Annotated in this window: 53 protein-coding genes and 3 tRNA genes (1 of these 56 running past the window's edge); 26 read left to right on the forward strand and 30 right to left on the reverse strand. The window is 65.4% G+C overall.

What is annotated here, in order from left to right; all coding sequences use genetic code 11:
• Positions 1-9: 9 nt before the first annotated feature.
• Positions 10-735: a proteasome-type protease gene (locus tag CLN94_RS04505; RefSeq protein ID WP_096431611.1), complete on the forward strand. Its 726-nt coding sequence runs from the start codon at positions 10-12 to the stop codon at positions 733-735.
• A 63-nt stretch (positions 736-798) separates the two neighbouring features.
• Here CLN94_RS04505 and CLN94_RS04510 read toward each other — a convergent pair whose 3' ends face one another.
• The gene (locus CLN94_RS04510; RefSeq protein ID WP_096431613.1) at positions 799-1,086 is read right to left on the reverse strand and encodes an SCP2 sterol-binding domain-containing protein; all 288 of its coding nucleotides are present in this window, start codon (positions 1,084-1,086) and stop codon (positions 799-801) included.
• 63 nt (positions 1,087-1,149) lie between these two features.
• Here CLN94_RS04510 and CLN94_RS04515 point away from each other — a divergent pair, with 63 nt between their 5' ends.
• The 5 genes from CLN94_RS04515 to CLN94_RS04535 all read left to right on the forward strand — a co-directional run bounded on the left by CLN94_RS04515 (position 1,150) and on the right by CLN94_RS04535 (position 6,114).
• The gene (locus CLN94_RS04515) at positions 1,150-1,722 is read left to right on the forward strand and encodes a tetratricopeptide repeat protein (RefSeq protein ID WP_245845096.1); all 573 of its coding nucleotides are present in this window, start codon (positions 1,150-1,152) and stop codon (positions 1,720-1,722) included.
• 21 nt (positions 1,723-1,743) lie between these two features.
• Positions 1,744-4,512, forward strand: coding sequence for a helicase-related protein (locus CLN94_RS04520; protein ID WP_096431615.1), 2,769 nt, complete (start codon positions 1,744-1,746; stop codon positions 4,510-4,512).
• A gap of 9 nt (positions 4,513-4,521) precedes the next feature.
• Positions 4,522-4,857, forward strand: coding sequence for an RNA-binding S4 domain-containing protein (locus tag CLN94_RS04525; protein ID WP_096431617.1), 336 nt, complete (start codon positions 4,522-4,524; stop codon positions 4,855-4,857).
• Between the two features lie 57 nt (positions 4,858-4,914).
• Positions 4,915-5,256 carry a ferredoxin FdxA gene (fdxA, locus tag CLN94_RS04530; protein WP_096431619.1) on the forward strand — a complete coding sequence of 114 codons (342 nt, stop codon included), beginning with the start codon at positions 4,915-4,917 and terminating at the stop codon, positions 5,254-5,256.
• 348 nt (positions 5,257-5,604) lie between these two features.
• Positions 5,605-6,114 (forward strand): CarD family transcriptional regulator, encoded by a 510-nt coding sequence (locus CLN94_RS04535; RefSeq protein ID WP_096431621.1) that lies wholly within the window; start codon positions 5,605-5,607, stop codon positions 6,112-6,114.
• Positions 6,115-6,169: 55 nt separating this feature from the next.
• Here CLN94_RS04535 and CLN94_RS04540 read toward each other — a convergent pair whose 3' ends face one another.
• Together CLN94_RS04540 and CLN94_RS04545 are read right to left on the reverse strand one after the other, a co-directional pair.
• Positions 6,170-8,065, reverse strand: a complete 1,896-nt coding sequence (locus tag CLN94_RS04540; protein ID WP_096431623.1) for a cation:proton antiporter domain-containing protein — start codon at positions 8,063-8,065, stop codon at positions 6,170-6,172.
• Positions 8,066-8,243: 178 nt separating this feature from the next.
• Positions 8,244-11,348: a hypothetical protein gene (locus tag CLN94_RS04545; RefSeq protein WP_096431625.1), complete on the reverse strand. Its 3,105-nt coding sequence runs from the start codon at positions 11,346-11,348 to the stop codon at positions 8,244-8,246.
• 193 nt (positions 11,349-11,541) lie between these two features.
• Here CLN94_RS04545 and CLN94_RS04550 point away from each other — a divergent pair, with 193 nt between their 5' ends.
• Both CLN94_RS04550 and CLN94_RS04555 read left to right on the forward strand, forming a co-directional pair.
• Positions 11,542-12,717, forward strand: a complete 1,176-nt coding sequence (locus CLN94_RS04550) for a hypothetical protein (RefSeq protein ID WP_096431627.1) — start codon at positions 11,542-11,544, stop codon at positions 12,715-12,717.
• A complete protein-coding gene (locus CLN94_RS04555; protein WP_096431629.1) occupies positions 12,717-13,568 on the forward strand; it encodes a hypothetical protein in 852 nt (283 codons plus the stop codon). The genes CLN94_RS04550 and CLN94_RS04555 overlap by 1 nt, the downstream gene beginning before the upstream one ends.
• Before the next feature lie 64 nt (positions 13,569-13,632).
• Here the strand turns inward: CLN94_RS04555 and CLN94_RS04560 are convergent, their stop codons facing one another.
• Complete coding sequence (locus tag CLN94_RS04560; RefSeq protein ID WP_096431631.1) at positions 13,633-14,916, reverse strand: O-acetylhomoserine aminocarboxypropyltransferase/cysteine synthase family protein; 1,284 nt, start codon at positions 14,914-14,916, stop codon at positions 13,633-13,635.
• A 228-nt stretch (positions 14,917-15,144) separates the two neighbouring features.
• On the opposite strand from CLN94_RS04560, the gene CLN94_RS04565 reads away from it, so the two are divergent.
• Positions 15,145-15,786, forward strand: coding sequence for an outer membrane protein (locus CLN94_RS04565; protein ID WP_179300229.1), 642 nt, complete (start codon positions 15,145-15,147; stop codon positions 15,784-15,786).
• A gap of 42 nt (positions 15,787-15,828) precedes the next feature.
• Here CLN94_RS04565 and CLN94_RS04570 read toward each other — a convergent pair whose 3' ends face one another.
• Positions 15,829-16,827: a hypothetical protein gene (locus CLN94_RS04570; protein ID WP_096431635.1), complete on the reverse strand. Its 999-nt coding sequence runs from the start codon at positions 16,825-16,827 to the stop codon at positions 15,829-15,831.
• Positions 16,828-16,919: 92 nt separating this feature from the next.
• Between CLN94_RS04570 and CLN94_RS04575 the strand changes: the two genes are divergently transcribed.
• Entirely contained in the window at positions 16,920-17,330 is a 411-nt protein-coding gene (locus CLN94_RS04575) for a hypothetical protein (protein WP_096431637.1), read from the forward strand.
• A 54-nt stretch (positions 17,331-17,384) separates the two neighbouring features.
• Here CLN94_RS04575 and CLN94_RS04580 read toward each other — a convergent pair.
• A tRNA-Tyr gene (locus tag CLN94_RS04580) sits at positions 17,385-17,468 on the reverse strand.
• Between the two features lie 147 nt (positions 17,469-17,615).
• On the opposite strand from CLN94_RS04580, the gene rlmB reads away from it, so the two are divergent.
• Both rlmB and CLN94_RS04590 read left to right on the forward strand, forming a co-directional pair.
• Positions 17,616-18,398 (forward strand): 23S rRNA (guanosine(2251)-2'-O)-methyltransferase RlmB, encoded by a 783-nt coding sequence (gene rlmB, locus CLN94_RS04585; protein ID WP_096431639.1) that lies wholly within the window; start codon positions 17,616-17,618, stop codon positions 18,396-18,398.
• A 214-nt stretch (positions 18,399-18,612) separates the two neighbouring features.
• Positions 18,613-19,029 (forward strand): CoA-binding protein, encoded by a 417-nt coding sequence (locus tag CLN94_RS04590; RefSeq protein ID WP_096431641.1) that lies wholly within the window; start codon positions 18,613-18,615, stop codon positions 19,027-19,029.
• Positions 19,030-19,033: 4 nt separating this feature from the next.
• On the opposite strand, the gene CLN94_RS04595 is transcribed toward CLN94_RS04590, so the two are convergent.
• The 16 genes from CLN94_RS04595 to hisA all read right to left on the reverse strand — a co-directional run bounded on the left by CLN94_RS04595 (position 19,034) and on the right by hisA (position 31,304).
• Positions 19,034-19,660: a LysE family translocator gene (locus CLN94_RS04595; RefSeq protein ID WP_096431644.1), complete on the reverse strand. Its 627-nt coding sequence runs from the start codon at positions 19,658-19,660 to the stop codon at positions 19,034-19,036.
• A 3-nt stretch (positions 19,661-19,663) separates the two neighbouring features.
• Entirely contained in the window at positions 19,664-20,965 is a 1,302-nt protein-coding gene (locus CLN94_RS04600) for an NAD(P)/FAD-dependent oxidoreductase (protein ID WP_096431646.1), read from the reverse strand.
• Positions 20,962-21,105: a hypothetical protein gene (locus CLN94_RS13925; protein ID WP_179300230.1), complete on the reverse strand. Its 144-nt coding sequence runs from the start codon at positions 21,103-21,105 to the stop codon at positions 20,962-20,964. Before CLN94_RS13925 ends, CLN94_RS04600 begins: the two co-directional genes overlap by 4 nt.
• The gene (locus tag CLN94_RS04605) at positions 21,102-22,457 is read right to left on the reverse strand and encodes a glutamine synthetase family protein (RefSeq protein ID WP_096431648.1); all 1,356 of its coding nucleotides are present in this window, start codon (positions 22,455-22,457) and stop codon (positions 21,102-21,104) included. Before CLN94_RS04605 ends, CLN94_RS13925 begins: the two co-directional genes overlap by 4 nt.
• 4 nt (positions 22,458-22,461) lie before the next feature.
• Positions 22,462-23,163, reverse strand: coding sequence for a type 1 glutamine amidotransferase (locus CLN94_RS04610; RefSeq protein ID WP_096431650.1), 702 nt, complete (start codon positions 23,161-23,163; stop codon positions 22,462-22,464).
• A 183-nt stretch (positions 23,164-23,346) separates the two neighbouring features.
• Positions 23,347-24,678, reverse strand: coding sequence for a glutamine synthetase family protein (locus CLN94_RS04615; RefSeq protein WP_096431652.1), 1,332 nt, complete (start codon positions 24,676-24,678; stop codon positions 23,347-23,349).
• A 3-nt stretch (positions 24,679-24,681) separates the two neighbouring features.
• Entirely contained in the window at positions 24,682-25,512 is an 831-nt protein-coding gene (locus CLN94_RS04620) for an ABC transporter permease (RefSeq protein ID WP_096431654.1), read from the reverse strand.
• Entirely contained in the window at positions 25,509-26,393 is an 885-nt protein-coding gene (locus CLN94_RS04625; protein ID WP_096431656.1) for an ABC transporter permease, read from the reverse strand. Before CLN94_RS04625 ends, CLN94_RS04620 begins: the two co-directional genes overlap by 4 nt.
• 50 nt (positions 26,394-26,443) lie before the next feature.
• The gene (locus tag CLN94_RS04630; protein WP_096431658.1) at positions 26,444-27,160 is read right to left on the reverse strand and encodes a transporter substrate-binding domain-containing protein; all 717 of its coding nucleotides are present in this window, start codon (positions 27,158-27,160) and stop codon (positions 26,444-26,446) included.
• Between the two features lie 36 nt (positions 27,161-27,196).
• Positions 27,197-27,973: an ABC transporter ATP-binding protein gene (locus CLN94_RS04635; protein WP_245845098.1), complete on the reverse strand. Its 777-nt coding sequence runs from the start codon at positions 27,971-27,973 to the stop codon at positions 27,197-27,199.
• A 137-nt stretch (positions 27,974-28,110) separates the two neighbouring features.
• A complete protein-coding gene (locus CLN94_RS04640) occupies positions 28,111-28,554 on the reverse strand; it encodes a tellurite resistance TerB family protein (protein WP_096431662.1) in 444 nt (147 codons plus the stop codon).
• 105 nt (positions 28,555-28,659) lie between these two features.
• Positions 28,660-28,968, reverse strand: coding sequence for a DUF1330 domain-containing protein (locus CLN94_RS04645; protein ID WP_096431664.1), 309 nt, complete (start codon positions 28,966-28,968; stop codon positions 28,660-28,662).
• Positions 28,965-29,267 carry a DUF1330 domain-containing protein gene (locus tag CLN94_RS04650; protein WP_096431666.1) on the reverse strand — a complete coding sequence of 101 codons (303 nt, stop codon included), beginning with the start codon at positions 29,265-29,267 and terminating at the stop codon, positions 28,965-28,967. The genes CLN94_RS04645 and CLN94_RS04650 overlap by 4 nt, the downstream gene beginning before the upstream one ends.
• Positions 29,268-29,381: 114 nt before the next feature.
• Entirely contained in the window at positions 29,382-29,696 is a 315-nt protein-coding gene (locus CLN94_RS04655; RefSeq protein WP_096431668.1) for a phosphoribosyl-ATP diphosphatase, read from the reverse strand.
• Positions 29,696-30,454 carry an imidazole glycerol phosphate synthase subunit HisF gene (gene hisF, locus CLN94_RS04660; protein WP_096431670.1) on the reverse strand — a complete coding sequence of 253 codons (759 nt, stop codon included), beginning with the start codon at positions 30,452-30,454 and terminating at the stop codon, positions 29,696-29,698. Before hisF ends, CLN94_RS04655 begins: the two co-directional genes overlap by 1 nt.
• Before the next feature lie 130 nt (positions 30,455-30,584).
• Complete coding sequence (hisA, locus tag CLN94_RS04665) at positions 30,585-31,304, reverse strand: 1-(5-phosphoribosyl)-5-[(5-phosphoribosylamino)methylideneamino]imidazole-4-carboxamide isomerase (RefSeq protein WP_096431672.1); 720 nt, start codon at positions 31,302-31,304, stop codon at positions 30,585-30,587.
• 145 nt (positions 31,305-31,449) lie between these two features.
• Here hisA and CLN94_RS04670 point away from each other — a divergent pair, with 145 nt between their 5' ends.
• Entirely contained in the window at positions 31,450-31,845 is a 396-nt protein-coding gene (locus CLN94_RS04670; protein WP_096431674.1) for a DUF2147 domain-containing protein, read from the forward strand.
• A 53-nt stretch (positions 31,846-31,898) separates the two neighbouring features.
• Here CLN94_RS04670 and hisH read toward each other — a convergent pair whose 3' ends face one another.
• From hisH to CLN94_RS04695, 5 genes are all read right to left on the reverse strand, one after another.
• Positions 31,899-32,540, reverse strand: a complete 642-nt coding sequence (gene hisH / locus CLN94_RS04675) for an imidazole glycerol phosphate synthase subunit HisH (protein ID WP_096431676.1) — start codon at positions 32,538-32,540, stop codon at positions 31,899-31,901.
• Positions 32,541-32,561: 21 nt separating this feature from the next.
• Positions 32,562-33,149, reverse strand: coding sequence for an imidazoleglycerol-phosphate dehydratase HisB (gene hisB / locus CLN94_RS04680; RefSeq protein WP_096431678.1), 588 nt, complete (start codon positions 33,147-33,149; stop codon positions 32,562-32,564).
• Positions 33,150-33,270: 121 nt separating this feature from the next.
• Positions 33,271-33,345, reverse strand: a tRNA-Gly gene (locus CLN94_RS04685).
• 33 nt (positions 33,346-33,378) lie between these two features.
• Positions 33,379-33,453 (reverse strand) — tRNA-Gly (locus CLN94_RS04690).
• 227 nt (positions 33,454-33,680) lie between these two features.
• Positions 33,681-37,115: a pyruvate carboxylase gene (locus CLN94_RS04695; protein WP_096431680.1), complete on the reverse strand. Its 3,435-nt coding sequence runs from the start codon at positions 37,113-37,115 to the stop codon at positions 33,681-33,683.
• Between the two features lie 201 nt (positions 37,116-37,316).
• On the opposite strand from CLN94_RS04695, the gene CLN94_RS04700 reads away from it, so the two are divergent.
• The gene (locus tag CLN94_RS04700) at positions 37,317-38,765 is read left to right on the forward strand and encodes a TrkH family potassium uptake protein (protein WP_096431682.1); all 1,449 of its coding nucleotides are present in this window, start codon (positions 37,317-37,319) and stop codon (positions 38,763-38,765) included.
• Between the two features lie 156 nt (positions 38,766-38,921).
• Here the strand turns inward: CLN94_RS04700 and CLN94_RS04705 are convergent, their stop codons facing one another.
• The gene (locus tag CLN94_RS04705) at positions 38,922-40,703 is read right to left on the reverse strand and encodes a trypsin-like peptidase domain-containing protein (protein ID WP_179300231.1); all 1,782 of its coding nucleotides are present in this window, start codon (positions 40,701-40,703) and stop codon (positions 38,922-38,924) included.
• Positions 40,704-40,865: 162 nt separating this feature from the next.
• Between CLN94_RS04705 and CLN94_RS04710 the strand changes: the two genes are divergently transcribed.
• The 8 genes from CLN94_RS04710 (at position 40,866) to glmM (ending at position 51,287) form a co-directional block, all read left to right on the forward strand.
• Complete coding sequence (locus CLN94_RS04710; protein WP_096431686.1) at positions 40,866-41,786, forward strand: glycine--tRNA ligase subunit alpha; 921 nt, start codon at positions 40,866-40,868, stop codon at positions 41,784-41,786.
• The gene (locus tag CLN94_RS04715; protein ID WP_096431688.1) at positions 41,783-42,259 is read left to right on the forward strand and encodes a DUF6446 family protein; all 477 of its coding nucleotides are present in this window, start codon (positions 41,783-41,785) and stop codon (positions 42,257-42,259) included. The genes CLN94_RS04710 and CLN94_RS04715 overlap by 4 nt, the downstream gene beginning before the upstream one ends.
• 1 nt (position 42,260) lies before the next feature.
• Entirely contained in the window at positions 42,261-44,321 is a 2,061-nt protein-coding gene (glyS, locus tag CLN94_RS04720; RefSeq protein WP_096431690.1) for a glycine--tRNA ligase subunit beta, read from the forward strand.
• A gap of 148 nt (positions 44,322-44,469) precedes the next feature.
• Complete coding sequence (locus tag CLN94_RS04725; protein ID WP_096431692.1) at positions 44,470-47,013, forward strand: putative PEP-binding protein; 2,544 nt, start codon at positions 44,470-44,472, stop codon at positions 47,011-47,013.
• A gap of 219 nt (positions 47,014-47,232) precedes the next feature.
• A complete protein-coding gene (locus CLN94_RS04730; protein ID WP_096431694.1) occupies positions 47,233-47,865 on the forward strand; it encodes a cell wall hydrolase in 633 nt (210 codons plus the stop codon).
• 88 nt (positions 47,866-47,953) lie between these two features.
• Positions 47,954-48,874 (forward strand): dihydroneopterin aldolase, encoded by a 921-nt coding sequence (locus tag CLN94_RS04735; RefSeq protein WP_096432201.1) that lies wholly within the window; start codon positions 47,954-47,956, stop codon positions 48,872-48,874.
• Between the two features lie 38 nt (positions 48,875-48,912).
• Positions 48,913-49,944: a dihydropteroate synthase gene (gene folP, locus CLN94_RS04740; RefSeq protein WP_096431696.1), complete on the forward strand. Its 1,032-nt coding sequence runs from the start codon at positions 48,913-48,915 to the stop codon at positions 49,942-49,944.
• A complete protein-coding gene (glmM, locus tag CLN94_RS04745; protein ID WP_096431698.1) occupies positions 49,941-51,287 on the forward strand; it encodes a phosphoglucosamine mutase in 1,347 nt (448 codons plus the stop codon). Before folP ends, glmM begins: the two co-directional genes overlap by 4 nt.
• Positions 51,288-51,290: 3 nt before the next feature.
• Here the strand turns inward: glmM and CLN94_RS04750 are convergent, their stop codons facing one another.
• Together CLN94_RS04750 and ilvC are read right to left on the reverse strand one after the other, a co-directional pair.
• Positions 51,291-51,686, reverse strand: coding sequence for a hypothetical protein (locus tag CLN94_RS04750; RefSeq protein WP_096431700.1), 396 nt, complete (start codon positions 51,684-51,686; stop codon positions 51,291-51,293).
• An 80-nt stretch (positions 51,687-51,766) separates the two neighbouring features.
• Positions 51,767-52,789, reverse strand: a complete 1,023-nt coding sequence (gene ilvC / locus CLN94_RS04755; protein ID WP_096431702.1) for a ketol-acid reductoisomerase — start codon at positions 52,787-52,789, stop codon at positions 51,767-51,769.
• A 124-nt stretch (positions 52,790-52,913) separates the two neighbouring features.
• Between ilvC and CLN94_RS04760 the strand changes: the two genes are divergently transcribed.
• From CLN94_RS04760 to CLN94_RS04775, 4 genes are all read left to right on the forward strand, one after another.
• Complete coding sequence (locus CLN94_RS04760) at positions 52,914-53,372, forward strand: Lrp/AsnC family transcriptional regulator (RefSeq protein ID WP_096431704.1); 459 nt, start codon at positions 52,914-52,916, stop codon at positions 53,370-53,372.
• Complete coding sequence (locus CLN94_RS04765) at positions 53,369-53,827, forward strand: Lrp/AsnC family transcriptional regulator (protein ID WP_096431706.1); 459 nt, start codon at positions 53,369-53,371, stop codon at positions 53,825-53,827. The genes CLN94_RS04760 and CLN94_RS04765 overlap by 4 nt, the downstream gene beginning before the upstream one ends.
• 140 nt (positions 53,828-53,967) lie before the next feature.
• The gene (locus tag CLN94_RS04770; RefSeq protein ID WP_096431708.1) at positions 53,968-54,804 is read left to right on the forward strand and encodes an urease accessory protein UreD; all 837 of its coding nucleotides are present in this window, start codon (positions 53,968-53,970) and stop codon (positions 54,802-54,804) included.
• 9 nt (positions 54,805-54,813) lie between these two features.
• Positions 54,814-55,077, forward strand: partial view of an urease subunit gamma gene (locus CLN94_RS04775; RefSeq protein WP_096431710.1) — the 5' portion only. It continues 39 nt past the right edge of the window; the window shows 264 of its 303 coding nt (coding positions 1-264); its start codon is at positions 54,814-54,816; the stop codon falls past the right edge of the window.

Below are 55,077 nucleotides of genomic sequence, written 5' to 3' on the forward strand. Positions count from 1 at the left end.
GAGGAAATCATGACCTATTGCGTCGGTCTGCTGCTGAAAAAAGGCATCGTCTTGCTGTCGGATACCCGGACCAATGCCGGGCTCGACAATATCGCGACCTACAAGAAGATGTTCACCTTCGAGGTGCCGGGCGAGCGGGTGATTACCATTCTCACCGCCGGGTCGCTCTCGGTGACGCAGACGACGCTCGCGCGGCTGCGCGAAGAGATCGAGGACGAGGACGCGACGCCCGCCACCTCGATCCTGCTGGCGCCGACGATGCTGAAGGTGGCCGAGATCATCGGCAACACGCTGGCCTCGGTGCGCAAGGACATCAATTCCAAGATGAATGCCGAAGCGGTGCCGACCTCGGCCTCGATGATCGTGGCGGGGCAGCGCGCGGGCGGCGACATGCGGATGTTCCTGATCTACCCGGAAGGCAATTTCATCGAGGCCACCGAGGACACGCCCTATCTGCAGATCGGCGAGCATAAATACGGCAAGCCGATCCTCGACCGGGTGGTGACGCCGCATACCTCGCTGGAGGATGCGACCAAGGCGGTCCTGCTGTCGATGGATTCGACGCTGCGCTCGAACCTGTCGGTGGGGATGCCGCTGGATCTGGCGATCATCGAGACCGACGATTGCAAGATCAGCTCGAAGCGCCGGATCGAGGCCAAGGACGCGGAATTCGCCCGTATGTCCGAGGCCTGGTCGCGCGCGCTGCGCGACGGGTTCCGCCAGATCGAGATCTGACCGTTTCACATGAAAAAGGGCCGCAGCCCGAAGGCGGCGGCCCGGATGTTTTCGCTTGTTCGATCAGGACAGCGCGGCGCCCAGCTGCATCGCCAGCCCCATCGCGCCATCGACCTTGAGCTTGCCCATCATGAAGGCGGCGGTCGGGTTGACCGAGCCATCGAGCAGCCCCTGGAAGGTTTCCGCCGAAGCAGTAAGCGTGACATCGGCCTCGTCGTCGCCCGCGCGCACACCGTCCGAATCGACGATGATGCTGCCTTCGTCCTTGATCACGAATTTCGCGGTGGACGAGAAGCCGTTGGGCATCTTTTCCGCAAGCGCCGCGACGGCTTTCTCGATGACTACACTCATGGGTTCCTCCGAATGTGATTGCCGGATACTCGCATTCTCCGGCGTATGAGTTACAGTCTAGTTATGGTTGAGCCGCTTGTGACAAACAAATATGCCGTGACGGCATTTTTAACGCTGCTGGCGGGTGCCGTAGCGTTCGGCACGCCCGTTCGCGCCGAGACCGCCGGGCTTGAGCAATATTTCACCGAATTGGCCGATCCCGCGAACCCCGCCTGGGCGCGTGCCGAGTCCGATATTCGCCGCGCCTGGTCGCGCTCGGGTTCGCCGGCGATGGACCTTTTGCTCAAGCGTGGGCAGGCCGCGATCGACGAGGGCGATTACGAGGCGGCGATCGCGCATCTGACGGCGCTGACCGATCATGCGCCAGATTTCGCCGAAGGCTGGAACGCGCGCGCCACCGCCTATTTCATGGCCGGACAGTTCGGGCCGTCGATCGAGGATGTGGCGAAAACGCTGAGCCTTGAGCCGCGCCATTGGGGCGCGCTGGCGGGGCTGGGGGCGATGTTTGAGGACATGGGGCAACGCACGCGCGCACTGGCCGCCTTCAAGGCCTCTTTCGCCTTGAACCCGCATCAGCAGGATGTGAAAGACGCCATCGACAGGCTGCAACAGGAGATGGCCGGCGTGGCGCTCTAGGCGCTTGCGGGCAAGGGGCACATGGCGGGGCGGATCACGGCCATTCTGGGGCCGACAAACACCGGCAAGACGCATTACGCGATCGAGCGGATGCTGGCGCATCGCACCGGCGTCATCGGCCTGCCGTTGCGGCTCTTGGCGCGCGAGGTCTATGACCGGATCGTCGCCAAGCGCGGCCCCTCGGTGGTGGCGCTGGTTACCGGCGAAGAACGGATCGTGCCCGAGCGCACGCAATATTGGGTCTGCACCACCGAGGCGATGCCCGATGCGATCGGCGCCGATTTCGTCGCCATCGACGAGATCCAGCTCTGCGCCGACCCAGAGCGCGGTCATGTTTTCACCGACCGTCTTCTGCATGCGCGCGGGCTGCATGAAACCCTGTTTCTGGGCTCGGACGCGATGCGGGGCGCGATTGCGGCGCTGGTGCCCGGGGTGCAGTTCTCGCGCCGCGACCGATTTTCGGAATTGACCTACGCAGGTTCGAAAAAGACAAGTCGGATGCCGCCTCGCAGTGCGATTGTCGGGTTTTCGGTTGAAAATGTCTATGCCATCGCCGAGCTCCTGCGCCGCCAGAAAGGCGGTTGCGCCGTGGTGATGGGGGCGCTGAGCCCGCGCACGCGCAATGCGCAGGTCGAGATGTATCAAAATGGCGATGTCGATTACCTCGTCGCCACCGATGCGATCGGGATGGGGCTCAATCTCGATATCGACCACGTCGCGTTCTCGGCATTGTCGAAGTTCGACGGGCGGCGGATGCGGATGCTGTTTCCGCATGAGATGGGGCAGATTGCCGGGCGCGCGGGGCGGCACACGCAAGACGGCACCTTCGGCGTGACCGGCGAGGCGCGCCCGCTGGAGCCCGCGCTGGCCGAGGCGCTGGAAAACCACCGCTTCGCCCCGATCGAGCGGCTGAGCTGGCGCAATCCGCGGCTGGAATTCGGCACGGTCGACCGGCTGATCCGCGCGCTCGAAGAGGCGCCGACGCATGAGAGGCTCACGCGCGGGCGCGAGGCCGACGACCTGCGCGCGCTGCGCACGCTGGCCGAGATCCCCGAAATCCGCGACCGCATCACGCATCCGGCAGACGTGCGGCTGCTGTGGGATGTCTGCCGGATCCCGGATTTCCGCTCGATCTCCGAGATGGAACATGCGACCCTTCTGCAGCGGATTTTCGGGTTCCTGCAGGCCGGCAAGGGGGTGCCCTCGGACTGGCTCGCGGGGCAGATCGCGCGGATCGACAAGACCCATGGCGGCATCGACGCGCTGTCGAAACGGCTCGCGTTTATCCGCACGTGGACCTATGTCGCGCAGCGCAAGGGGTGGGTCGATGACGAATCCCATTGGCGTGAGGAAACCCGCGCGGTAGAAGACCGCCTGTCGGATGCGTTGCACAACGCGCTGACCCAACGATTTGTGGACCGGCGGACAAGCGTCTTGTTGCGGCGGCTCAAGCAGAAGGAGACCCTCGTGGCCGAGGTGAATGACAAGGGTGAAGTGACGGTCGAAGGCGAATTCGCCGGTCGTCTGGAAGGGTTCCGGTTCCTGCAGGACGGCACCTCGTCGCCGGATGAGGCAAAGATGCTGGCGCGGGCAGCCTACGAGGCCTTGCGCCCCGAATTTCACCTGCGCGCGGACCGCTTCTACAATGCGCCCGACACCGAGATGGATTTCACCGAGCAAGGCGGGCTGATGTGGGGCACCACGGCGGTCGGCAAGCTGGTGAAGGGCGCGGAGCCGCTGAAACCTGTTGTCGAGGCCTTTGTCGATGAAGAGGCGGGCGAGGACGTGGCCGAGAAGGTCAAGCGTCGCCTGCAGCATTTCATCGACCGCAAGGTCGCCACGCTGTTCGAGCCGCTTCTGGCGATGAGCCGCGACGAGGCGCTGGCCGGTCTGGCGCGGGGCTTTGCTTTCCGCCTGCTGGAAAATCAGGGCGTGATCGCGCGCGAAGCGGTCGCCGCCGAGGTCAAGGAGCTTGACCAGGAGACGCGCGGCGCGCTGCGCAAGCATGGCGTGCGCTTTGGCCAATACACGATCTTCATGCCGGCGCTGCTCAAGCCCGCGCCGACGCGTCTGCGGCTGGTGCTGGCCTCGCTTTGGGACGGGTCCGAGGATTTCCCCGAAAGCCCGCCGCCCGGCTTGGTCACGATCCCCTATCTCGACACGATCCCGGCGCAGACCTACCTGCTCTCGGGCTATCGCCCCGCCGGCGCGCGTGCGATCCGCATCGACATGCTCGAACGGCTGGCCGATCTGTTGCGCGGACAGGACAGCCGCGCGGGCTTCGAGGCCAACCCCGACATGCTCTCGATCACCGGCATGACGCTGGAGCAATTCGCCGATCTGATGGGCGGGCTGGGCTACAAGGCTGAAGCAGGGACGCGCGAAAAGGCGCGCCCCGCGCCCGAGCCGAAGCTGGACGAAAGCGGCAATCCGATTCCCGAAGAAGCCTCGCCCGTGGCCGAAGCCGAGGCGGAAGCCGCTTCGGTCGAGCCCGAGATGGAAGCCTTCTACACCTTCACCTGGGCGCCGCGTCCGCGTGGCGGTCAGCGTGGCCCGCGCCGCGAAGGTGGCCGCGAGCAGGGCGATCGCCCCGAGCGTGGTGAGCGTGGCGAACGCAAGGGCGGCGGCAAGCCAAAGGGCAAGAAGGGCGGCCCCAAGGGCAAGTTCGGCGACAAGCCGGGCGACAAGGGCGAGCGTCGTTTCGAAGCCCGTCCGCCCAAGAAGGAAAAGCCGATCGACCCGGACAACCCCTTTGCCGCCGCGCTGATGGGCTTCAAGAGCAAGTCCTAAGGCCCGCCCGTGACCGAGGCCCCCGACCGGCTCCGCATCGACAAATGGCTCTGGCACGCGCGCTTTTGCAAGACGCGCGGGCTGGCCGCGACGGTGGTCGAGCGGGGCTCGGTGCGGGTCAACGGCCAGCGCGTTGTCAAACCGGGCCGCGCGATCGGGCCGGGCGATGTGCTGACGCTGGCAATCGCGGGGCAGGTGCGCGTGGTGCGGGTACTGGGCTGTGGCACACGGCGTGGGCCCGCCTCGGAGGCGCAGGAGCTTTACCTCTCGCTGGACGCGGGCGGGGGCGCCGAGGAGACAGGCCAGATCGCCGCAGGCTCGGAAATCCCGCCGGGTAGTGCTTGATTACCCGCGCGCGCGCGGGTAGGTATCGCAAAATTCAGGAAACCGAGCGAGGTCCCCATGACCTATGTCGTCATCGATAACTGCATCGCCTGCAAATACACCGACTGCGTCGAAGTCTGTCCGGTGGACTGCTTCTACGAAGGGGAGAACACGCTGGTGATCCACCCCGACGAGTGCATCGACTGCGGCGTCTGCGAGCCGGAATGCCCGGCGGACGCGATCCGTCCGGATACCGAGCCGAACATGGAAACCTGGGTCGAGTTCAATCGCAAATACGCGGAACTCTGGCCGGTCATCACCCAGAAGAAAGACCCGATGCCGGGTTACGAAGAGCGCGACGGCGAGACCGGCAAGCTCGAGAAGTACTTCTCGGAAAACCCCGGCACGGGCGACCAGTAAGGCGAATGATTCGCCAATTCGGGCCTGCCGTGCTGGCTGGCCCGAGTTTTGCTGGATGATTGCACCAAGCCCCGGATGGGCAAGATGGTGCAAATGCAGCAATAAACAGCCCATTTCCTCGCGCTGACGCAAGGTGAGGCGGCGTGCACGCTGTCGTGCTTTGTTTTTGGGCCGTTTTGTGATAGGATTCTGTTACATAAGGGTCTCGAATCCCCCTCTTTCCGCTCTGCTCGGCTGAAAGGGATTTCCAGATGGTGACAGACGCAAACGCGGCGCTCAGGCAGCCGGCGGCGTCTTTTGCGCTGTGAAATAGGGGGTTGGTAGGGCCATAAGCGAGGAAACGACTAAATGACCAAGACCAAGAAGACCGATTTCCGCCCGAATGATTTCGTGGTCTATCCGGCGCATGGCGTCGGCAAGATCGTCTCGATCGAGGAGCAGGAAATTGCGGGGCTTTCGCTTGAGCTGTTCGTGATCTCTTTCGAAAAAGACAAGATGACGCTGCGGGTGCCGACCAACAAGGCGACCGAGATCGGCATGCGTGGCCTGAGCTCGCCCGACATCGTCAACAAGGCGCTGGAAACGCTCCGCGGCAAGGCCCGCGTGAAGCGCGCGATGTGGTCGCGCCGGGCGCAGGAATACGAACAGAAGATCAACTCGGGCGACCTGCTGTCGATCGCCGAGGTGGTCCGTGACCTGCACCGCGCCGATGACCAGCGCGAGCAATCCTATTCCGAGCGTCAGCTCTACGAAGCCGCGCTGGAGCGTCTGACCCGTGAAGTCGCCGCCGTGTCGGGCACCGACGAGGCGGGTGCGGCCAAGAAGGTCGATGACGTGCTGGTGAGCCGCGCGGCCTGATCCGCTGCCGGAAAGCTATTGAAAAACGGGGCCATCGGGCCCCGTTTTTTTATGCTCAAGCGTCGGCTTCGGGCTGGGCCGGGTCCGGTTTGGCCGCAGGTGGCGCAGCCGGCGTGTCGGTGCGCTTGGCGAAGCGCTGCATCATCGTGGTTTCCAGCTCGGTATTCAGCTCGCGGGTGCGGGCGATGTAATCGGGGTTCTGCTCGATCGGGACGCCCGGCTTCCAGACCTGCGCGAGGTCGCGCACCGCGGCACGGTCGAGCTTGAAGAACAGCTTCTCCAATTCCGCCGCCTCGAACTCCGACAGGCCGACATTTTCCAGCACATAGCGCCCGGCGCGCAGGCTCGCGTCGAACATTTCGCGCACGATGTCATTCGCTCCGGCGCGATAGAGATCGAAGACATGGATGCGGTCGCGGGCGCGCGCGATGATATGCAGGTCGGGCCGTTCGCGACGGGCATAGGCCACGAGCCGCGTCGTCGCGTTCTTGTCGTCCAGCGCCACCATCAGGACGCGCGCCTTGGCCAGACCCGCCGCGGCCAGAAGGTCCGGGCGTGTCGGGTCGCCGTAATACCCTTTGAAGCCGAACTTGCGCATCAGCTGGATCGTCTTGAGGTCGGCGTCGAGAACGGTGGTCTTGAAGCCAGACATGGTGACCAGCCGGTTCACCACCTGCCCGAACCGGCCCACGCCCGCGATGATGATCGGGCCTTGTGCGTCGATCGTGTCGGCCGTGGGCGCCTCGGATTTGCGGTAGCGCGACAGCAGGTCGTTCAGGATGAACAGGAACGGCGTGATCAGCATCGAGAGCGCGACCACCAGCAGCGCCTTTTCGGCGACAAGCTGCGGCAGGATCCGCTGCGACACGGCGAAGGCGATGAGGACGAAGCCGAATTCCCCCGCCTGTGCGAGCCCAAGCGTGAACAGCGAGCGGTCATGGCCGCGCAGCCCGAAGACCTGCGCCAGTGCCGCGAGGATCGCCGCCTTGAGCGCCACCAACCCCAGCACGAGGCCGATCATCTGCAAGGGCTCCTGCACGATCAGGTCGAAGCTGATCCCGGCGCCCACCGTGATGAAGAACAGACCCATCAGCAGCCCCTTGAAGGGCGCGATGTCGGATTCAAGCTCGTGCTTGAACTCGCTGTCGGCCAGCACTACGCCCGCGAGGAAGGTGCCAAGCGCGGGTGAAAGCCCGACGAGGTTCATCAGCGCGGCGATGCCGACCACGATGAACAGGGCCACCGCCGTGTTCACCTCGCGCAGCTTGGCGCCATGGACAAAGCGAAACAACGGCCGCACCAGGAAGTGCCCGGCGATGATCGTCACCGCCACCGCGCCGAGCGTCACCAGCGTGATCTGCCAGCCGGGGAGCGAGTCGATCAGATGCGCGACGGGGCTTTCGGCGGTGCGCTCGGCCTCGGCCAGCGCGCGGGCGCCGGGCCGCGCCAGAAGCGGCATCAGCGCCAGCATCGGGATCACCGCGATATCCTGCATCAGCAGCACCGAGAAGGCCGAGCGTCCGCCCGCCGTGCGCATCAGCTTCTTTTCATCCAGCGTCTGCAGCACGATCGCGGTCGACGAGAGCGCAAAGATCATCCCCAAGGCCAGAGAGATCTGCATCGGCTGACCGAGCGCGAGCATCAGCCCCGCCACTGCGCCCAGCGTCAGCAGCACCTGCAACCCGCCCAGCCCCAGCAGCTTGTGGCGCATCTCCCACAACCCGCGCGGGTTCAGCTCCAGCCCGATCAGGAACAGCATCATCACCACGCCGAACTCGGCGAAATGCTGGAGGTCGGTCATTTCCGAACCCGCAAGCCCGAAAATCGGCCCGATCAGAAGCCCTGCCAGCAGGTAGCCCAGCACCGATCCCAGCCCCATCCGCGATGCCAGAGGCACCGCGACGACCATCGCAAACAGGTAGAGCGAGGCGTAGATCAGGAAGGATTCCATTGCGCGCGCGGCTCCTTTGTGCGGCGAAATCGGTGCCTCCCGGGCGCGAGGGCGGGGAGGGGACCGAGGCGTGATCCGGGGGATGAGGCCAGCCTAGCGCACGGGGGGGCGGACGCAAGGGCAAAGCCCTGATGTTTCGGGCTTGTCATCTGATTTGAACGGTTCCGCGAGGGGGCGGTCACTCGCCCTGCAGAAGCTTCAGCGTATAGCTGCGCGAGCCCTTGGTATAGCTTAGCTGATCGGTCCCGATCGCGGTGACCTTGCCGCCATCGAGCCGGTCTCCGACGCCGACCTTGACGAACTTCCCGGTCTCCATCCGCACCAGCGCGCGGCGATTTCCGGCCGAGCCGAACAGGCCGATCAGGTTCATCTCGCCCAGGCGGATCGCGTTCTTCTCGGTGGCTTGTTTCGCGACCGACGCCGAGGTGGGGAGTTTCGGCGCGACCGAGGTGGGCTCGGGCTCGTCCAGTTCGTCGGGGCGCACGGGCGCCGAGAAGCTGGTGGGCTCGGGCGTGCGCGACCGGGGCTCGGGTTCGGGGCGCGCGGCGGCTGCGGGGGCAGGTGCTGCGCGCAGCGCGGCGGCCCGGGCGGCCAGATCCGAGGGCTTCGGCATCGGACGGCGCGAGATCGCCACCGCCAGATCGGTGCCGCTGGCGAAGGGATCGGGGCGATTGGCGAGCGCGGCGGCCGCGGCTTCGGCGGCGGCCATGGCTTCGGCCTCGGCGCGCGCGGCCTCGCTGGCGCGGGCGGCAATTCCGGCAGGGCGCGATTTCGGGCGCAGGGTGACAACCTGCTCGCCGACCTCAGGCGCGGGCGCGGCGGTTTCTGCGGGGGCCGTGGCGAGGGCCGCCGCTGCGGCTGCGACGGTTGCCGGACGCGGTTTCGGACGCTGCCCTGCGAGCGCAGGATCGGCATAGAGCGGCTCAAGCGCGGTTTCCTCGACCGTGGCCGCCGGTGCCTCGGCAGGCGCGGGGGCGGCTTCGGGCGCGGCCTCCGGGGCGGGCGCGGGTTGCTCGGGCAGGGCGGGCGGCAGGGCGGCGCGATACGCCTCTTCGATTGCCGCCGGACGGGCGCGCGGCGCGGGGGAGCGCAGCGCCGGGTCGGCATAGGGCTGGTTCGCGGCCTCGGCCAGCGCGGCGGCCAAAGCGGCGATGGCGGCGGGGCGCGCGGCAGGCAGGACATCAGGCTGACCCGCGATCAGAGTGTAGCCTTCGGGCATCAGCACGCCTTCGGCCGTCGGCTCGACCTCGGTAGCGGGAGCCTCGGCCTGCGGCGCGGCGGCCAGAGCCGGCATGTCGGCGCTCGACAGCGAAAGGAGCGGCAACGCGGCGCTCGGCAAGGGCGGCAAGCTGCTGGGTGTGGGATCGGGCGCGGGCTCGGCTTCGGCGGTGAGGACTGGTTCCGGGGCCGCCTCCGGTGCGGGCTCCGGTTCCGCAGCGACAATCGTTGGTGCGGGTTCGGCAGGTGGCGCGGGTGTCGGGGCGGCGACCGGTTCGGGCAGCGTCGCCACCTCGGTCGTCTGCACGGGCTCAGGGTCCACGCTGTCGAGATAGGAGGACCACAGCGCGACGATCCCGAAAAACAGGAGCAGCGCCCCGACGAGTGTCGCACCAAGATACTTCGGCTTGCCGCCGACTTGCTTGCGTTTGCGCGCGCCAAAGACCGTCACGTCCTCGGAGGTGGCGGCGGTCTCTTCGGTCTCAGGGACATCCACTGCCATTGCCGCCTCGGTCGCCTCCGGGACGGGTGCTGCGATTGGCTTGGGGGGCAGGGTCGTGGGCGCCGCGTCTGCGGTGGGCCGCGCGACAGGGGGCGCAGCCTTGGGCGCGTCCGGCGTTTCGGGCGTTGTGGCCTCGCGTTTCGCGCGGGCCTGCGCAAGCGCCTGGCTCAGGGCCGAGGCCATGCCGATCGCCGAGCCGATCCCGTCCTTGGCGATCTCGGCGGCCTTGCGGGGGCTTGCCGCGCCTGGTTCGGTCGCGGGCTCGGCCTTCGATTTCAGGAAGGGCACGGATTTCGGAACCGGCAGTTTCAGAACCGCGGGCGTGGGCGCCGCGTCATCGCCGGCCGGGCGCGTGGCCCCGCCGAGGCGGGGGGGCGTCACCGGGTCGACCTCGGAGGCCGGAGAGGCGACGGGGGCCTTGGGCGGAGTTTTGGGCGGGGTTTGTGGCTGTGCTTTGGATTGCGGTTTCGGAGCGGTAAAGGCCGCGGCTGGCGCGTCAAAGGTTTTCGAAGGCGTTACCGGAGAGGCCGTCTTGGGCAGCGTCGGGGGCTCGTGACCGAACTCGCGGGCCAGCAGCTCTTCGGGTTCGAGGTCGTCGGACTGCGGCGCGTCTTCCTCCGCCAGAACCGGAGCCTCGGGCGCGGGATCGCGCAGTGGCGCCGGGTCGGGATCGAAGACGGGTTCGATCTCGGGCAGAGGCTGTGGGGGAAGTTCAACCGGGGCCGGTTCGGGCTGCTCGGGGGCTTGCTGCGGCAGCTCCGGCTCGGGTTCGACCTGCGGTTCGGGATCTTGCTCCGGCTCGATCTCGGGTGCCGGTTCGGGTTCGATCTCGGGTTCCGGCTCGATTTCGGGTTCGGGCGCGGGCGGAATCTCCGGCTCCGGCTCTGGTTCCAGCTCGGGAAGCGGCGTTTCCTCCGGCTCGGGGGTAGGCTCCGGCTCGGGCTTGATCTCGGGCAGGGGTTCGGGTTCGACCTCGGGCGGCACGTCGGGCGTGCCCGGCTCGGGCCCGCCCTGTGCGGCGGCCAGCACCGCAATCGGCTCGGCATCGCGTTCGAGCCGCGATCCCTCGGGCAGATAGGCGGCGGCGCGCGCGGTCAGACCGAACCAGGGCTCACCGGAAAAACGGCCGGTTTCGGGGATCGCGACAAAGCAGACCGGGCAGAAGCCGTGGCTTTCGGCAAACCCCTGCGCCTCGTCGAGCGTCTCCCGTGCGACCACGGCCACCTGCAATTCATCGCCGCTGCCCGACCAGTCGAACACGAGATCCTGCACCGGGTAGGGCGTCAGGCCTTCGAGCGCCTCGGCAATCTGGCGGCGCCGGGCGGGCGCATCCGGGCCGGGGGCGTTGACCGTTGTGTAAAGGATCTGCGAGGCGGGCAGCACCAGCTTCGTGGTCAGCCCGTGCGGCGCCTTGGCCTGGGCCTGCTTGCGCAGCGCGGCCAGCTCGGCTCCGAGGTCATCCGCCTCAAGCGACACCTCGCCCAAAGAGATCCAGCCTGCGGTGCCCCGGTGCAGCAGCCCGATACCGTCATGCGTAAGATTGAGGGCGAAATCAGGCTTCATCGCGGGGATTTTCGTTGGGAAAAGGGCGGCGGATCATAGGGCTCGTCAAACTTCGTAGACGGTTTTGGGCGCGCTGAAAAGGCGGTCGCGTGAAGGTGATTGTCCAGTTTGTGCCAACAATTCCCGGTTTTTGACAGATTCTTGCCGAAACTTGCCGATAAACCGAAACTCTGCGTCTTTGGTGGATGGTGCTATGCGGTCGCAATTCTTTGTTTATGGCTTTCTGGGGCTGATCGGTATCGGTTTTGCCGTGCCGGGGGCCGGGCAGCGGATGCTCGCGCTGATCGAAAATCCGGGGCTCGCATTGGCGGCTTTCCGCTCGGGCGGGGATGCGATCGTGGCGCGCGATGCCGCCGAACAGATCGGAAGCCCGGTCGATCACCTCAGTTTCCGCAATTTTGCCTGGCATGCCGATGACGCGGTTGCCGCGACCGACGTGGGCATGCCGGTGTTCCTCGACGAGGTGTTCGCGGGCTGGCAGCCCTCGGTGCGCGCCGATGCGCCGCAGGTCGCGGGGCGGTTGTCGCTCAAGGAGGATTGCGATCTGGCACGTCCGGTCGCAGGTGCGCGCGTCGCGATGATCGACGTGTCGCAAAGCTCGATGGAGATCGGCCTGCAAAGCTGGAACCAGGAAGCGTTCCGCCAAGCGGTGGCCGACCTGATCAAGGCGCAACGCAGCACCGGCTCGCTGCGGAGCACGGCCAAGCGCTATGTCGATGCGGGGGGGCGCTTTGAGGCCGTCGACGTGGCGATCACCGCGCAAGAGGTGCCTGTTCATCTGCTCCTGATGGGGGGCAAGCGCGGCAAGCTCTGGAACCTGCATCTGGCCGAGGGCGCGCGGCTGTCTGGCGTGACGCTTCTGGGCGGGGTCGGGGACGCGCTGGCGAACCTGCCCGCCGATGTTCCGGTCGAGGTGCTTAGCCGCGTCGCGATGGCGCAATGCGGCGGGCGCGAGGCCTATCCCTATGACCCCGAAGGGTTCTTTTATTCGAATTATCGCGCGGGCGCCGTGCAGCAGGATGAGTTCGAGCGGATGAATGCCGAACGCGATGCGATGGCGGCCGACTGGGCGGCCTGGATGGTGGCGCAGTATGGGATTGAACCCGAGGGCGCGCGGATCGGTTACGCCTCGGGCGTGGCCGTGCTGGTCGGGCCGTTGCCCGCGCCCGAGGCGCGCGTCGCCTGGCAACCGCTGGCCGGGGCGTCGGTGCAGGTTGCGGACGGGGCCGGCGAGGTGCTCGCGCTGATCGGCGACGGGCTGACCGGGTTCGAGGCCGCGATCGAGGCCAAGGCGCTGGAACTGGCGGGCGGCTCGTTCGAGACGCTGCGCGCCTATCCGCGCCCCGCTCTGATGCTGGGAGGGCTGTGATGTTCCGGACCATGATGCTCGTGTTCGGCCTGGTGCTGCTGATCCCGGGGGGCGGCTATATCGCCTGGCAGAAGTTCAAGGAAATGCCCGAGGTCGCGGCGGCGCTCGACGATCTGGGGGCGACGGTGCAGGGTGTGGGGCGGCTGGCCAAGGCGGTCAGCGCGGGTTCGCAGCAGGTCACGACGACCGCTGGCGTGCCGATCACTCGCATGTCCGACGAGATCGCGCCGGAATGGGCGCCGGTGCGCAAGGCGATGGTCAGCCCGAATGATTTCGACGCCTTCATGTTGCATGACAGCTTCGACCGCCACCGGATGGTGCGCTTTACCCTTCAGGTCAGCCCCGAAGAAGTGCTGGCCGAGGGCGAGGCGTTGCCCGAGGCGGAATGGCTCGACATCCTGATGGAGGCGCGGGCGGTGAAGGTGGGGTTGCAGGCCTGTGCGCTCTTGCCCGAGAGTTTCGCGAAGGGTTGCGATCTGCGCGATATCTCGGTTGGCAAGCGCGATGCGGCGACCGGGCGCTATCCGCTGAACGTGTCGCTGAAATTCATCGAGACCGCGCCGCTGGGGCTGTTGCCCGACCCGGGCTCGCAGCCCGAGATCGTGCGCACCCGCGTGACCCTCGATCCGATCGAGGTCGGCCCCGGCAAGATGGCCGAGGCGCTGGGCCAGCTGACCACCGCGGCGGAGCAGGCCTGTGTTTTGCGGCGTGCGAAGTTCGGCAATTGCGCGCTGTCGCTGGTGACGCTGGATGCGCGCGGCGAGGGCAAGATCGAGATGAGCCTGCTTCTGCCCAAGGCCGAGATTGTCCTGCATGAGATGGCAGTGGCCGAGGGTGCGGCGGGGAACTGACCAACCCGCATAAGGAAAAAGGCCGCGCAGATTGCGCGGCCTTTCGGTGTTCTGGTGGCCCGGATCAGGCGGTCGCGGCGGTCAGCGCCTGATCGAGATCGGCGATCAGGTCGGCAGCATTCTCGATCCCGATCGAGAGACGCACGACATTCGGCGCGGCGCCAGCGGCGACCTGTTGCTCTTCCGAAAGCTGACGGTGCGTCGTCGAGGCCGAATGGATGATGAGCGAACGCGCATCGCCAAGGTTCGCCACATGGCTGAACAGTTTCAGGTTGTTCACCAGCTTGACGCAGGCTTCATAGCCGCCCTTCACCGCCACGGTGAACAGCGCGCCTGCGCCTTTCGGGCAGACCCGCGCGACGCGCTCGTGATAGGGCGAGCTTTCCAGCCCGGCATAGGTCACGAAGTCGATGCGCGGGTCGTTTTCCAGCCATTCGGCCACGGCCTTCGCGTTGGCGACGTGCTTGTCCATGCGCAGGCTCAGCGTCTCGATGCCCATCAGCGTGTAATGCGCGCCCTGCGGGTTCATCGTCATGCCAAGGTCGCGCAGCCCCACCGCGATCGAGTGGAAGGTGAAGGCCATCGGCCCCAGCGCCTCGTAGAAGTTCAGGCCATGATAGGCGGGCTCGGGCGCGGCGAGCGAGGGGAACTTGCCCGATTTGCCCCAGTCGAACTTGCCCGAGTCGACGATCACGCCGCCGGTCACCGTACCGTTGCCGGTCAGGTATTTGGTGGCCGAATGCACCACCAGCGTCGCGCCCAGCTCGATTGGGCGGCACAGGTAGGGCGAGGCCAGCGTGTTGTCGACGATCAGCGGCAGGCCGACCTTGTCGGCGACGCCCGCCACCGCCGGGATGTCGGTGATATAGCCGCCCGGGTTCGAGATCGACTCGCAGAAGATCGCGCGGGTGTTGTCGTCGACCGCCGCTTCCAGCGCCGCCAGATCGTCGAAATCGACGAATTTCACGCCCCAGCCGAAGCGCTTGATGGTCTGGCTGAGCTGGGTGATCGTGCCGCCGTAAAGCCGGGTCGAGGCGATCACGTTGCAGCCCGGCATCATCAGCGGGAAGAGCGCCATGATCTGCGCCGCATGGCCCGACGAGCAGCACACCGCACCGACGCCGCCTTCCAGCGCGCAGACCCGCTCGGCCAGTTTCGAGACCGTCGGGTTGGTCAGGCGCGAATAGATCCAGCCCACCTCTTGCAGGTTGAACAGCCGCGCCGCGTGATCGGCGTCTTTGAAGACATAGGCCGTGGTCTGGTAGATCGGCACCTGGCGCGCGCCGGTGGCCGGATCGGGCTCAGCGCCCGCGTGAATTTGCAGCGTGTCGAAGGAATAGTCGGACATCAGCCTCTCCCTGATTGATCGGAGGCGACACTAGCGAGGGGGCATGAGCCCTTCAATCACATTCGTTTTTGCGCATGCGCGGGAAATTCGGGCGGAAACACCCGTTGAATGTGATCGGCAAAGCACGCCCGGGCGTGAACTGGCGGATTTCGGGCGCGCCTGTTGCTGTTGGGTTAACGAAAGGTTAACGACTGGGATAAAGGCGCATGAATTTTGATGGGGAATAAGATGAAACTGACTGCTCTTGTCGTCGCTGGCTCTGCTCTGTTCGGAGCGCTGACCGTTAGCCCGGCTCTGGCTCAGGATGCCGCGAACTGGACCGGTTTCTATGCTGGCGCTTTCGCTGGCTATGGCGGCTCCGCCTGGGATCGCGAAACGCCGGCCTATACCGATAACGTGACCAGCGAGTGGCGTATCGACGGTGCCAACCTTGGCCTGTTCGGTGGCTATAACTGGCAGCGCGGCAACCTGGTGCTGGGCCTCGAGGCGGAAGTCGCCACCTCGGGCGTGAAGGGCGACGACCGTGACCTTGGCGGCATCCTCGACGGGATCGACGTGAACCGCTCGGCTGGGCTGGGGGCGCGGATCGGCTATGCCGCAGATCGCAACATGTTCTACCTGACCGCAGGCAAGGCCTGGTACAAGGTCGATCAGATGATCGACACCGCCACGCTCGAGCACGATCTGGACGGGCATTATGTCGGCCTCGGCATCGAGCATGCCTATTCCGACAAGATCCTGCTGCGCGGCGAGCTGCGTCAGACCACCCTCGACGATTTCGCCTTCGATGCGATCGCGAACTCGAGTGGCGGTTCGTACCAGATGCACGACCACACCGAGGTCCGCATCGGCGCCAGCTACAAGTTCTGATCCGGCGGGATCAATCCAGGATTTCTGGCTGCGCGGGATCGCCTAGCGCAGCCAGAGCCCCGCGCGCTTAATCTGGTTGCGGATCATCTGCTCGCGGCGCGGCAGGTTGGCGCGGTCGAAGAGCGGGCGGATCTTTTTCCGGCCATGGCCCTGATAGACCAGCTTGCGGAAAGGCTCGTAGGTCTTCATCACCTTCTTCACCGGATTGGGCGCGAGCAGGGTCTCGACCGTGTCGAGCACCCCATCGCTTTCGCGCGCATACATCAGCGGCAGCGCCCGGTAATGGCAGCTGACATCGCCATCGAGCCCGGCAAGGCCCGGCCCGGGACGTCCGCCACCGAAGGAATGGATCACCAGCGGCAGCGCGATCTGGTCAAGCCAGGGATCGAGCGACTGGCTCGCCAGTTCATCGGGCGTGTCGTTGCGGATCGAGAGCGCATAGTCGAGGAAACGCTGCCCGAAGGCCTGCGCATCGGCGCCAAAGAACCAGCCGGCGTTGAAATACAGGTACCGCTCCCAATGCTCGTCGGGCTGCGACAGGTCGAGCGAGCTTTCGAACTCCAGCCCGAAGCGGTCATAGAGCGATTTCCAGATCTCGGTATAGCCGACCTTATAGAGCGGCGGGTCGGGCCAGGTGCCTTCGCGGCGCATCGAGGCGGCGGGGTGGTCAAAATCCAGCTCCAGATCGCTCAGCGGGCCGGTAAAGACGGTGTCCGTGTCGAAGAAGATGAAGGGCTCGGGCGGCAGCGCCAGCAGCGCCTCGATCTTGTTGCCATAGGGGTAGGACTGGCCGAAATGACGGTTCTCGAAGGGCAGGATCTCGGCGCCCGCGCCTTCGAGCAGTTTGCGCACCGGTTCCGAGATCTGCGTCGGCTGATGCCAGCGCGCGCCCGAGGGTTCGGCCACGATCAGGCGGCCCTTGAATTCGGGGTTGGCGGCGCGAAAGCTCAGCGCGAACAGCACCGCTTCATACTCGAGCCGCCCCGCCTGTGCGATGCAGATCACGTTGAAAGCTTGCCTGTGGGCCGTGCCTGCCGCCATAATTCGCTTGCCCCCCGGGTCGTTCGCGCCGTGCTTTTCAGCTTGCTCTGGTTCGATTAACGGCGGGCAAACGCGGGAACAAGGGGGAATAAATGCGTAAATCACTCAGCTTAGCCGCCGTTCTGGGGCTTGTTGCGCTGCCAGCGCTGGCGCAGCCGATGACCACCGCGCCCGAGATACGTCCGATCCTTGAGGCGACGCAAAGCTCGTGGGTGGCGTTGCGCGAATACGAGGGGCAGGACCTGTTGTATTTCACGCATCTTCTGGCCTGGCGTTGCGGGCTCTCGGAAATCCGCTACGGGCTGAATGATGCGCCGCCCGAAACGGTTTTCGCGATGGAGCCCTGCCACCTCGACACTGCGCAGCCCAACGCGATCACCGGCGCCGATATCTACCTGATCGAATCCTTGGGATCGGTGCAGTCGGTTTCGGTCGAGATCATCTATGACGATGGGGCGGTGGCGCGGATGGACTATGTGCGCAAGGCGATCCTGATGCCCTGAGACAGCAAAAAGGCCGCCCGAAGGCGGCCTTTTGAGCGACTTCCCGAAGGGAAGTGGTGGGTGACCCTGGAATCGAACCAGGCGTGGGTCGCCCCGGCGGAGTTACAGTCCGCTGCCGCACCTTGCAGCACGTCACCCGTGGTGGGCCGGGAAATATCGAAGCGGTTCGGGGGCGTCAAGGGCCGTTTGCGCAGTTCCGGCGGAAAAATCCCGCCCCCCGCACAGGGCCTTCGGGCTTGCAACTCGCGCGCGCCCGGCGCAGGAAGGGCGAAACAGGAGCCTGCCATGAAAAAACCCGCCTGGGTCATCGAGAAAGAGCGTCAGAAACGTGCGGCGGCCGCCGAAACCGTCTGGCTGTTCGGTCTGCATGCGGTGCGCGATGCGCTGATGAACCCTGCGCGCGAGCGGCTGCGTCTCGTGCTGACCAAGAATGCCGCCGACAAGCTGGCCGAGGCGATTGGGGCGGGCGGGCTCGAACCCGAGATCGTCGATCCGCGCAAATTCGACAAGCACGTGCCGATCGCGACCGATTCCGTGCATCAGGGCGCGGCGCTTGAGGTCAAACCGCTGAACTGGGGCAGTGTCGAAGAGGTCTGTCTGATGGGGCAGGGCGCGCCTTTGGTGGTGTGCCTCGACCGGGTGACCGACCCGCATAACGTGGGCGCGATCCTGCGCTCGGCCGAGGTGTTCGGCGCGCGCGCGGTGATCGCGCCGGCGCGCCATTCGGCGCCGGAAACGGGCGCGCTGGCGAAAACCGCCTCGGGGGCGTTGGAACGCCAGCCCTATCTGCGGGTGCGCAACCTTGCCGACGCGATCGAAGAGCTGCGCGCGATGGGCTTTCAGGTCATCGGGCTCGATGGCGAGGCCAAGATGAGCCTGCGCGACGGGCTGAGTGCGGCGGGCGCCGCGCCGATTGCTCTGGTGCTGGGCGCCGAGGGGCCGGGGATGCGGGAAAAGACCAAGGAGCTGTCGGATTTCCTCGTGAAAATCCCCTTCGCGGGTGAATTCGGCTCGCTCAACGTGTCGAACGCGGCGGCGGTGGCGCTCTACGCGGCCTCTACACGCTAAGGCGAGCAATTGTCACGAAAGCGCGACTTTTCGCGTTCGCCCCTTTAACACGGCGTTTACATCCCTATTTCAGTGTTATCAGGCACGGCTTCGGAACCGCCGTGTCACATGTTCACTGTCCCTCGTTCCGCCACTTTAGCGCCCGGCCCTTGGCTCGGGCGCTTTTTTCTGCAAGCTGGCGCCAGATGCGGTGTGGCAAGACTTGGAGGCCCCGATGGCGGCAGATCTGCGCGAGATTCTAGAGACCACCAAGGTGATCGCACTGGTCGGCTATTCGGCGAACCCGGGCAGGCCCTCGAACATGGTCGCGCGGTTCCTGCAGGCCAAGGGCTACCGGGTTATTCCGGTCAATCCGGGCCTTGCCGGGCAGGAGGCGCTGGGCGAGGTGGTGCGGGCCTCGCTGGCCGATATTCCGCCCGAGATCCCAGTCGACATGGTCGATATCTTTCGCGCCTCCGAGCATGTGCCCGAGGTGGTCGACGCGGCACTGGCGCATCTGCCGGCGCTGCGCGTGATCTGGATGCAGCTTGGCGTGATCCACGAGGCGGCGGCAGAGAAGGCGCGCGCGGCGGGCAAGACCGTGGTGATGGATCGCTGTCCCAAGATCGAATACGCGCGCCTGATTGGCTGAGGCGTCAGCCTGCGGGCAGGGCGTTCAGCCCTCTCACGATCAGCAGCGCCCCGACCGCCAGAAGCCCAAGCGCGCTGACATGCTCGATCCGGAGCCGCGGAGGGGCGGCGCGGTGAAAGGCATGCATCGCGATCAGCGCATAGCCAAGGATGAACCCCGCATCGAGTGCGATGAAGATCGCGCCATAGATCAGAGACTGGCCCCAGACGCTATGCGCGGGCGAGATGAACCCCGGAAACAGCGCCATGAAGAAAACGATCGCCTTGGGGTTGGTGACGCAGGCCAGAAACCCCGCCAGAAAGGTCGTGCGGCGCGGGGCTGAGAGGGTCGCCTCGGTGGCGGGGGTGCGGGCCTCGCGCAGCGCCTGAAAGGCGAGCCAGAGGATGAAGCCGCCCCCTGCCATCTGCAGCCAGGGCAGGATCAGCCCCGACAGCGAAATCAGCGTCTGCAGGCTGAACACCGCGATCAGGATGTGCACGACCGAGCCAAGCGCATCGCCCGCCACCGTCGAGATCGCCGCGCCCTTGCCAAAGCGCACCGCCTGCGCCGAGGCCAGCGCGACCGAGGGGCCGGGCGTCACCACGATCAGCAAGGTCGCCGCGAGAAATCCCAGAAACAGCGTCGCATCCATCGGCTAGAGCCCCAGCCGGTCGCGCATCGAGAACCAGGTCATCGCCGCCACCAGCAGCGGCCAGCGCAGCATCGAACCGCCCGGAAACACCGGTACGTTCAGGCCGGCCATCAGGTCGAAACGCTCGGCCTGCTGGCTGGCGGCCTCGGCGAGGATCTTGCCCGCAAGCGTTCCCATCGCCACCCCGTGCCCGGAAAACCCCGAGGCCGAGAGGATATTGGATTTCGCCCGGATGAAGGCCGGCATCCGGTTCATCGTGATCGCCAGCGTGCCGCCCCAAGCATAGTCGATCGGCACATCGGCGAGGCCCGGATAGACCTGCAGCATCGGCTTCGTCACGGTCTTCACCACGTCGGGGAAACGGTAGCCATAGCTCTCGCCACCCCCGAACAGGAGCCGGTTGTCCTCGGAGAGACGCCAGTAATTCACCACGAATTTCGTATCTGCCACGGCCACGTTTTCGCGCAGAACTTCGGCCACGCGATCGCCCAGCGGCGCGGTCGCAACGATAAAATTGTTGATCGGCATCACGCGATGGGCCACGCGGGGTTCGAGGTTGCCGAGGTAACCATTGGCCGCCAGGATCACATGATCGGCCTCGACATGGCCCTCGGCGGCCTGGATTTTCGCGGGCTGGCCGGGGCGGATATGATGGACGATCGCGCCTTCATAAAGCTCGGCCCCTGCCGCCTCGGCCGCCAGTGCAAGACCCTGCGCGAAGTTCAAGGGGTGCAGATGCCCCGCGCCGCGGTCGATATCGCCGCCCTTGTAGACCGGCGAGGGCAGGATTTCGGCCAGCGCCGCGCGATCGAGCGGTGTCACCTGGTCATAGCCGTAATCGCGCGCGAGCTTCTCGGCATAGGCGTGGGAATGAGCGACCTCGGCCTCGTGCCAGCAGGCATGCGCGACGCCCGGATGGAAGGTAACGGGCATCTGGTGGCGGTCGATCAACCCGCGCACCAGCGCCTTTGCCTCTTCGCCGAAATTCCAAAGATGCCGGGCCATCTCGAGCCCGTACATCTTTTCCAGCTCGTCCTGTTCCAGCCGCTGCCCCGAGCCGACCTGCCCGCCGTTGCGCCCCGAGGCGCCAAAGCCCAGCCGGTGCGCTTCCAGCAAGATCACCCGCAGGCCGCGCTCGGCCGCGTGCAGCGCCGCCGACAGCCCGGTAAAGCCGCCGCCCACGATACAGACATCCGCGCGATGCGCGCCGCGCAGCTGCGGCCAGCGCCGGTCGGTCGCGGCGGTCGCGGCGTAGTAGGAGGGCGCATGCTCGCCCCGGCGGTCATTGGCGAAAAGCAGGTTCATCTGTCCTCCGGAGCGATGACGGCGGGCGCCGCGTCCTGCGCCATCTGCCCGCGCGCGAGCACGAAGATGCCCGCGCCAAGCGCCGCCAGCAGCACTGTCGCCACCGCGAGAACCGTCAGGACGCGCAGTTCCGGGCTCATACGTTCAGCAGCAGATGTTCACGTTCCCACGGGCTGATGACCTGCAGGAACTCCTTGTATTCGTTGCGCTTGACCGCCTCGTAGACATTGCAGAACTCGGGGCCGAGCACATCGCGCACGGGCGCGGAATCGGCCAAGAGGTCAAGCGCGTCGCCGAGATTATAGGGCAACTCGTCCTCGCTCATGTAGGCGTCGCCCGTGCATTCGGGGCGCGGCATCTTCTGCTCCTTGAGGCCCAGATAGACGCAGGCCAGCGAGGCGGCGAGCCCGAGGTAGGGGTTGCAATCCATCCCCGCCAGACGGTTTTCCACGCGCCGCGCCGAGGGTCCCGAGATCGGCACGCGCAGCCCCGTCGTGCGGTTGTCGCGGCCCCATTCGAGGTTGATCGGCGCCGCGAAATCCGGGACGTAGCGGCGATAGCTGTTCACATAGGGCGCCAAGAGCGCGATCACCGCTGGAAGGTGGTTCTGCAGCCCCGCGATCGCATGCAGGAAGGCCGGCGTCTCGCCGCCGTCGGCATCCGAAAAGATGTTTTCGCCGGTCTTGGTCGAGACCACCGACTGGTGGATATGCATCGCCGAGCCCGGCTCGCCTTCGATCGGTTTCGCCATGAAGGTGGCAAAGCAATCGTGGCGCAGCGCCGCCTCGCGGATCAGCCGCTTGAAGTAGAAGATCTGGTCGGCCAGCGCCACCGGATCGCCATGTGCGAGGTTGATCTCGACCTGACCGGCGCCGCCTTCTTGCAAGATGCCGTCGATCTCGAAGCCCTGCAGCTCGGCGAAGTCATAGATATCGTCGATCACCTTGCCGTATTCGTCGACCGCCGACATCGAATAGGCCTGTTTGCCGGCCGCGCGCCGACCCGAGCGTCCCATCGGCGGGATGATCGGCTGGTTCGGGTCAAGGTTGCGCGCGACGAGGAAGAACTCCATCTCGGGGGCGACGATCGGGCGCCAGCCCTCGGCCTCGTAGAGCGAGAGCACATGCTTGAGCACGTTGCGCGGCGCGATCGGCACCGGGTTGCCCTGCTGGTCCATCACGTCATGGATCACCTGCAGCGTCCAGTCGTTGGTCCAGGGTGCGGCGGTGGCGGTCGAGAAATCCGGGGTCAGGATCATGTCCGGCTCGGTGAAGGCGCCCATCGGATTGTCCGTCCACTCGCCGGTGATCGTCTGCAGAAAGATCGAGTTGGGCAGGAAGAAACGGTCCTGAAAGGCGAATTTCGAGGCGGGCATCGCCTTGCCGCGGGCGACGCCCGCGATATCGGCGACGATGCATTCCACTTCGTCAAGGCGGCGGCCGGCGATGTACTCGCGGGCGGCTTCGGGGAGCAGGTCTTTCCAGTCGGACATGGGATCACCTTTGGGCCGGGGCAGCGCCCCCGCGGGATTGAAGAAAGAAGTTCGCAATGCGCTGCGCCAGCGCCTGCGAGGAATTGGGCTGACCCAGACGCGTGCGCGCCTCGGCCATCAGCGGATCGGGCACAACGCCCGCGCCGCGCCTGTCCATCAGCCCCTCGACCACCGCATCCGAGAACTCGGGATGGGCCTGGACAGTAAAGGCGCGCTCACCATAGATCAGCGCCGCGTTCTCACAAAAATCGCTGGACCCCACCACGCAGGCACCCTCGGGGCGTGCGACAACCTGATCCTGGTGCCAGGCATTCAGGCGGATCGTCTCGTCGCCAAAGGCGTAGTCCTGCGGGCCGACCGACCAGCCGCCCGGGAATTTCTCGACCTTGCCGCCCAGAGCCTGAGCGATGATCTGGTGGCCGAAACAGATGCCGACCATCGGCACGGCCTCGGCATAGGCGCGGCGGATGAATTCTTCGAGCGGCGCGATGAACGGATGGTCTTCGTAGGCGCCATGGCGCGAGCCGGTAATCAGCCAGCCGTCGCAGTCATGCACATCGGCGGGAAACTCCATCGCTTCGACATGGTAGTCGCGGAACTCGAAACCGCGCTCGGCGAGCAGGGCACGGAACATGTCGGGGTAATCGCCCAGGCTGTCGCGAAGGCTTTCGGCCATCTGGCCTGTCTGAAGAATGCCGATCAGCATGAATGTCTCTTGGATGAGGTCGGAAAAGCCTAGCGCCGGGAGGCGGGGCGGGCAAGGGGGGCGCTGCCCCCGGCCTGCGGCCTCCCCCGGGATATTTTCAGCAAAATGAAAGCCTTTTCATCGAGCCGGAAATACTCTGGGGGTGAATGGCCGGCAGGCCAGAGGGGGCAGCGCCCCCTTGCCTTAGACGGTGTCGAGATAGAGTTCGCTTTGCTCCTGTTCCGACATGTCGGCCATGTAGTGCAGCTCCTGCCGCTTGGTCATCTGGAAATTGCGCACGATCTCGGCCGGGAAGATTCGCGCGATCGCCTCGGAGCCGGCAAAAGCGTCGATCGCGGCGCCCCAGGTGCCGGGCAGCTGCGGCAGTTTCTGTTGGTAGGCATTGCCCTTGAAGGGCTCGGGCGGCTCGATCTTGTCTTCGAGGCCGATCAGGGCGGCGCCGAGGATCGCGGCGATCATCAGATAGGGGTTCACGTCGCCCCCGGCCACGCGATGCTCGATCCGGCGTGCGGCGGGGCCCGAGGCGGGGATGCGGATCGCGGCGGTGCGGTTTTCATAGGCCCAGCCGATGCCGGTCGGGGCGTGGGCATCGGGCACGAGCCGATCATAGCTGTTCGCGTGCGGCGCGAAGATTAGCGTCGATCCGGGAAGCGCCTTGAGCAGGCCACCGACCGCGTGGCGCAACTGGTCTGTGCCGCGCGGGCCGCCGTCGTTGAAGATGTTCGACCCCTTCTTGTCGAGGATCGAGAAATGCGTGTGCATGCCATTGCCGGGCCAGGCGGCATAGGGCTTGGCCATGAAGGAGGCGGCAAAGCCATGGCTGCGCGCCAGCCCCTTCACCAGCATCTTGAACAGCCAGGCGTCGTCGGCGGCCTTCAACGGATCGGCCTGGTGCATCAGGTTGATCTCGAACTGGCCCGGCCCGGCTTCGGAAATCGCGGTGTCGGCGGGAATATCCATCGCCTCGCAGGCTTCGTAGAGCTGGGTGAAGAAGACATCGAAGGCGTCCAGCGCGCGCAGGCTCAACACTTCGCCGCCGGTGCGCCTCTTGCCCGAGCGGGGGCTGGGGGGCACGCGCGGCATCTTGCCGGAATCGTCGATCAGGAAGAATTCAAGCTCGGTCGCCACCACCGGCGACAGGCCGAGCACCTTGTAGCGTTCGACCACCTGCGCCAGCGCCTGACGCGGATCGCCCATATAGGGGCGGCCATCGAGGTGGAACATCCAGATCGGCAACAGCGCGGTCGGCGCGTTCAGCCAGGGCATCGGCAGGAAGCCGCGGTCGGTCGGCAGCAGGAGCCCGTCCGGGTCGCCGATTTCAAAGACCAGCGGGCTGTCTTCGACATCTTCGCCCCAGATGTCGAGGTTCATCACCGAAAAGGGAAAGCGCGTGCCCTCGTCCTGCAGTTTCTGCGTGAAACGCGCCGGGATGCGTTTGCCGCGTGCGACCCCGTTGAGATCAGCGGCGGCAACGCGGATCGTTTTAACCTCGGGGTGCTCTCTGAGCCAGTCCATGTGTCACCTGACGATTTGCGGCCTGACCTTCAGTCTGGGCCGGGTTTCCCCGGGCAGGTGGCGGTTCAGGCGGCGGTTGATAAGCCCGAAGAGGCCGATCACCACGAGGGTGAGCAGAACGAAATATGCGGCCGTGATCGGGTAGGGAATGAAGGGGTTGAAGGTCTTGTCGGCGAAATAGGAGGCGTAATAGAGCGCATCCCCCTCTTGCCGGAAGGCCGGAAAGCCCGAGAAAAATACCAACGTCGTGGCATGGAACAGAAAGATTGCCTCGTTCGTATACCCCGGCCAGGCGAGGCGCAGCATGGTCGGCCAGACGATCCGGCGAAACTTGGTCCAGCCGGTCAGGCCATAGGCGTCGGCGGCCTCAAGATCGCCCTTGGGCACCGATTTCAGCGCGCCATGGAAGATCTCGGCGGAATAGGCGGAGGTGTTCAGGAACAGCACGAACAGCGCCCCGGCCCAGGCGCGCGTGGTCCAGGCGGTCTCGATGGTGAGGCCGAAAATCTCGATACCCGCGCGCGGCAGCATCACCAGCGCCTCGTAGGCGAGGAAGAACTGGATGAAGAGCGGCGAGCCGCGGAAGACGAAGATGAACCATTCCGCCGGCTTGCGCAGCCAGGGGTTGGCCGAGGCCTTGGCCATAGCGGTCGCGGTCGCCAGGAAGAACCCGGCAAACAGCGCCAGCGCGCCGAAATAGATGTTCCAGATCATCCCCGAGCCGATCAGGGTCACCTGATGGCAGAGCGTAATATCGGTGCGCGGCAGCGATCGCGCGCCGATTCCGATCGCGCGCAGCCCATAATCGGCGATGATCTCGGTGCAGGAGCTCATGCGCCGGCCGCCTTTCTTTGCGCTTCGCCGGCCATCGTGGCCTGCCCGCGCGAGAGCCGGGCCGAGATCCGCCCGAGCACGGATTCCGAGATCCGGGTCATGCCGAGGTAGAACACCAGCAGCACGAGGAAATAGTAAAGCCGCCAATCCGGGTGCGGATAGGAATAGACCGCCGATTTGGTCGAGCCCAGTTCGCGCGCCCAATAGACGATATCCTCGACGCCGAGCAGGAACAGCAGGGGTGTAGCCTTGATCAGGATCATCCAGAGGTTCGACAGGCCGGGCAGGGCATAGACCCACATCTGTGGGATCAGGATGCGGCGGTTCACCTGGCGCCGCGTCATGCCGTAGGCCTCGGCGGTTTCCAACTGCGCGCGCGGCACCGCCTGCATCGCGCCGTAAAGCACATTGGCGGCAAAGGCGCCGAAGACCACAGCAAAGGCCGCCGTGGCGAGGCTGAAGCCGTAGATTTCGTGCCAGATCTGGGGGCTCGACGACAGCGGCAGCTTGGCTGCGGAGCAGACGATGAAGTCATTGCCCTGACGGATCGGCTGATCCCAGTCGGGGCATTTCAACTTGTGACGCAAGTATTCCAGCCCTTGGTCCAAGGCGATCGGCACAAAGAGGAAAAACACGATGTCGGGCACGCCGCGCACCATCGCGGTATAGGTCTTGCCGATGACGCGCAGGGGGAACAGATGCGAGCGCGCCGCCATCGCCCCGCCAAAGCCAAGCGCCAGCGCCAGAGGCGCCGTCACGGCAATCAGCAGGAGCACCACGAAGAACGAGCCATAGAACAGCATGTGCTTGCCCGAGGTCAGGTAGCACAGCATCCAGGCGAAGCCTTCGAGTTGCGAGGGATCGGCGCAGCTTGCGAACATTCGGATCGGGTGGCGGGCGCATCACGCCCGCCCCTTTCTTGGTCGTCGGCTCAGAAGGTTTTCGCTTCTTCGCCGAAATGCTTCACGATCAGCGCGTTCAGCGAGCCATCGTCCTTCATGGTCTGGATCGCGGCGTCGAGCTTCGCTTTCAGCTCGGTATCCGACTTGCGCAGACCGATGCCGATGCCGCCGCCGAGCGGCACGTCTTCGCCTGCCCAGACCAGCCCGGTTTCCGGGGTCACGAAGGGCACGAGCGCATCCTTGTCGGCAAAGACCGCGTTCACCTCGCCGTTCTTCACTGCCGCGACGGTGTCGTCGAGGTTGTCGAACTCAACCAGCGTCGCCCCCGAGTCGGCCACGTAATCGGCCTGGATCGTGTTGACCTGCGCGGCCACCGGGCCGGTCAGGTCCGCGCCCGCTTCGAGCGCGATATAGGCCGAAGCCGCCGGGGGGAAATAGTTCTGTGAGAAGTCGATCGTCTGCAGGCGTTCGTCGGTGATCGACATGCCGGCGATGATCGTGTCGTAGTTGCCCGAGAGCAGGTTCGGGATGATCGAGTCCCACTCGTTGGTGACCCATTCGCAGGTCAGCTCGGCGCGCTTGCACAGCTCGTCGCCGACTTCGCGTTCAAAGCCCGCGACCTCACCCTTGTCGTCGATGAAGTTGTAGGGAGGGTAGGCGCCCTCGGTGCCCATGCGCACGGTGTCGGCCATGGCGAAGCCAGCCGAAAGGGCCAGCGCGGCGGTGCTCAGGATCAGCGTTTTCATCTTGGTCTTCCCCTGTTTGTTTTGGGTTTCTTGGCTTCACGCCGGCACGGTGGCCGACAGGAATTGTTGCAGGCGCTCGGATTTCGGAGCGCCGAAAAGGGCCTCTGGCGGGCCTTCTTCTTCGATCTTGCCCTGATGCAGGAACACGACATGGTCCGAGACATCGGCGGCAAGGCGCATGTCATGGGTGACGATGATCATCGTGCGGTGCTCGGCGGCGAGATCCTTGATGACCTTGACCACCTCTTGCTGCAATTCGGGGTCGAGCGCCGAGGTGGGCTCATCGAACAAAAGCGCCTTGGGCTCCATGCAGAGCGCGCGCGCGATCGCCGCGCGCTGTTGCTGCCCGCCCGAAAGTTGCGCGGGCCAGGCGTCGCATTTGTCGCCGATGCCGACCTTCTCGAGATAGGCGCGTGCGCGGGTCTCGACCTCGGCGCGCGGATGGCCCAGCACCGTCACCGGCGCCTCCATCACGTTTTGCAGGATCGTCAGATGCGACCAGAGATTGAACTGCTGGAACACCATCGAAAGATTGGTGCGCAGCCGGGTGATCTGATCGCGATCCGAGGGGCGGCGGGCGTGCCCGGTGCCCTTCCAGGTCACGGCTTCGCCCTCGAACAGGATCTCGCCCTGCTGGCTGTCTTCCAGCAGGTTGCAGCAGCGCAGCAGCGTGGATTTCCCCGAGCCAGACGAACCGATGAGCGAAATGACCTGCCCGCGCTCGGCGCGGACCGAGACGCCCTTGAGCACCTCCAGATCGCCGTAACTCTTGTGCAGGTCGCGGATCTCGATGACTGGGGCGGCTTGACTCACGTGGGCTCCGGAAGTGGCACCGGAATTTGTCCGGCCGGTCAATCTGGCGCGAACTTCATGCGGAATGCAACGCCCAGATGACGCTTGACCTTGGGGCATGGCTAAAAAGTCAGGCAAAAGCTGTCGATTTGAGCAGCTTATCCGCGCCCTGCCAGAACCCTTTGCCGGGCCAGTGCCGAATCGCGATCATTCACGCCCAGAAGATTGGCAGCGAGGCGGATCAGTGCATCTTCCTCGGCATCGCGCGCGTCATCGGCAAGCGCCACTTCCCAGAGCGCCTCGATCACGCCGATCCGGTCTTCATGGGCGATCTTGTCCTTGAGCGCGCGGGTAAAGCGCACGGTGTCGGGCGCCTCGGCCTCGACCACCTCGGCTTCGCGCCGCAGCTCGGTGGCCTGCGCATGCGTAAGCCCGCCCCGGCGCGTCAGAACCTGCTCGATGCGGATTTTTTCGGCCTCGTCGTAATGTTCGTCGGCACGGGCCAGCCGCACCAGCAGGGCCGCGAGGGCAAGTTCCGCGTCGGGGGCGGTGAGAGGCCGGGGGGCGGGATCGGCGAGGAGGGACAAAAGCGATTTCAGCATAGCGGGATAATAGGGCTGTGCGGCGCCAGAGCAAGTCACACAGCCGCGACGGGCGCGAAAGGGGGCGCTGCCCCTAAGGCCTGCGGCCTTTCCCCCGGAGTATTTTCAGCTCGATGAAAGGGGAGGGAGGCCCTCGACGATGGTCAGGTCCACCTCGGCTGCGGCATCGCGCGCGGGAATGGTCGCCTGATAGGCTGCGCCGAAATAGCAGGCGCGGGCGGCGGCAAGCGAGGGAAAGGCTACGACGACCGTGCTCGGGCGTGCCTGGCCCGCCACGACCTTTTGCGCTCCGCCCAACACCATGAGCTTGCCACCGCCTTCCGCGATCGCAGGTGCCGCCGCCGCGCGATAGGCGGCATAACCTTCGGCGTCGGTGATCGTCACATGGGCGATCCAGAAGCCGGGCGCGCTCATCCCAGATAGCCTTCGACGATACACAGATCGGCCATCGAGACTGGCGTGCGCAGCGCCATCGCAGCCTGATATTCCGGGCTGAGGTAGCAGGCGCGCGCGGCCGCGAGCGAAGGAAACTCGATCACCACCGTGCGCGGGCGCATCTCGCCTTCGACGACCTCTTGCGCGCCGCCCCGCACCAGGAACCGCGCGCCATATTTCGCGAAGGCCACGGCATTGGCGGCGCGATAGGCTTCATAGCCCAGCGGATCTTCGACGCTGACATGCCCGATCCAATAGCCCTTCGGGGTTTCGCTCATTCCATCCTCCCTGTTTCGCGCAAGGTTGGAATGCGGGGCCTGCTTTGGCAAGCCACCCTTCATTTTGCCGCAAATATCCCGGGGTGAATGCCGCAGGCAGAGGGGCCGCGCCCCTCAGGCGCCGCGGCTGGCCTTCTCGGCGATCCCCGAGATGCCCTGACGCCGCGCGAGCTCAGCCAGAACATCGTCCAGCGCCACATCGCGCGCGGCCAGCATCACCAGCAGGTGATAGAGCACATCCGCCGCCTCGTAGGTCAGGTTCTCGCGGTCGTTCTTCACCGCCGCGATGATCGCCTCGATCGCTTCCTCGCCGAATTTCTCGGCGCACTTCTCGGGGCCCTTGGCCAGCAGTTTCGCTGTCCATGAGCTCTCGGGATCAGCCCCCTTGCGGGCGGCGATCGTGGCTTCGAGTTGCGCAAGAATATCCATCACAGCCTCACCGGAATGCCTGCCGCGGCCATGTGCTCCTTGGCCTCGCGGATCGTGAACTCGCCGAAGTGGAAGATTGACGCGGCCAGCACCGCGCTCGCCCCGCCCTTGGTCACGCCCTCGACGAGGTGGTCGAGCGTGCCGACCCCGCCCGAGGCGATCACCGGCACCTCGACGGCCTCCGAGATCGCCCTGGTCAGCTCGAGGTTGAAGCCCGCGCGCGTGCCGTCGCGGTCCATCGAGGTCAGCAGGATCTCGCCTGCACCCTTGGTCACCACGGTGCGGGCGAACTCGACTGCGTCGATGCCCGTGGGCTTGCGCCCGCCATGGGTGAAAATCTCCCACCGTCCGGGCTCGACCGTCTTCGCGTCGATGGCACAGACGATGCACTGGCTGCCGAAGCGGTCGGCGGCCTCGGCGATGACATCGGGGTTGGCCACGGCAGCCGAGTTGAAGCTGACCTTGTCGGCGCCCGCCAGCAACAGCGCGCGCACATCTTCATGCGTGCGCACGCCCCCGCCCACTGTCAGCGGCATGAAACACTGCTCGGCGGTGCGGGTCACCAGATCGAACATCGTGCCGCGGTTCTCATGGGTCGCGTGGATGTCGAGGAAACACAACTCGTCCGCGCCCGCCGCATCATAGGCCTTGGCCGCCTCGACCGGGTCGCCCGCGTCGATCAGGTTGACGAAATTCACGCCTTTCACCACGCGGCCATCGGCCACGTCGAGGCAGGGAATGATCCGGGTTTTCAGCATCGGCGGGCTCCTTTGAGGCCTACATAATCGCCTGCGCGCGCAATGGCAAAGGGGAAGGCGCCCGCGCGCCCTCCCCCTTCATTTTGCCGCAAATATCCCGGGGGAGGCCGAAGGCCTGGGGCAGAGCCCCTCAGCCCTTCAGCGCCGCCAGCGCGGCAGTCAGGTCGAGCGCACCGTCATAGATCGCCCGGCCCGAAATCGCGCCCGCGATCACGCCGGTGTCGCGCAGCGCGATCAGGTCGGGCAGCGACGACACGCCGCCCGAGGCGATCACCGGGATCGAGACCGCGCGTGCCAGCGCCTCGGTCGCCTCGATATTCGGGCCGGTCATCGCGCCGTCGCGCATGATGTCGGTGTAGATGATCGCCGAGACGCCCGCATCCTCGAAGCTTTTCGCGAGATCCGTGACCATGACGTCGGTCTCTTCGGCCCAGCCCTTGGTCGCCACGCGTCCGCCGCGCGCGTCGATGCCGACGGCGACCTTGCCCGGAAACTCGCGTGCCGCCTCGCGCACCAGATCGGGGTTTTCCACCGCCACGGTGCCAAGGATCACGCGGCTCAGGCCCTTCTCGATCCAGGTCGCGATGGTCTGCATGTTGCGGATGCCACCGCCCAGCTGCGCAGGCACCTTGATCCGCGCGAGGATCGCCTCGACGGCGGCCGCGTTCACCGGCTCGCCTGCGAAGGCGCCGTTCAGGTCCACCAGATGCACCCATTCGCAGCCCGCGGCCTCGAAAATCGCTGCCTGCGCGGCCGGGTCGTCGCCGAACACCGTGGCCTTGTCCATTTCGCCGTGCAGCAGGCGCACGCATTGGCCGTCCTTGAGGTCGATCGCGGGGTAGAGGATCATCGGGGCTCTCCGAATGCTGGCAGTTTGGCGCCTTATGCCGCGTGCTTTCCCGCGCGGCAAGCGCCGAGGCTGTGACGCGAGGTCAGACTTAACCGGAATCGGGTTCCATGCCCTTATCGGCCCGGGATCAGGAGGAGGAGAACCCATGAAGACTGGTAAGTTCGTGCTGACGCTGGCGATGGCTGCGGGGTTGGCGGGGATGGCGAAGGCCGCCGATCCGATCGAGGGGCTGTGGCAGACCGAGCCCGATGATGGCGCCTATGCCCATGTTCAGATCAAGCCTTGCGGCGCGGCTTTTTGCGGCACGATCGTCAAGAGCTTCAAGGACGGCGCGGCTTTCGCTTCGCCCAATGTCGGCAAGCAGATCGTGATCGACATGGCACCGAAAGGCGCGGGCGACTACGAGGGCAAGGTGTTCCGCCCCTCGAACGGCAAGACCTACATGGGCAAGATCGCCGTGGCAGGGGCCGCGATGACGATGAAGGGCTGTGTGGCGGGCGGTCTGATCTGCTCGAAACAGGCCTGGACCAAGCTCAAGTAAGCGCGACGCTTCGCCGAAATTGCAAAGGCCGCCCTTCGGGGCGGCCTTTTTCGTCAGGGCTTCCAGCCAAGGAAGTTCGAGATGATCCGCAGCCCGGTCGCCTGCGATTTCTCGGGGTGGAACTGCGTGCCGACCATATTGTCGCGCCCGATGACCGCCGTCACCGGTCCGGCGTAATCCGCATGGGCCAGAAGGTGCGCGGGGTTGGCGACCTTGAAATGGTAGGAGTGCACGAAATAGGCGTGATCGCCGGTCTGGATGCCGTCCAGCACCGCATGCGGCTGGTCGATCACCAGATCGTTCCAGCCCATATGCGGCACTTTCAGGCTGGCATCGGCCGGGGTGATGCGCACCACTTCGCCCGGCACCCAGCCGAAGCCCGGCGTCTCCTCGAACTCGAGCCCGCGCGTGGCCATCATATGCATGCCGATGCAGATCCCCATGAAGGGAACGGCGCGCGTGGTCACGGCCTCTTCGATCGCCTCGAACAGCCCCGAAAACCGGTGCAGCGCCGCATAGCACGACGGATAGGCGCCATCGCCCGGCAGCACGATGCGATCGGCGCGGGCCACCACATCGGGCTCGCTGGTGACGACGATCGTACCGTGGCCAGCCTCGTGGGCCATCCGCTCAAAGGCTTTCTGTGCCGAGTGCAGGTTACCCGAATCGTAATCGACGAGTGCAGTCAGAGACATTCCTGTATTCCTTCGCCCGGATCAGAGCATGCCCTTGGTCGACGGCAGCGTGTCGGCCATGCGTGGGTCGGTTTCCACCGCCATGCGCAGCGCGCGCGCCACCGCCTTGAACCCGGCTTCGGCGATGTGATGCGAGTTGAACCCGTGCACCCGGTCAAGGTGCAGCGTGATCCCGCCATGGGTCGAGAGCGCCTGGAAGAACTCGCGCACCAGCTCGGTGTCGAACGTGCCGATCTTCTGGGTCGGGAACTCGACGTTCCAGACCAGGAAGGGCCGCCCCGACAGGTCGAGCGCGCAGGCCATCTGCGCATCGTCCATCGCCAGCACGAAATGGCCGTAGCGGCGGATGCCGCGCTTGTCGCCCAGCGCCTTGGTCAGCGCCTGGCCGAGCGCGATGCCCACGTCCTCGACGGTGTGGTGGTCGTCGATATGCAGGTCACCCGTCGCGCGCACCGAAATGTCGATCAGCGAGTGCCGCGCCAGCTGGTCGAGCATGTGGTCGAAGAAGCCCACGCCCGTGCGGTTGTCATAGGCGCCGGTGCCATCGAGATTGATCTCGACGGTGATATCGGTTTCGGCGGTCTTGCGGGCGATCTGGGCCTTGCGCATCGGGCGCTCCTTCGTTGTGGCTCGGCGTCTTATAGGCCGCGCGCGCGGGCTTGTTAAGCGCCAGCGCGCATCCTGCGGGGGCCGGAAAACAAAAACCCTCCCGGATGGGAGGGCTTTTGATTGGAGCGGGCGATGAGATTCGAACTCACGACCCTTACCTTGGCAAGGTAATGCTCTACCCCTGAGCTACGCCCGCACCGGGCTTTGGCCTTGCGGCCTGGGTCCGAACTGGAGCGGGCGATGAGATTCGAACTCACGACCCTTACCTTGGCAAGGTAATGCTCTACCCCTGAGCTACGCCCGCGCTGCCGGTTCGGTGGAGGGGGATTTATGAAATCGCGCCGGAGGCTGCAAGAGGAAAATGCGCGCTTGGGCGAAATTCTGTCGGGCGGGGCGGGGGGCGCTGCCCCCCAAGGCCTTGCGGCCTTTCCCCCCGGAGTATTTCTGGCTCGATGAAATGGGCTTTCACTGAGCCGAAAATACTCCGGGGGTGAATTTTCCGCAGGAAAAGAGGGGGCGGCGCCCCCTCTCTTATTCGAGTTCGACCAGCAGGTCTTTCGCGTCGATCTGCTGACCGGCGTGGACGTGCACGGCTTTCACAACTGTGTCTCTGTCGGCATGCAGGCCGGTTTCCATCTTCATCGCCTCGATGGTCAGCAGCAGGTCGCCGGTTTTGACCTTCTGTCCCACCTGCACCGCGACACTGGCCACGGCGCCCGGCATCGGCGCGCCGATATGGCCGGGGTTGGCGGGGTCGGCCTTGGGCTGGGCCTTCTGCGTCGATTTCACGGCGCGGTTCGGCACACGCACGGCGCGGGGCTGGCCGTTCAGTTCGAAGAAGACCTTGACCTCGCCCGCTTCGTCGGTTTCGCCCTGCGCGACAAAGCGGATCTCGAGCGTTTTCCCCGGGTCGATCTCGGCCGAGATTTCGGCGCCCGGTTCCATGCCGTAGAAGAAGACCGGCGTCGGCAGGGTGCGCACCGGGCCATAGACGCGGTGGCGGCCCATGTAATCGAGGAAGACCTTGGGATACATCAGGTAGCCCGCCAGATCTTCGTCATCGATCTTGAAGCCATTGAGCTCTGCCGAAAGCTTTTCGCGGGTCTCTTCCAGATCGACGGGGGGCAGGTGCTTGCCGGGGCGTTCGGTGTTGGGGGCCTCGTCCTTCAGCACCTTTTTCACGATCGCTTCGGGGAAGCCGCCGGGCGGCTGGCCGAGATTGCCGCGCATCATGTCGATCACGCTGTCGGGGAAGGCCACTTCGGAGCCCGGGTCCTCGACCTGCGCGCGGGTGATGCCTTGCGCCACCATCATCAGCGCCATGTCGCCCACGACTTTCGAGCTGGGCGTGACTTTGACGATATCGCCAAAGATCTGGTTCGCGTCGGCATAGGCCTGTGCGACCTCGTGCCAGCGATCTTCGAGCCCCATCGAGCGCGCCTGCGCCTTGAGGTTGGTGAATTGCCCGCCGGGCATCTCGTGCAGATAGACCTCGGAGGCAGGCGCCGCGAGGCCGGATTCGAAGGCGAGATACTGGCCGCGCACGGCCTCCCAGTAGTTCGACATCTGCCGGATCGCGGCGATGTCGAGCCCGGTGTCGCGCGGCGTATGCGCCAGCGCCTCGACGATCGAGCCGAGGCAGGGCTGCGAGGTGCCGCCCGAGAAGGCATCCATCGCCGCATCGACCGCATCGACGCCCGCTTCGGCGGCGGCCAGGATCGTCGCGCCCGCGATGCCCGAGGTATCATGGGTGTGGAAATGAATCGGCAGGTCCACGGCATCCTTCAGCGCGCGGATCAGCTGGCCTGCGGCGGTGGGCTTCAACAGCCCGGCCATGTCCTTGAGGCCCAGCACATGCGCGCCCGCGGCTTCGAGTTCCTTCGCCATGCCGACATAGTATTTCAGGTCGTATTTGGCACGGTCCGGGTCGAGGATATCGCCGGTGTAGCAGATCGTGCCCTCGCAGATCTTGCCGGCCTCGGCCACGGCATCCATCGCGACGCGCATGTTCTCGACCCAGTTCAGCGAATCGAACACGCGGAACACGTCGACGCCGGTTTCGGCGGCCTGTTTCACGAAGAACTGCACGACGTTATCGGGGTAGTTGGTGTAACCCACCCCGTTCGAGGCGCGCAGCAGCATCTGCGTCAGCACGTTCGGCATGGCCGCGCGGATGTCGCGCAGGCGCTGCCAGGGGCATTCCTGCAAGAAGCGATAGGCCACATCGAAGGTCGCCCCGCCCCAGCATTCGACCGAGAACAGATCGCCCAGGTTGGTGGCATAGGCCGGGGCCGCGCGCACCATGTCGATCGAGCGCATCCGCGTCGCCAGGAGCGACTGATGCCCGTCGCGCATCGTGGTGTCGGTCAGCAAGAGCTTCTGCTGCGCCTTCATCCAGTCGGCCACGGCCTTCGGGCCCTTGGCGTCAAGCAGGTCGCGGGTGCCGGGTTTCACGGTGCCTTTCGGCACGGGCGCCTTGGGCACGCGCGCCTCCGCCGGGGGCTTGGCGCGGCCCGCGGTCTCGGGATGCCCGTTCACCGTGATGTCGGCGATATAGGTCAGGATCTTGGTGCCGCGGTCGCGCCGCTTCTTGAAGGCGAAGAGGTCGGGCGTGGTGTCGATGAACTTCGTCGAATAGCTCATGTCCAGGAAAGTCGGATGCTTGAGCAGGTTGATGACGAAGTCGATATTCGTGGAAACGCCGCGAATGCGGAATTCGCGCAGTGCGCGGTCCATGCGGTGGATCGCGGCCTCGGGGGTGGGCGCCCAGGCGGTGACCTTGACCAGGAGCGAATCATAGTAGCGCGTGATCACGCCGCCCGCATAGGCCGTGCCGCCATCAAGGCGAATGCCCATGCCCGTGGCCGAGCGATAGGCGGTGATCCGGCCGTAGTCGGGGATGAAATTGTTCTGCGGGTCCTCGGTGGTGACGCGGCATTGCAGCGCGTGGCCCGAAAGCGTGATGTCTTCCTGCCGTGCGGTGCCGGTGGCCTCGGCCAGGGTCGCGCCCTCGGCGATGCGGATCTGCGACTGCACGATGTCGATGCCGGTGACCTCTTCGGTCACGGTATGCTCGACCTGCACGCGCGGGTTGACCTCGATAAAGTAGAAGGCACCGGTGTCCATATCCATCAGGAATTCGACAGTGCCCGCGTTCTGATATCCGACCGCACGACCGATCTTGAGCGCGAGTTCACAGACCTCGGCGCGCTGCTCGGGCGTCAGATAGGGGGCTGGCGCGCGCTCGACGACCTTCTGGTTGCGGCGCTGCACGGTGCAATCGCGCTCGAACAGGTGATAAAGCCCGCCATGCGTGTCGCCCAGAAGCTGCACCTCGACGTGGCGCGCGCGCAGGATCATCTTTTCCAGATACCCCTCGCCGTTGCCAAAGGCCGCCTCGGCCTCGCGCCGGCCCTCGCGGACCTTTTCCACCAGTTCCTCGGGGCCCATGATCGGACGCATGCCGCGCCCGCCGCCGCCCCAGCTGGCCTTAAGCATCAGCGGATAGCCGATTTCGGCGGCCTCAAGCTTGATCGCGTCGAAATCATTGCCCAGCACCTCGGTCGCCGGGATCACCGGCACGCCCGCGGCAATCGCCACGCGCCGCGCCGAGGCCTTGTCGCCAAGCGCGCGCATGGTCTCGGCCTTGGGGCCGATGAAGGTGATGCCCGCCTTGGCGCAGGCTTCGACGAAATCGGGGTTCTCAGACAGGAGCCCGTAGCCCGGATGGATCGCATCCGCGCCCGATTCCTGTGCGACCCGGATGATCTCGGGGATCGACAGATAGGCGCCCACGGGGCTCAGCCCCTCGCCGATGCGATAGGCCTCGTCGGCCTTGAAGCGGTGCAGGCTCAGCTTGTCCTCTTCCGCGAAGACGGCGACCGTCTTCTTGCCCATCTCGTTTGCCGCGCGCAGCACGCGGATCGCGATTTCGCCCCGGTTGGCGACCAAAATCTTTTTGAACATCGCGGGCCTCCTTCGAAAGTTCGGGGGGCACGGTAGCGATGCCGCGGTGCAGAGCAAGTGTAAATTGCGAAACTCCGCAAATATTCTGGCCAATTATGAAGAATTTGCAAAGTCGACTTTTGGGGCACTCCGGGCGAGGCTTTGTGCAGTCTGCAGGGCGCGCTATTGACAGCGCGGGCGCAGCAAGGGCAATCCTCGCGAATGATCGAGTTGCGCCCAGTCGGCTTCATTATCGGGATCCTGACCGCTGTTCTGGGGCTGGCGATGCTGGTGCCGGCCGCGGTGGATTTCGCCTATGGGCACCCGCATGCCTCGGCCTTCCTTGAGGCGTCGCTGATAACCGGCACGGCGGGTGCGCTTCTGGCGCTGGCCTCGCAAGACAGCCGGCGCGGCGCGATTTCCCTGCGCCAGAGCTTCGTGCTGACCGCTGCGGTCTGGGCAGTGTTGCCGGCTTTCGGAGCCTTGCCCTTTATGATCGGCTCGCCCGGGCTTGCCTTTGTCGACGCCTATTTCGAGGCGATGTCGGGCCTGACCACGACCGGCACCACCGCCATCGAAGAGATCGACCCGCTGCCGCCGGGCGTGAACCTCTGGCGCGGCATTCTGCAATGGCTGGGCGGGCTCGGGATCATCATTGTGGCGATGATCTTTCTGCCGGTGATGAAGGTGGGCGGGATGCAGTTCTTCCGCTCGGAAGGGTTCGACACGCTGGGCAAGGTGTTGCCCCGCGCCCGCGAGATTTCCTCGGGCCTGATCCGCGTCTATTTCGCGCTGACCGCGCTCTGCGCGGTGGTCTATGTGGCCTTGGGCATGGGCACCTTCGACGCGATCATGCATGCGCTCACCACGATGAGCACAGGCGGGTTCTCGAATTACGACGCGAGCTTTGCCCATTTCTCGGGGCCACTGGAATATGCGTCCTCGTTCTTCATGTTGCTCGCCGCGATGCCGTTTATCCGGTTTCTGCAGGTGATGGGAGGCTCGGTGCGCCCGCTCTGGCGCGATCCGCAGGTGCGCGCCTTCCTGCGCTGGCACGGCTATGCGATCGGCGCAATCGTGGCCTATCGGATGTTCCGCCACGAGGCCGATTTCTGGCCGACCCTGCGCGAGGTGACCTTCAACGTGGTCTCGACCTTTACCGGCACGGGCTACGCCTCAGAGGACATCACGCAATGGGGCCATATGGCCTTCGTAATCCTGATCCTCGTTGGGCTGATCGGGGGATGTACCGCCTCGACGGGCTGCTCGGTCAAGGTGTTCCGCTACCTGATCCTGATCGAGGCGATCAAGACCCAGATCAAGCGCCTGCACGCGCCGCATCGGATGCTCAGCCTGCGCTATGATGGGCGTCCGGTGGAAGGCGATGTGGTGAACTCGGTCGTGGCCTTTTTCAGCTTTTTTATCCTGACCTTCGGCCTGCTGATCGTGGCGCTGTCGCTGACGGGGCTTGAAACCAAGACAGCGATCACCGCTGCCTGGACCGCGATCGCCAATGTCGGGCCGGCCTGGGGCCCCGAGATCACCGCAAACGGATCGGTTGCGCGTTTCCCCGAGCCCGCGAAATGGCTGATGTCGCTGGGGATGTATGTCGGGCGGCTCGAGCTCTTGTCGGTCTTCGTGCTGCTTCTGCCGCGGTTCTGGCGCGACTGAGGCGGGCAGGGGGCGCTGCCCCCTCTTTTCCTGCGGGAAATTCACCCCCGGAGTATTTGGAGCTCAGTGAAAGGGGCAGGTTTGCCTCTGGCTTTCATCGAGCCGGAAATACTCCGGGGGGGCGTCCGAAGGACGGGGGGCAGAGCCCCCCTTGCCTCAGTTCCAGCAGGCGACCTGAACGACGAGTTCCTGGGCAATCTCGGCGATGTCTTCCGCCGCCAGCGCGCCCTGATTTTCCGAAGGCGCGGGGCTGAAACCCGCCTGAGTCAGCGCCGGGGTGAGGAGGGTCGCAGGCACGGCAATGGACAGGTCCGGTGGCAGCAGGCGCGTGGCGTCGGAGGGCGCGGGCAGCAGGAGCCCGATCACCGAGCCAGAGCCATCGAGCACCGGGCCACCCGCGTCGCCGGGCAGGGTGGTGACGGCGAGCCGGGCGCGGTCGGTTTCACCCGCAAGGCCGCTCAGCGCCGAGAGCGTGCCGAAGCTCAGTACCGGGGCCGAGAGCGTCTCGGGGTAGGAAAAGCCCGCGACGGCGATGGCCGCGCCGGGGGCGGGGGGCGCGCTTTGGAAATGGGCGATCGCGGCGGGGGCGAGGTCTTCGGTCGAGGTGAGCACGGCGATGCCGAGCGCGGGGTCGCTGAAGGCGATTTCGGCGGCGTGGTCCTCGATGGTGACGCGTTTGCAGACGTCAAACCCTTCGGCGGCGGTCAGCACGGCGCCTGCTTCGGTGAGCCAGAAGCCCGAGCGCGCGGCAACCGGCTGGCGCACGTTCAGCCCGGCCATCAGCGCGGCGCCCGACACCGCGAGCGGCTTGCCGAGCGTGTCATCCAGCGCTTTGGTGCCGGTGGGCTCGAAGCTTTGCTGCATCGCCGCCAGAACGCGGGCCATGCGCGCCTCCTGATCGGCGGGATAGGCGAGGGTGAAGCCCTTGATCAGCCCCGATTTCAGCTGCGCCTCGCTATGCGAATGCAGCTTGGCGTTTTGCCCGGTCAGGGTGAAAGACGTGCGATCGCGCGAGCGTTCGCCTGCGACCGGCACGATTTCCAGCGTCTGCATCGCGTCATAAAGGCCGAACAGGTCGGCCTGATCGCCCTGCTGCGAAATCAGCAGGATGCGCAGGCCCGAGCCGTCTTTCGCGCGGTAATGCACGAAGGGCGGATCGTAATGGTCGAACTCCACCAGAGCCATCGGCAGGGTCACGCGGATGCCTGCCTCGGGTTCGTCGATGGTCTCAAAGCCATAAGCTGCCTTTTCGGCGGCAACGGTCTCGAACAGCTGACGCTGCTGCGCCGAGGCGAGGAAGCCGGTGGGCTCGAACCCTTGCGCCTCTTGCCAGGCGGTGATCGAGGCGCGGGTGCCGCGGCCAAAGAGCCCGTCGAGCGTGCCTTCGTAGAAACCTGCCCATTCCAGCGCGGCCTGAATATCGCGGCGCTCGTCGCGCGCGAGCGCGGCCTCGAGGCGGCGCGACTCGGCCAGCGTTTCAACGGGTTGAGGTGCAGGCTCGGGGGCGGCTGCGGTTTCCGGTGCGGGGGCCGGTGCAGGTTCGGGCGCGGCGGTGGCCGGGGCCTCGACCGGCGGGGCCAGGTTGGCGCCGATGGGCCAGAACTGGCCGCGGAAACGCTCGCCCTGAGTGACGAAGGCGTCCGAGGGGATGATCCGTTCGCCGCGCAGAAGCTGGCGTGCTGTCTCGGCCGCCTCGGCGGTGTCGAACGGGCCGAGTGCGATCGCATACCAGCCGGTGCCAAGCTGGAACCCGGCCACGTCGGGCAGGCTGCCTGCCCAGTCGGCGGCGCGGTCGCGCGCCTCGGCGAGAGAGGATTTGGCCTCGAGCTGGACCCAGGACGGTTCCGCCCAGGCCACTCCTGTCCAGACCATCCCGGTCAAGGTTGCACCAACAATGGCTGAAACCGCCCGCACCCGATACTTCATCCTGTCACCCATGACGTTTCTTGTTTTCGCTCGGGCCGACCTTACCGATTTCGACGGGCGCGTCATCCGGAAATCGCCCGAAATCCCCGGTTTGACGCCTGCGGGCCACGCGGGGCCGTTGACCCTTGCGCGCCCCTTGCCTAGAGAGAAGGCGCTTTCAGCCAGAGGTGAGAGATGTCGAAACCCGCCGCCCCCCGTTCGTTCCAGGAAATCATCCTGCGGCTTCAGGCCTATTGGGCCTCGAAAGGCTGCGCGGTGCTGCAGCCCTACGACATGGAAGTGGGCGCGGGCACCTTCCACCCGGCCACGACGCTGCGCGCGCTTGGCTCGCGCCCCTGGGCCGCGGCCTATGTGCAGCCCTCGCGCCGCCCGACCGACGGGCGCTATGGCGAGAACCCGAACCGCTTGCAGCACTATTATCAATACCAGGTGCTGATCAAACCCTCGCCGCCCGATCTGCAGGAGCTGTATCTGGGCTCGCTCGCCGCGATCGGCATCGACCTTGACCTGCATGACATCCGCTTTGTCGAGGATGACTGGGAAAGCCCGACGCTCGGCGCCTGGGGGCTGGGCTGGGAGGTCTGGTGCGACGGCATGGAGGTGTCGCAATTCACCTATTTCCAGCAGGTCGGCGGCCATGATTGCGAGCCGGTCTCGGGCGAGCTGACCTATGGGCTCGAACGGCTGGCGATGTATGTTCTGGGCATCGACCACGTGATGGACATGCCCTTCAACGACCCGTCCTCGCCGATCGCGCTGAAATATGGCGATGTGTTCCGCCAGACCGAGCGCGAATATTCGCGCTGGAACTTCGATCAGGCCGACACGGCGATGTTGCTGAGCCATTTCGAGGATGCCGAGGCCGAATGCGAACGCATTCTGGCGGCCGATGACACCGACGCGGCAGGGCGGCGCATCGTGATGGCGCATCCGGCTTATGACCAGTGCATCAAGGCCTCGCATCTGTTCAACCTGCTCGATGCGCGGGGCGTCATCTCGGTCACCGAGCGGCAGGCCTATATCGGCCGCGTGCGCGCGCTCGCCAAGAAATGCGCCGATGCCTTTGTCACCACCGAAGCCGGAGGCGGCGCGTGAATGGCAAGCTGGTCGGGGGTGGGATCGTGCTGAGCGCGCTGATCGCGGGCGCTGCGGTCTGGTATTCGCAGCTTTACGGCTATTACGAGCCGCTGGAGGTCAATGCGCCCGCCGCCGAGATCCGGCTGACCGCGCTCGCCTCGGGCCAGCCCGAGCCGATCCTGGCAGAAGGTTTCGAGGGCATCGACGCCGACAGCTCGCCGCTGCGGTTTCGTGGCTGCTTCCGCACCCCGCTCAGCCTCGCGATGCTGAGCGAAACCTTCGAGATTTACGAAGGCGCGACGCCGCTGAACGGGCCGGGCTGGTTTGGCTGCTTCGATGCTGCGCGCATCGGTGCCGATCTGGAAGCCGGCGCGGCGCTGGCCTTCCTGTCCGAACATGACATCAAGCCCGGTGTCGACCGGGTCGTGGCGATTTACCCCGATGGCCGGGCCTTTGCCTGGCATCAGCTGAACGAAGAGGCGGAGAAGTAAGATGCCGGATCTGTTGATTGAGCTTTTCTCCGAGGAAATGCCCGCCCGCATGCAGCCGCGCGCGCGTGACGACCTGCGCAAGCTGGTGACCGACGGGCTGGTCGAGGCCGGGCTGACCTATGGCCATGCCGCCGCCTTCTCGACCCCGCGCCGCCTCGTGCTGGCGCTGCAGGGCCTGACCAAGGAAAGCCCGACGCTGCGCGAAGAGCGCAAGGGCCCGAAAACCGACGCACCGGAAAAGGCGATCGAGGGGTTTTTGCGCTCGACCGGCCTCAGCCTTGAGCAGCTGGAAATCCGCGACGACAAGAAGGGGCAGGTCTATTTCGCCGTGACCGAGCGCGCCGGCCGCCCCGCCGCCGAGATCGTCGCCGACGTGCTGGAAAAGACCATCCGCAACTTCCCCTGGCCGAAGTCGATGCGCTGGGGCTCGGGTAGCCTGCGCTGGGTGCGCCCCTTGCACTCGATCCTCTGCATCCTGACCGACGAGGCGGGCGCCGAAGTGGTGCCGCTGGACGTTGACGGCATCACCTCGGGCGACACCACGCGCGGGCATCGTTTCATGGCGCCGGGCGTGATCCGCGTCACCGGCTTCGACGATTACACCGCCAAACTGAAGGCCGCGAAAGTGGTGCTCGACCAGGACGAGCGCGCTGCCGCGATCTGGCATGACGCGCAGCAGATGGCCTTTGCGCGCGGCCTCGAAGTGGTTGAAGACAAAGGCCTTCTGGCCGAAGTGGCCGGGCTTGTCGAATGCCCCGTCGCACTGATGGGTGCGATTGCCGAGGACTTCCTTGGCCTGCCGCCCGAGGTGCTGCAAACCTCGATGAAAGAGCACCAGAAATTCTTTTCGGTGAAGAACCCGAAAACCGGCCGGATCGAGGGCTTTGTCACCGTCGCCAACCGCGAGACCGCCGACCATGGCGAGACGATCCTGAAGGGCAACCTCAAGGTGCTCTCGGCGCGGCTGTCGGATGCGAAGTTCTTCTGGGAAAACGACCTGCGCACGGTCAAGACCGAGGGGCTGGAAGGCATGGGCGCGGGGCTTGCCAATGTGACCTTCCACAACAAGCTGGGTTCGCAGGGTGCCCGCGTTGAGCGCATCGAGGCGCTGGCGCGTGAAATCGCCCCGGTCGTGGGGGCTTCGCCCGATCTGGCGGCGGAATCCGCGCGGGTGGCGAAATCCGATCTTCGGTCGGAAATGGTCTATGAATTCCCCGAACTACAGGGGATCATGGGCCGGTATTATGCGAAAAGTGCAAATCTGCCCGAGGCCGTGGCCGATGCCTGCCGCGATCATTACGCGCCGCTCGGCCCCTCGGACGACGTGCCCTCCGAGCCCGTCTCGGTCGCCGTCGCGCTGGCCGACAAGATCGACACGCTGACCGGCTTCTGGGCGATCGACGAAAAACCCACCGGCTCGAAAGACCCCTACGCGCTGCGCCGCGCGGCGCTTGGGGTTATTCGGTTGGTTTTGGCCAATAATCTGCGCGCAAACTTGGCGAAATGGTTCGAGAAAGCCAATTCCGCCACGGACACCGCCGACCTCCTCGCCTTCTTCCACGACCGTCTCAAGGTGTTCCTGCGTGATCAGGGCATTCGCCATGACGTGATCGACGCGGTGCTGGCGATGGCGGGGAATGACGATCTGACGCTGGTGGTGAAGCGTGCCGAGGCGCTCTCGGACTTCCTCAAGACCGAGGATGGCGAGAACCTGATTCAGGGCTTCAAACGCGCGAACAATATCCTCACCCAAGCCGAGGAAAAGGACGGGGTCGAATACAGTTTCGGCGCCGATCCGAAGTTTGCCGAGGGCGACGAGGAACGCGCGCTGTTCGCTGCGCTCGATGCGGCCGAGGCGGCGATTGCCCCCGCGCAGCAGTCCGAGGATTTCGCCGCCGTCATGGCCGAAATGGCCAAGCTCCGCGCGCCGATTGACGCTTTTTTTACTGCTGTGCAGATCAATGCCGACAACGAGATTCTGCGCCGCAACCGGCTTAATCTCTTGTCGCGGATCCGCCAGATCTGCCTGAGCGTCGCGGACCTGACCAAACTCGAAGGCTAAGCCTTCCCATCGCCACGAATATCCCCGCCGGAGGCTTCCTCGGGCGGGGTTTTCTTTGGTGGTGACAGAATCCGCGCCTTCATCGAAATGACATGTTGCCCCGAGGCCAAAAGCGCCTATCCTGCTTGCAAAGCGAGGGCATGCTGCAATGCAGAAACATGTTGATACCATGGAATTTATCGAGCTTACGCCGGGCGCCGAGGTGAAAACCACGCGCCATGGCTGGCGCGCGAAATGCCTGCAGCGGCTGATCCGGCTGGAGCTGCCGGTGCCGCGCACCGTGGCTTTGCCCTGCGATACCGTGCGCGCGATTGCCGCCGGCCATGCCATTGATCGCGATCATCTTTCGGAGGCCTTCCCGAGCGATTTTCTAGTTTCCGTGCGTTCGAGCCCCGAGAACCCTGAATGGGGCGGGCCGGGCACGGTGCTCAATGTCGGGATGAATGATTCGATGCTGGCACGGTTGACCGAGAGCCATGGTGCCGAGGCGGCGGAGGCGTTGTATCTGCGCTTCGTGCAGAATTACGCGACCCATGTCGACCGGCTCGACCCGGACATGTTCGCCGAAGAGCCCGGGCCGGGCGCTTTGGAACGGGCGATGGCGACCTATCGACAGGAGCTTGACGAAGGTTTCCCGCAAGACCCGGTTCATCAGCTCGCGCAGGTCTTGCGCTCGATGGCCCGCGCCTGGGAGGGCACGACCGCGCGGCTTCTGCGCGAGGCCAAAGGCGCGCCGGCGGATGCGGTGCTGGGGCTTGTCGTTCAACAGATGGCGCTTGGGATCGGGCCGGGCCTGTCGGGTTCGGGGACGATCCAGTTCGTCGATAGCGTGACCGGCGCGCAGCAGATCACGGGCCGGTTCCGCGGCCAGAGCCAGGGACGCAAGCGCGCGGTCGAGACGCTGTATCTTACGCGCGACCCGCGCGGCGCTTCGCTCGAAGAGGCCAGCCCCGAGACCTTCGCCAAGCTGCAGGAGTTCGGGGATCGCTGCCGGATCGGGCTGCGCGAAGAGATGCAGCTGGAATTCGCGATCGAGAATAGCGACGTGGCGGTGATCGACGCGGTGCGGGTGGTGCGCTCGTCGCGGGCGGCGGTCCGGGTTGCGGTGCGACTGGCCGAGCAAGAGATCATCCCGCGCGAAGATGCGCTGCTGCGGGTCGAACCGCGCGCGCTCTCCGAGTTGCTGCACTATCAGGTCGATCCGCGTGCGCCGCGCGACGTGCTGGCGCGGGGCATTGCGGCCTCGCCGGGGGCGGCGACGGGCAAGCTGGTATTTTCGGCAGCGGCGGCGCAGGCCGCAGCCGCCCGCGATGAACGCTGTATTCTTGTGCGCCGCGAAACCTCCCCCGAGGATATTCGCGGCATGCATGCCTCGGTCGCGGTTCTGACGGAACGCGGCGGCATCACCAGCCACGCGGCGGTGATCGCGCGTGGCCTGGGCCTGCCCTGCATCGTCGGCTGTTCCGAGATTCAGGTGAATTCGCGCGATCGCAGCCTGACCGGCCCCAAGGGCCGGGTGTTCCGCGAGGGTGACCTGGTGACGCTGGATGGCTCGTCGGGCGAGGTGCTCGTGGGCGAGGCGGCGATGTTGGAGCCCGCGCTGGACGAGGGATTCCAGACGCTGCTGCATTGGGCGGATACCGTGCGCGACATTGGCATTCGCGCCAATGCCGACACGCCCGACGATGCGCGCACCGCGCGGATGTTCGAGGCCGACGGCATCGGCCTGTGCCGGACCGAGCACATGTTCTTTGACGAAGATCGTCTGACCGTGATGCGCGAGATGATCTTTGCCGATACGCCCAACGACCGGCGCGTGGCGCTGGAGCGGCTGTTGCCGATGCAGCGCGAAGACTTCAAGGCGCTGTTCGACATCATGGCGGGGCAGCCGGTCTGCATTCGTCTGTTCGACCCGCCACTGCACGAATTCCTGCCGCATGGCCGCGAGGGCATGCGCGAACTAGCCGAGGCGCTGGATCGCCCTCTGTCCGAGGTGACGCGCCGGGTCGAGGCGCTCTCGGAGTTCAACCCGATGCTGGGGATGCGGGGCGTGCGCCTTGGCGTGACCGTGCCGGAAATCTACGACATGCAGGCCCGCGCAATCTTCGAGGCCACGATCGAGGCCAGCGAGAACGGCGCGCAGGTCGTGCCCGAGATCATGATCCCGCTGGTTTCGGCGCAGCGCGAGGTCGAGATCGTCAAGACCCGGATCGACGCGGTGGCGAGCGCGGTCAAGAACGAGCGGAAGGCCGATTTCACCTACCGCCTCGGCGTGATGGTGGAGACGCCGCGCGCCGCGCTACGGGCCGGCGAGATCGCCGAACATGCGGCCTTCCTCTCTTTCGGGACGAACGACCTCACGCAAATGACCTACGGTTTGTCGCGCGATGACGCGGGCCGTTTCATGTCGACCTATGTCAATCAGGGCGTCTATTCCGAAGACCCGTTCCATATTCTCGACGTGGAAGGGGTGGGCGAGTTGCTCCTGATCGGGGCCAGCCGAGGGCGTGCGGCGCGTCCGAATGTGACGATTTCGGTCTGCGGCGAGCATGGCGGCAACCCCGAATCAATTGCATTTTGTCGCGCGGCAGGAATGGATTACGTTTCGTGTTCGCCGTTCCGGGTCCCTGTAGCGCGCCTTGCGGCCGCGCATTTTGCACTTTTGGCGCCACGCAAGGGCGGGCCGTTCTGATCGCGCGTCCGTAACAAAATTTTTGCATAAATTTCATAAGCCTAAGGCTGAATGGCCTTGGGTCGGTCTGGTTTTTCTGTCGGGCCGATAGGCGGGTTTTTGCCGCAGTGCAGCAATTTCTTTGCCCGTTAATTGCGCATTTTATAGACTTGAATTGGTTTTGAGGTTATTCGGCGCCCGTTCCGGTTAACCGGGGCGGCAACTTATCGGAAGTAGTCAATGTCTATGCTGAAGAGCTGGGCGGGGGGCGCATTGCTCTCTCTCGTCCTCGCCGGAGGCTTGCATGCCGAGGTCACGGTAAGCCAGTCTAACGATCCGAACGCAGTCGAGGAGCAAGGGCTTCTTGCGCTGATGTTTCAGGAAAAGGCCGCGCTGAATGCGGTTTCGTCTGCGCGTGTGCAGGCCCTTACCCGGGCTCCGCAAGCGCGTGGTGGCAACAAGACGATCAATCCTGAGCAACTCGCCTGTCTGAGCGATGTTGTTTACCACGAAGCGCGCGGCGAGAGCGTCGCGGGGCAGCAGGCCGTTGCCGAGGTCGTGCTGAACCGGGTCGACGACCCGGCGTTTCCGAACACCGTTTGCGGTGTCGTCTATCAAGGCAGCAGCCGTGGGTGCCAGTTCAGCTGGACCTGCGACGGGCGTTCGGACAACATCCGCAATGCTCAGGCCTATGCCCGTATCAAGGATATGGCGCGCGACATGCTGTCGGGCGCGTCGCGCGACCTGACCGATGGCGCGACCTATTTCCACACCCCGGCGGTTCAGCCGTCGTGGTCGCGGAAATTCACCCGCACCACCAAGATCGGGGCGCATATCTTCTATCGCAAAGGCAAGCGCGTCGCGGCCAACTGAGGTCGCGGGGCGTCGGCGAAATGACGTTTCGGGGTGGGCCAAGGCCCGCCCTTTTTCTATGATCGCGCCAAACAGCCCGGAACAGGCCATGACCAGCGATATTTCTCTTGCCTTCGCGCATCCCGAAGAGCGCGCGCTCGCATCCGCCCCGGCGGACCCGCGCGACCGGATCAGTTTGCGCGATCACGTGGTCGAAGCCGATATCGGTGCTTTCCAACAAGAGCGCGGCCAGCAGCAACGCCTGCGCTTCAACGTGGTGGTCGAGGTCCGGCCCGCGCCCGCGCCGCTTGACGATGACGTGGACCGGATCCTTAGCTACGACCGGATCACCGAGGCGATCGCGGCTGAACTGGCGGCGGAGCGGCTGAACCTGCTGGAAACGCTGGCCGAGCGTGTGGCCGAGCGCGTGTTGCTGGAGCCGCAGGCGATGCGCGTTTTCGTGCGGGTCGAAAAGCTCGACCGCGGCCCCGGCGCGCTTGGCGTCGAGATCGTGCGATCGCGTGCCTCGGTGCCAGTGCAAGCGCTGGCCGAGGATGGCTCCGAAGAGGCGTTGCACCCGGTTGTGGCCTATCTGTCGAACGATGCGATCCTGGCCGAAGACCTCGGTGCGCGGCTCGATGCGCTGCAAGCCAGCGGCGCGCCGGTGATCCTCGCGGTCGGCATGCCCGACCTGCCGGTGCCGATGACCGGGCAGAAGCCGACGCAACGGCGCATCAACCTGCTCGCGATTGAGCAGAACGCCTGGGTTCTGGCCGCGCGCGATCCGCGCTGCGTCGTTGTCGCGAGCCGCACCGAGATCGACTGGGCGATGAAACACGGGCAGATGGTGGTTTGGGCGCCGTCCAAGATCGTGCTCGATGCGGTTGACGGCCCGAAGGCGCCCGCACGCGATGCCGTGGCGCTGACGCTCTGGCTGGCCGAGCAATTGGCGGCGCAACGGCTGGAGCTTCACGGCGATGTTTCAGCTCCGGCAGGAAGCCGCGTGCCGGTCGAGGCGTATCCGCTCTGAGCCCTTGCCAAGCCGCGCCCGATCGGGTGAATGGAGCCATGAGCAAGGTTTACTATCGCCCGATCGCCCGCACCGATACCGCCCGTTCCGAAGCCGCGCTGCCGCTTGCCGGTGGCTGGTGCTGGTTTGACGAGGTCGAATGGATCGAGCGCGGTGGCACGCGCGAGGTTCTGCCCGCCTCTCATCTGCCCGAAGACGTGCTGGAGCGGCTGACCACGCGCCGCGCGCCGGTCGCAGGCCTCGGGATGGAGCGCCCGCGGATCATGGGTATCCTCAACCTTACGCCCGACAGCTTTTCCGACGGCGGTCTTTTCGACGACCCCGAACTGGCGCTGGAACGCGCCGAGGCGCTGATCACGGCGGGCGCGGAGATCCTTGATATCGGTGGCGAATCCACCCGGCCCGGTGCTCAGGAAGTGCCCGTCGATGAGGAGATTGAGCGCACCGCTCCGGTGATCGCGACGCTGCGCGACATGGGCTTCGAAGCGCCGATCTCGATCGACACGCGCAAGGCGCTGGTCGCGGATGCGGCGGTCGAGGCGGGCGCGGATATGTTCAATGACGTCTCGGCGATGGAGTTCGACCCCGAGATGGTCGAGCTGACCGCGATCACGGGCCTGCCGATCTGCCTGATGCATGCGCAGGGCCTGCCCGAGACGATGCAGGACGACCCGAATTATGGAGACGTGTTGCTGGAGGTGTATGATTACCTCGAAGAGCGCATCGCGCTGGCCGAGGCGCATGGCATCTCGCGCGACAAGATTGTGGTCGATCCGGGGATCGGCTTTGGCAAGACGCTGGAGCACAATCTGACGCTGTTGGCCGGGCTCAGCCTGTTCCATACGCTGGGTTGCCCGATCCTTTTGGGGGTGTCGCGCAAGCGGTTTATCGGTGAAATCGGTCAGGCCCCTGAGGCGCGTAATCGCGCGCCGGGCACGCTCGCGGTGACGCTTGCGGCACTGGGGCAGGGGGCGCAGATCCACCGCGTGCACGATGTCGCGGAAATCGCCCAAGGGCTGCGGCTTTGGGAAGCGATGACAATAGGTTACGGCGAGGGGGACGAGGCATGACGCGCAAGCTTTTCGGCACCGACGGGGTGCGTGGCGAGGCCAATAGCGGCAATATGACCGCCGAAATGGCGCTGCGTCTGGGCGCGGCTGCGGGGCGGTATTTCCGCCGCGATCATTCCACCCGCCACCGTGTGGTAATCGGCAAGGACACGCGGCTGTCGGGCTATATGTTCGAGAATGCGCTGACCGCGGGGCTGACCTCGACCGGGATGAACGTGCTGTTGCTCGGGCCGGTGCCGACGCCGGCGGTGGGCTATCTGACGCGTTCGATGCGCGCCGATCTTGGGATCATGATCTCGGCCTCGCACAACCCGGCAAAAGACAATGGAATCAAGTTCTTCGGCCCCGATGGCTTCAAGCTCTCGGACGAGGCCGAGGCGGAGATCGAGGCGCTTGTCGCGGGTGAAATCCAGCTCGCGCAGCCGATGAATATCGGGCGTGCGAAGCGGATCGACGACGGCCTTGGGCGCTATGTGGAATACGCGAAAACCACCTTCCCGGCGCGCGGACGGCTCTCGGGGCTGAAGGTGGTCGTCGATTGCGCGAATGGCGCGGCCTACAAGGCGGCACCCGAGGTTCTTTGGGAGTTGGGCTGTGAGGTGATCCCGGTCGGTGTGGCTCCGAACGGATTGAATATCAACGAGAAATGCGGCTCGACCTATACGCAGACCTGCGCCGAGGCGGTGGTCGCGCATGGCGCCGATCTGGGGATCAGCCTCGATGGCGATGCCGATCGGGTGATGATCGTTGATGAAACGGGTCGTGTGGCCGATGGCGATCAGATCATGGCGCTGTTCGCGCGCCGCTGGGCCGAAGCCGGTACGCTGCGCGGCGGGGCGCTGGTTGCGACGGTGATGTCGAACCTCGGTCTTGAGCGGTTCATGGACAGCCTCGGGCTGGGGCTGGAACGCACCGCCGTTGGCGACCGTTACGTGGTTGAACGGATGCGTGCGGGCGGCTTTAACCTTGGCGGCGAGCAATCGGGCCATATCGTGATGACCGATTTTGCCACCACCGGCGACGGGCTGATGGCGGGGCTGCAATTCCTGGCTGCCATGGCCGAGACCGGCCAGCGGGCTTCGGAGCTGGTGCGGCAATTCGAAACCGTGCCGCAGATGTTGAAAAATGTGCGCTATCAGGCAGGACAAGCACCCCTGGACGCTGAAAATGTTCGAAAAGTGATTGAGGTCTCGGAGGCCGAGATCGCTGGCAAGGGCCGAATCCTGATCCGGAAATCCGGGACCGAACCGCTGATCCGGGTGATGGCGGAATGCGAGGATGAGGCACTTCTGACCCGCACGGTCGAGCGCATCGTCGAGGCGGTTGAGGCGGCGGCGGGCTGAACCTCAGCGCGCTTCAAACAGGTAGGCGTAGCCCCCCAGAAGGGCGATGAGGCAGCTTACTGCGGTCAGAAGCAGCCCGGCGAGCACCCAGCCGCCGCGCGCCGATGTGCGTGCCCGGACCTTGAAAAGCGCCAGCAACAAAAGTGCCTGCCAGACCGCCGAGGCCGCAAAAACGCCGCCCAAAAACCCGTTCAGGGCGCCCGGCGCGCTTGCCACGATCAATCCGACCACGAGCATCAGCACGGGCACGGTGAAGAGCTGCACCCCGTAGTTGCCCAGCCAGAACGTATCCCCGAACCCGAGTTGACCGGAGAGCAGCTCCTTGAACCAGCGCAAGGAGAAATACCGCGCGCGGGTTTCGGCGATTTCCTCAAGTTCGGTTTCGGTCGGATTGGTCATGGCGCGGCTCCTGTTTGGCGGGACCCTGAACGAAAAAGGGGCGCCCTGCAAGGCGCCCCCCTGATGCGAATGGCCGCAGCTTAGTTGCGCGACTTGTCGACCATCTTGCCTTTCGAGATCCAGGGCATCATGGCGCGCAGACGCTCGCCGACCTGCTCGATTTCATGCTCGTCGTTGATGCGACGGGTCGCCTTGAAGAAGGGCTGGCCGACGGCGTTTTCCTGCATGAAGTCACGCACGAACTTGCCGGTCTGGATGTCGGTCAGCACGTCTTTCATGCGCTTCTTGGTTTCTTCGTAGGGCAGAACGCGCGGGCCCGAGACATACTCGCCGTATTCGGCGGTGTTCGAGATCGAGTAGTTCATGTTCGCGATGCCGCCTTCGTAGATCAGGTCGACGATCAGCTTGGTTTCGTGGAGGCACTCGAAATAGGCCATTTCCGGCTCGTAGCCAGCTTCCACGAGGGTCTCGAAGCCGCAGCGGATCAGCTCGACCAGACCGCCGCAGAGCACGGCCTGTTCGCCGAACAGGTCGGTTTCGCATTCCTGACGGAAGTTGGTTTCGATGATGCCCGAACGGCCGCCGCCGATAGCCGAGCAGTAGGACAGCGCGATATCCTGCGCCTTGCCGGTCGCGTCCTGATGGACGGCGAAGAGGCAGGGCACGCCGCCGCCTTTGGTGTATTCGCCACGCACGGTGTGGCCCGGGCCTTTCGGCGCCATCATGATGACGTCGACGCCGGCTTTCGGCTCGATCAGGCCGAAATGCACGTTCAGGCCGTGGGCGAAGGCGATCGCCGCGCCTTCGCGCAGGTTGTCGTGCACATATTTCTTGTAGGTGTCGGCCTGCAGTTCGTCGGGCATGGTGAACATGATCACGTCACACCAGGCGGCGGCTTCGGCGATGCCCATCACGGTCAGGCCTTCGGCTTCGCATTTCTTCGCCGAGGCCGAGCCTTCGCGCAGCGCGACGACGATGTTCTTGGCGCCCGAGTCGCGCAGGTTCAGCGCGTGGGCATGGCCCTGCGAGCCGTAGCCCAGGATGGCGACTTTTTTGTCTTTGATCAGGTTCACATCGCAATCGCGATCGTAAAACACGCGCATGGCGGTCCTCCATTGGTTTCTGACGCCAAGATAGGCGCTGGCGGAGGAGGTTCCGTTCAATGATTGAGGATCTTTTATTAAATACGGAATTGTCATTCGTAAATTGTAATATTATGAAAAATTCATGCAGATTGATGATGCCGACCGACGACTCTTGCGCCATCTGATGGCCGACCCCGCCTTGCCGACGGCCGAGCTGGCCGAGCGCGCGGGGCTGACTGTGGCCACCTGCTGGCGGCGGCTGGAGCGGCTTAAGGAGCGCGGCATCCTGCGTGGCGAGGAGGCGCGCATCGACTGGCGCGCACTGGGGTGGGAGGTCGAGGTGTCGCTGCGTTTCACCCTCGACAAGACCAATCCGCGCGCCTTCGACGAGTTCATCTCGGCCGCGCGCGAGGTGCCGGAAGTCATTGAAATCCAGACATTCCTTGGGCAGACCGACCTGCGCCTGAATATGATCGCGCGCGACATGCAGCACTATCAGGAGATCTACCGCGAGCGGATCCTCGCGCTGCCGCATATCGCCGATCTCGATGCGCTGATGCTGGTCGCGACGATCAAGGAGAGCGCGGAGTTGCCGCTGTGATTGCGCTCGATGATCTGGATCGCGCGATCCTGCGCGCGCTGGTGGAGGATGCCTCGCAAAGCGCGGGCGCCTTGGGGCGGGCGCTTGGCCTGTCGCAGCCAGCCTGCTGGCGGCGGATCCGGCGGTTGGAAGAGGCGGGGGTGATCGCGGGGCGGCGGCTCGATCTCGACCAAGCAGCGCTTGGATTCGGCGTCACCGTTTTCCTGGGCATCAAGCTGGCGACACGGGGGCGCGTCAGCCTCGAAGATTTCGAGCGCGCCGTGACTGCTATCCCCGAAGTACAGGTGGTGCAGCACGTGCTCGGCCGCTTCGACTACCGGCTGCGGGTGACCGCGCGGGATATTGCGGATTTTGAGCGGGTGCTTCGGCGCCGGGTCATGACCCTGCCCGGAGTGGGGCAGGTTGAGGCCAATGTCCTCCTTTCGGAAGAGCGTCGCCCCGGACCGCTGGGCTAGTTTTCACTTTGCCCATTTTGTGGGCGCGCTGCCCTAATCGCGGGCGGCGCGTGCCCGCCCGTTCGGCTTGTTCGCCCAAATCGTGGGCGACTCATGGACCAACCTGACAGCTGCGCCTCTGATCATTCGCGGAGGTAAAGATGTTCGACGCGCCCAGTCAATTGCCCGGCCAGATTTCTATGCAGCGCAGCCATGGCGAGGCGGCGGTCGCCTTCGCGCAGGCTGAGGCGGGGGCACGGCTGACTGGCCTGCGCCAGCGCGGTTCGGCCAAGGCCCTGCTGCCGCGCGTGCGTGGCGTGCCTGAGGTGGTGTTTCTGAATACGTCGGGCGGATTGACCTCGGGCGATACGCTTTCTTATGCGATCGATATTGAGGGCGGTGCGCGGGTCGTTGCGACTACGCAAGCGGCCGAGCGCGCTTATCGTGCCGAGGCGGGGCCTGCTGATGTGCGCGTGGCTCACCGGGTCGGGCCGGGCGGATGGCTGGACTGGTTGCCACAGGAGACGATCCTGTTCGACCGGGCGAACTTGCGCCGCCAGACCCGCATCGATCTTGCGCCCGATGCGGGCTGCTTGCTGCTCGAAGCGGTGGTTCTGGGCCGTGCGGCGATGGGCGAGCAGGTCGAGACATTACAGTTTTCCGACATACGAGAGGTTTATCGGGCCCAAAAACCCGTGTTTATCGAGCCTCTCATGCTGAATTCCGACATTTTGCAGCGACGAGGCAATCCGGCGCTCCTGTCCGGGGCGCGCGCCTTCGCGACCCTTGCCTTGATCGCGCCGGGGGCCGAGGACGCGCTTGAACCCGCGCGCCGGGCGTTGGGCGAAGCGGGCGTCGAGGGCGCGGCTTCGGCCTTCGACGGCAAACTGGTGCTGCGGCTTTTGGCGGCGGATGGCTGGCCGCTGCGCCGCCAGATCCTGAAACTCATGGACGTGCTGCGCCGGGGTGCACCCCCGCCGCGCGTCTGGCAACTTTAAGAGGACAAGATGAACCTGACCCCGCGTGAAAAAGACAAGCTCTTGATTTCGCTGGCGGCGATGGTCGCGCGCAACCGTCTCGCGCGCGGCGTCAAGCTCAACCACCCCGAGGCGATCGCCATCATCAGTGATTTCGTCGTCGAGGGCGCGCGCGAGGGCCGCTCGGTCGCCGACCTGATGGAGGCGGGTGCCCATGTCATCACTGCCACGCAATGCATGGAAGGCATCCCCGAGATGATCCATTCTATCCAGGTCGAAGCCACCTTTCCCGAC

Origin of the sequence: Pseudothioclava arenosa (assembly GCF_002358085.1) — a bacterium.
In the GTDB taxonomy this organism is placed as follows: domain Bacteria; phylum Pseudomonadota; class Alphaproteobacteria; order Rhodobacterales; family Rhodobacteraceae; genus Pseudothioclava; species Pseudothioclava arenosa.

Coding starts and splice junctions, on each gene's coding strand:
- CLN94_RS04505 (WP_096431611.1), top strand. CDS start 10: ATGACCTATTGCGTCGGTCTGCTGCTGAAAAAAGGCATCGTCTTGCTG.
- CLN94_RS04510 (WP_096431613.1), bottom strand. CDS start 1,086: ATGAGTGTAGTCATCGAGAAAGCCGTCGCGGCGCTTGCGGAAAAGATG.
- CLN94_RS04515 (WP_245845096.1), top strand. CDS start 1,150: ATGGTTGAGCCGCTTGTGACAAACAAATATGCCGTGACGGCATTTTTA.
- CLN94_RS04520 (WP_096431615.1), top strand. CDS start 1,744: ATGGCGGGGCGGATCACGGCCATTCTGGGGCCGACAAACACCGGCAAG.
- fdxA (WP_096431619.1), top strand. CDS start 4,915: ATGACCTATGTCGTCATCGATAACTGCATCGCCTGCAAATACACCGAC.
- CLN94_RS04535 (WP_096431621.1), top strand. CDS start 5,605: ATGACCAAGACCAAGAAGACCGATTTCCGCCCGAATGATTTCGTGGTC.
- CLN94_RS04540 (WP_096431623.1), bottom strand. CDS start 8,065: ATGGAATCCTTCCTGATCTACGCCTCGCTCTACCTGTTTGCGATGGTC.
- CLN94_RS04545 (WP_096431625.1), bottom strand. CDS start 11,348: ATGAAGCCTGATTTCGCCCTCAATCTTACGCATGACGGTATCGGGCTG.
- CLN94_RS04550 (WP_096431627.1), top strand. CDS start 11,542: ATGCGGTCGCAATTCTTTGTTTATGGCTTTCTGGGGCTGATCGGTATC.
- CLN94_RS04555 (WP_096431629.1), top strand. CDS start 12,717: ATGTTCCGGACCATGATGCTCGTGTTCGGCCTGGTGCTGCTGATCCCG.
- CLN94_RS04560 (WP_096431631.1), bottom strand. CDS start 14,916: ATGTCCGACTATTCCTTCGACACGCTGCAAATTCACGCGGGCGCTGAG.
- CLN94_RS04565 (WP_179300229.1), top strand. CDS start 15,145: ATGAAACTGACTGCTCTTGTCGTCGCTGGCTCTGCTCTGTTCGGAGCG.
- CLN94_RS04570 (WP_096431635.1), bottom strand. CDS start 16,827: ATGGCGGCAGGCACGGCCCACAGGCAAGCTTTCAACGTGATCTGCATC.
- CLN94_RS04575 (WP_096431637.1), top strand. CDS start 16,920: ATGCGTAAATCACTCAGCTTAGCCGCCGTTCTGGGGCTTGTTGCGCTG.
- rlmB (WP_096431639.1), top strand. CDS start 17,616: ATGAAAAAACCCGCCTGGGTCATCGAGAAAGAGCGTCAGAAACGTGCG.
- CLN94_RS04590 (WP_096431641.1), top strand. CDS start 18,613: ATGGCGGCAGATCTGCGCGAGATTCTAGAGACCACCAAGGTGATCGCA.
- CLN94_RS04595 (WP_096431644.1), bottom strand. CDS start 19,660: ATGGATGCGACGCTGTTTCTGGGATTTCTCGCGGCGACCTTGCTGATC.
- CLN94_RS04600 (WP_096431646.1), bottom strand. CDS start 20,965: ATGAACCTGCTTTTCGCCAATGACCGCCGGGGCGAGCATGCGCCCTCC.
- CLN94_RS13925 (WP_179300230.1), bottom strand. CDS start 21,105: ATGAGCCCGGAACTGCGCGTCCTGACGGTTCTCGCGGTGGCGACAGTG.
- CLN94_RS04605 (WP_096431648.1), bottom strand. CDS start 22,457: ATGTCCGACTGGAAAGACCTGCTCCCCGAAGCCGCCCGCGAGTACATC.
- CLN94_RS04610 (WP_096431650.1), bottom strand. CDS start 23,163: ATGCTGATCGGCATTCTTCAGACAGGCCAGATGGCCGAAAGCCTTCGC.
- CLN94_RS04615 (WP_096431652.1), bottom strand. CDS start 24,678: ATGGACTGGCTCAGAGAGCACCCCGAGGTTAAAACGATCCGCGTTGCC.
- CLN94_RS04620 (WP_096431654.1), bottom strand. CDS start 25,512: ATGAGCTCCTGCACCGAGATCATCGCCGATTATGGGCTGCGCGCGATC.
- CLN94_RS04625 (WP_096431656.1), bottom strand. CDS start 26,393: ATGTTCGCAAGCTGCGCCGATCCCTCGCAACTCGAAGGCTTCGCCTGG.
- CLN94_RS04630 (WP_096431658.1), bottom strand. CDS start 27,160: ATGAAAACGCTGATCCTGAGCACCGCCGCGCTGGCCCTTTCGGCTGGC.
- CLN94_RS04640 (WP_096431662.1), bottom strand. CDS start 28,554: ATGCTGAAATCGCTTTTGTCCCTCCTCGCCGATCCCGCCCCCCGGCCT.
- CLN94_RS04645 (WP_096431664.1), bottom strand. CDS start 28,968: ATGAGCGCGCCCGGCTTCTGGATCGCCCATGTGACGATCACCGACGCC.
- CLN94_RS04650 (WP_096431666.1), bottom strand. CDS start 29,267: ATGAGCGAAACCCCGAAGGGCTATTGGATCGGGCATGTCAGCGTCGAA.
- CLN94_RS04655 (WP_096431668.1), bottom strand. CDS start 29,696: ATGGATATTCTTGCGCAACTCGAAGCCACGATCGCCGCCCGCAAGGGG.
- hisF (WP_096431670.1), bottom strand. CDS start 30,454: ATGCTGAAAACCCGGATCATTCCCTGCCTCGACGTGGCCGATGGCCGC.
- hisA (WP_096431672.1), bottom strand. CDS start 31,304: ATGATCCTCTACCCCGCGATCGACCTCAAGGACGGCCAATGCGTGCGC.
- CLN94_RS04670 (WP_096431674.1), top strand. CDS start 31,450: ATGAAGACTGGTAAGTTCGTGCTGACGCTGGCGATGGCTGCGGGGTTG.
- hisH (WP_096431676.1), bottom strand. CDS start 32,540: ATGTCTCTGACTGCACTCGTCGATTACGATTCGGGTAACCTGCACTCG.
- hisB (WP_096431678.1), bottom strand. CDS start 33,149: ATGCGCAAGGCCCAGATCGCCCGCAAGACCGCCGAAACCGATATCACC.
- CLN94_RS04695 (WP_096431680.1), bottom strand. CDS start 37,115: ATGTTCAAAAAGATTTTGGTCGCCAACCGGGGCGAAATCGCGATCCGC.
- CLN94_RS04700 (WP_096431682.1), top strand. CDS start 37,317: ATGATCGAGTTGCGCCCAGTCGGCTTCATTATCGGGATCCTGACCGCT.
- CLN94_RS04705 (WP_179300231.1), bottom strand. CDS start 40,703: ATGGGTGACAGGATGAAGTATCGGGTGCGGGCGGTTTCAGCCATTGTT.
- CLN94_RS04710 (WP_096431686.1), top strand. CDS start 40,866: ATGTCGAAACCCGCCGCCCCCCGTTCGTTCCAGGAAATCATCCTGCGG.
- glyS (WP_096431690.1), top strand. CDS start 42,261: ATGCCGGATCTGTTGATTGAGCTTTTCTCCGAGGAAATGCCCGCCCGC.
- CLN94_RS04725 (WP_096431692.1), top strand. CDS start 44,470: ATGCAGAAACATGTTGATACCATGGAATTTATCGAGCTTACGCCGGGC.
- CLN94_RS04730 (WP_096431694.1), top strand. CDS start 47,233: ATGTCTATGCTGAAGAGCTGGGCGGGGGGCGCATTGCTCTCTCTCGTC.
- CLN94_RS04735 (WP_096432201.1), top strand. CDS start 47,954: ATGACCAGCGATATTTCTCTTGCCTTCGCGCATCCCGAAGAGCGCGCG.
- folP (WP_096431696.1), top strand. CDS start 48,913: ATGAGCAAGGTTTACTATCGCCCGATCGCCCGCACCGATACCGCCCGT.
- glmM (WP_096431698.1), top strand. CDS start 49,941: ATGACGCGCAAGCTTTTCGGCACCGACGGGGTGCGTGGCGAGGCCAAT.
- CLN94_RS04750 (WP_096431700.1), bottom strand. CDS start 51,686: ATGACCAATCCGACCGAAACCGAACTTGAGGAAATCGCCGAAACCCGC.
- ilvC (WP_096431702.1), bottom strand. CDS start 52,789: ATGCGCGTGTTTTACGATCGCGATTGCGATGTGAACCTGATCAAAGAC.
- CLN94_RS04760 (WP_096431704.1), top strand. CDS start 52,914: ATGCAGATTGATGATGCCGACCGACGACTCTTGCGCCATCTGATGGCC.
- CLN94_RS04770 (WP_096431708.1), top strand. CDS start 53,968: ATGTTCGACGCGCCCAGTCAATTGCCCGGCCAGATTTCTATGCAGCGC.